Raw genomic sequence first — 57,239 nt, 5'->3', positions numbered from 1 at the left:
CCTACACCATCGCAGACATGATGCTGCGCATCGACCTGTCGAAGTGGAACCCTTCGCTGAAGGGAACGAATCTTCGCCTGGCAGCGAACAATCTTTTCGACAAGACCTATGTCGCTTCGTGCCAGGACCAGAACTTCTGCTACTGGGGTGATGAGCGCAGCTTGACCGCAACACTGACCTACAAGTGGTAACTCTCCCTGTCCCGGCGAGCCGATCGCCAGCCGGGACACAGACTTCTTACGACCGCTATTTGCCGCCGCGTAGCGTGATGCAAATCAGGAAACGAGGATGTCATGAAACAGGATGTTTACGAATTCATCGCGATCGGACTGGGACCGTTCAACCTGAGTCTGGCCTGCCTGGCGGAACCGCTGGAACTGAACGGGATTTTTCTGGAGCGCAGTGCCGAGTTCAACTGGCACCCGGACATGCTGATCGACAATGCCACGCTGCAGAATCCGTTCATCGCGGATCTGGTCAGCCTGGCCGATCCGACCAGCCGCTTCAGTTTTCTCAATTACTGCAAGGAAGAGGGAAAACTCTATTCGTACTATTTCCGTGAAAGCTTTTACCTGACGCGGACCGAGTACAACGACTATTGCCGATGGGCGGCGATGCGCCTGTCGAACCTGCGCTTCGAGCACGAAGTGCAGAGCCTGTCGTACGACGAAGAAGCGCAATGTTATGTGGTGGCCGGTGTGAAAGGCGCGATGCGCACGCCCTTCGTGCTCCACTGCCGCAAGCTGGTGCTGGGTGTCGGCACACGGCCATCGTTTCCTGAATGCTGCCAGCCCGGCGGCCATCGCTATCTGCACACCGCCTATTACCTGGCGAACAAGGCTGCGCTGCAGAAAAAGCGTTCGATCACCATCGTCGGCAGCGGCCAGAGCGCGGCTGAAGTGTATTACGACCTGCTGCAGGAAATCGACGAACACGATTACAGCCTGATCTGGATCACGCGCTCGCCGCGCTTCTTCCAGATGGAGACGACCAAGCTGACGCTGGAAATGTTCTCGCCGGATTACATCGATTACTTCTATGAACTCGATGAGCCGACCAAGGAGCGCATTGTCCGCAAGCAGGACAGCCTGTACAAGGGCGTCAATGCCAGCCTGATCAACCGCATCTACGATCTGCTGGACGACAGGCGCAAGCGGGGTGGCGTCTTGCGTACGCATCTGATCACCAATTGCGAATTGCAGGACTGTCGTTACGATCCGGATGGCGATCACTACGAGATAGAGTTTTGCCAGCTCGATTGCGGCACACGCTATGCGCATCGCAGCGAGGGGCTGGTCTTTGCGACCGGTTATCGCGAAAACATTGCGCCTTTCGTCGATGGCATCCGTCATCGCATGCGCTGGGATGAAAAAGGCCGATACCAGTTGGCGCGAAACTATGCCGCCGATTTGAACGGCAGTGAAATCTTCATCCAGAACGCCGGCCAGCACACGCACGGCATGACCAACCAGGATCTGGGCATGAGCTGCTATCGCAACTCGTACATCCTGCGCGAGCTGACGGGCGTCGAGCATTACAAGATCGAGCGTCGCATCGCCTTGCAGGATTTTGCGATTCCGGCAACCGCCGATTTCGTCCGGCTGTGAGGCGCTGATGAGTTTGCGCTTCTACATCATCACGATGACGGTGCTGGCCGTCATCAGCGACGCGATCCTGATTCCGTTCTATCCGCAGTTCTTCAATGCGCGTTACGGCATGGACAGCGCGGTACACGTCGGCTTCTATGTCGCGGCAATCTCGCTGGCCGTCATGTGCACGCTGCCGTTCTGGGCACGGCTGGCAAAACGCGTCGAACCGCTGTACCTGCTCGTGTATACGCAATGTGCAGCGGGAACTTTCAGTGTGCTCAGCAACTGGGCGCCCGATGTGGTCAGCTTCTGGGTGCTGTCGATGCTGATGTTCATGTGCAAGAGCAGCTATCTGCTGATGTATCCGTACATGATGCGCCTGACGCCGAAGGAGCTGCATGCCTCGACGATCGGCATCCTGTCGGTGACCGTGCATTTCGGCGCGATCTTCGGTGCGGTGGTCGGCGGTTTCATCATGCAGGCGTGGGGGCCGCGCGCATGCATTCTGGCGATGGCGGCCGGGGATTTCTTCCAGATGGCCGTCTGCATGTATCTGATCCGCAGCGGCAAGATCGTGCATGTGATTCGCGCCGAAGAGGCGAATGCGGAAACGTCGGTACCTTTGCGCAGTCGCTTCGATCTGCGCGCACGCCTGCCGATCCTGCGGCTGGCATTGGTGATGCTGATCTTCGATTTAAGCGCCTACCTGATCCGCCCGTTCTTTTCGATGTACTGGCAACAGGTCACTGGCAATCCGAGCGAACTGTTTTCCGGCGCGGTTTTTGCCATTCCCGGCATGATTGCGGTGATGGCGCTGGCCTGGCAAGCGCATTTGCAGAAGCGCAGCCGCAAGTTGCCGGATCATACGATCGCCAATCTGGTGCTGGGTGCGATCGGCCTGTTGCTGCATGCTGCGCCGGAGCCGATGCTGATCGTGCTGGGGCGCGTGCTGTACGGCTGGGCGCTGTTCCAGATCATCGTCAAGCTGGAAGTCAATTTGTTCCGGCTGTCGACGCCGCAGCGCTATGCGCAGGATTACAGCATCACCAATTTCTTCCAGAACCTCGGCGTGCTGCTGTCGTCGTTTGCTGCCGGCGCCATCGTCAGCCGCTACGGACTGGTCGTGCCGTTCGTGCTGGCGGCGGCCGGTTTCATCCTGACAGCGCTGCTGGATCGGCTGATCCTGAAAGTGCCGAGTGCAGGGCATGTCGCCGAAGCACCGTCTGAATCCGCCAGCCTGGAGCGCGCCCATGCGAACTGAAGCCATGCACCGCCGCGCGGACGCGGCGACATCGCCCTATCGCGATCACGATTTCGTGTTTCGCCTGCTGCAGATTCCGGACGATATCCCGACGCTGCACAACTGGTTCGTGCAGCAGCGCGCGGCATTCTGGCTGCTGCAGGACAAGACGGAAGACGAGGTGCGCCGGATCTACCAGGACATGATGGATTCCGGCCATGCCACGGCCTACATGGGCTGGTATCAGGGGCGACCGACATTCCTCGCCGAATGCTACGACCCGGCGCATGATCGCATCCGGCAGTTCTACGACGTACAGGCGGGCGATCTCGGCATGCACATCTTCGTCGGGCCGCGCCGCGAACATGTTTCCGGTTTTTCGCGCGCGGTATTCCACGCGCTGATGCGTTTCATGTTCACGCATCTGGAGGCGCAACGCATCGTGGTGGAGCCGGACGCCAACAATCACAGAATCCATGCATTGAACCGGTCGGCAGGTTTCGTCTACGACCGCAACGTGGTCTTCCCCGAGAAGATCGCCAGCCTCGCCTTCTGCACGCGGCGAGATTTTGAATCGGCCACTGCTGCCATCATCAACGAGGAAGTCCATCCATGAATGTCACGCTCGCCCACCAGCTGTCCCAGCATCCGGCAAAAGTCGCTTCGCACCTGACGCCCGAGGTATGGCAACAGGTCAATCGCCTGATGCTGCGCAAGGCCATCGCCGAATATGCGCATGAACTGATTATCGAACCGACGCTGCTGCACAAGGGCAAGGACGGTTTTTCGACTTACGAGGTGCGCTCGGACGACAGCGCCGTGCGCTACGAATTCGCGGCGCGGCAGCTTGCGTTGCGCCACTGGTTCGTCAGGCCGGAATCGATACGCCGGTGGATCGACGACGACGAGCAGCCGCTGGATGCGTTGCAGTTTGTCATCGAATGTCGGCAGCGGCTCGGCATACGCGACGATCTGCTGCCGATCTATCTGGATGAAATCAGCAGCACGATGTTCGGCAGCGCCTACAAGCGCACCAAGCCCGGCGCACCGAGCAGTGCGGAACTGGCCGAGGCCGACGATTTCCAGCAGATCGAGGCGGCGATGATCGAAGGGCATCCGGGTTTTGTCGCGAACAACGGCCGGCTCGGTTTCGATGCCGTCGATTACCGCACGTATGCGCCGGAAGCGGGTGCCGAGATTCGCGTGATCTGGCTGGCTGTACACAAGGACAACGCAGCCTTTGCCAGCCTGTCGACGCTGAATTACGAACAGTTGATCACGCAGGAAATCGGCCGCGAGAATGTCGATCGTTTCACGCTGCAATTGGTCGCACTCGGCGTCGACCCGTCGGATTACTATTTCATGCCGGCGCATCCGTGGCAATGGTTCAACAAGCTGTCGATCGCCTTCGCCGGCTATGTCGCGCAGCGCAAGATCGTCTGCCTCGGCTATGGCGACGACCAGTACACGGCGCAGCAATCGATCCGCACCTTCTTCAACGTCAGCGACCGCAGCAAGCGTTACGTGAAGACATCGCTGTCCATCCTGAACATGGGATTCATGCGCGGACTGTCGCCGTACTACATGTCCGGCACGCCGGCGATCAACGAATTCATCAAGGGCCTGGTCTCCAGCGACGACTATCTGCGCGCGAACGGTTTCACCGTGCTGCAGGAAGTGGCATCGATGGGATTCCGCAATTATTACTACGAGGCGGCGATTCCGGTCGATACGCCGTACAAGAAGATGTTTTCCGCACTGTGGCGCGAAAGCCCGCTGTCGCAACTGAAGAAGGGCGAGCGCCTGATGACGATGGCGGCGCTGCTGCACGTCGACAAGGACGGTCATGCGCTGCTGCCGGAACTGATCCGCCGCTCCGGCCTCGGTGCGAAACCGTGGCTGCAGCAATACATGCGCGCCTACCTGGCGCCGCTGCTGCACTGCTTCTACAAATACGACCTCAGCTTCATGCCGCATGGCGAGAACCTGATCCTGGTGCTCGACAACTACGTGCCGGTGCGCGCGATCATGAAGGACATTGCCGAGGAATGCGCGATCCTGAACCTGGAAGCGAAGGAGCACCTGCCGGAGCGTGTCGACCGCATCGCCGTCGATGTGCCGGACCACTTCAAGCTGCTGGGCATCTTCATCGACGTATTCGATGGCGTGCTGCGCCACATCAATCAGGTGCTGGTCGAGAACGATTGCTGCACCGAAGACGATTTCTGGGGAACGGTTGCGCAATGCGTGTACGACTACCAGGACGCCCATCCGGAATTCGCCGAACGGTATGCGCATTACGACATGTTCGTGCCGGAATTCCTGCATTCCTGCCTGAACCGCCTGCAACTGGGCAACAACGTGCAGATGGTCAATCTGTCCGATCCGGCTTCCAGCCTGAAGATGGCCGGCAATCTGGTCAATCCGATTGCCCGTTTCCGCCGTCACGACAAGACGGCGGCCGTGGCGGAAGCGGCGGTGGAAGCCTAGTCCGGTGAACGGCATGCACGACGCGCGCGCCGGTTCGCACCTTGGTTGTGGGGCGACATGCGAGATGGCCGTGCGCGGCCTGCCATCTGCCGACGCCGATCTGGCGCAGGTACTGCGGCTGGTGCAGGATGTCGTGCCGGATTTTCGTGGCGAGCTGTGCGATGCGCCGAGCATGTCCGACGAGAACGAGGCATTGCGTGTCGCCACGGCATTGACACGCTATTGGCGACACGCCCACCCGGAAGCCGGCGCGCATTACGCTGCATTGCGTTGCTGGGGGCTGGCGATCTGGCAGCCGGTATATCTCGCGGTAATCGCTGCTCACGCGGCGCCGGCCGTTCCGCACTTGTCCGGCCTGATGCAGCCGGTGGTGGCCGGTGTTCCCAAGGGATTCAGGTTGCCGGCGCATGCGCCGCTCACCGGCGACTTGCAATTGCGGATGCGGACGGCGGCGCAGGAAATACGCATTTATTGCGACAGGATGCGCGCCGTGCTGCTGCCCAAGGTCGGCCTGCATCGCATGGCGGCCGACAGGTTGCAGGCCGAGTGCGTACTCGGTGCGCTGTTGCTGGTCGGCCGTCATGACATGACGCTTCGCGCTGAAGAACTCATTGCCCATGGGCAGGCATGGCTGGCCATGCTGGACCTCGTCGGCAGTTGTGACTTCTTCGCCTATCGCGCACGCGATGGTACGGGCCGTCTGGCCCTGGATCGGCAGGTGTGCTGCCACCATTTCCGCCGCCATGATGGCGAGAAATGCAGCACCTGTCCGAAGCTTCCGCTCGATACGCGCATCGGCCTGCTGCAGGCGCAACCGGCGTAATCGATTCCGTTCATATTGGTGTGTCGTTTGCCGCTTTGCGGCATGGCGGCGCGCACCCTGGAGATTCGGATGAACGATATTGCACGTTCCTCACATGTCTTGCCGGCGGCGACGCAGTTGCCGGTTCATGCCTATTTCGACGATGCCTTGTTCGCCCGCGAACAGGCATTGATATTCGATCGTGCCGCCCGCTATGTCGGCCATGAACAGTCGGTGCCGGAACCCGGCGACTGGTGCCGCCTGCGGCATGAGGCAGGTGGCCGCGTGCTGGTGCGCAATGCCGGCGGCGTGGAGCTGATTTCCAATGTTTGCCGTCATCGCCAGGCGCTGATCCTCGGCGGAGAAACGGGCGACGTCGGCGGCCGTGCCAATATGCGCGGCAACCTGTCGGCCAGCGGCGGCAATATCGTCTGCCCGCTGCATCGCTGGACTTACGACAGCGGCGGCGCCCTGCTGGGCGCGCCGCATTTCGAGCAAAAACCCTGCCGCAATCTGCAGACGTTTCCGCTGCGGCATTGCCACGGCCTGCTGTTCGAAGGCCGGCGCGATCCGGCGCAGGACATGGCGTCATTGTTCGCACGGCCGGAATTCGATTTCTCCGATTATGTGCTGGATCATGTCGAAGTGCACGATTGCCATTACAACTGGAAGACCTTCATCGAGGTGTACCTGGAGGACTACCATGTCGAGCCGTTCCATCCCGGCCTGGGCAGCTTCGTCAGTTGCGATGCGCTGCAGTGGGAATGGAGCGAGTGGTACAGCATGCAGCGCGTCGGCGTGCATCAGGCGTTGGGTGCGCCGGGTTCCGACGTCTACCGCGCATGGCACGATCGCCTGCTGGCCTACCGCGACGGCAGCGCACCGGATTTCGGTGCGATCTGGGTCACGTATTTCCCGACACACATGATCGAGCTGTATCCGCATGTGCTGGTGCTGTCGACGCTGTATCCGCAGGGGCCGCAGCATACGGTGAACGTGGTGGAATTCTATTACCCGGATGACATCGCGGCCTTCGAGCGCGAGTTCGTCGAGGCGCAGCGCGCCGCCTACATGGAAACCGTGGTAGAAGACGACGAGATCGCCGAGCGCATGGATGCCGGCCGTCTGGCACTGCTGAAGCAGCGCACGACGGATGCCGGGCCGTATCAATCGCCGCTGGAGGATGGCATGTGGCATTTCCATGCGTGGTACCGCCGCATGATGGGGGATGCCGCGCTCGACATCCACGGACAGACGCCGCTGCAGGGAGCGACCTAGGGTTTTTGGCGGCTCGTGCGTCTACTTCAGATGCGCCGGCGCATCTGTGAATGCAGCCGTAGCGCTTGCGCAGAGGCAATGTTGCAGCAATTGTGTGTGCGCCGCCTGCCCGATCAACCTTTCTACCCATTTCCCATGCGCGCGATCTTCGTCGTCCTTCATCGCTGGTTCGGCCTGTCGGTCGCGGCCTTCCTGCTGGTTTCCGGCCTGACCGGGGCAATCATTTCCTGGGATCACGAGATCGACGAGTGGCTGAATCCGCACCTGTTCGAGACGCAAAGCACCGGCGAACCGTTGACGCCGCTGCAACTGGTCGACATCGTCGAGCGCAGCGATCCGCGGGCGCGCGTCAGCCTGTTTCCGCTTTCGCACGAAGCCGGCCACAACGCCGAAATCTGGGTCGATGCACGCCTGAATCCGGAAACCGGCCGCCGCTACGAACTCGGCTACGACCATGTATTCGTCGATCCGGTGAGCGGCGAGATCGTTGGCAAGCGGCTGTGGGGCAAGGTATCGCTACATCCGGAACACCTGATGTCCTTCCTCTACAAGCTGCACTACAGCCTGCACCTGCCGGAGTGGCGCGGCACCGACCAGTGGGGCGTGTGGCTGATGGGCATCGTCGCGCTGGTGTGGCTGATCGATACCTTCATCGGGTTTTACCTGACGTTGCCGGGGCGGGCACGCGCGGTCAACGGCAAGAATGGCAAGAACGGCAAAAGCTGGTGGCAGCGCTGGCGGCCTTCATGGCTGGTGCGCATGCAGAGCGGCGGCTATCGCCTGAACTTCGATCTGCATCGTGCCGGCGGATTGTGGATCTGGGGCATCCTGATCACCGTTGCTTTCACGTCGTTCTCGATGAACCTGTATCGCGAAGTGTTCTATCCGGCGATGTCGCTGGTATCGCAGACTACGCCCGGCCCGTTCGAGACGCGCGCGCCGACGCCGCTGCACCGGCCGGTCGAACCGACCGTCGGCTGGCAGCAGCTGTTCGACATGGGACGCACGGAAGCGCAGCGGCGCGGCTGGCAGGAGCCGGCCGGCAGCGTGTTCTACAGCGACAATTTCACCGTGCTGGCGATCAACTTCTTCCATCCCGGCATGGATCATGAGGACGGCGGCATGAGCGTCAAGACGCTTTATTTCGACGGCAAGGATGGCCGGCTGCTGGGCGACCGCACGCCATGGGAGGGATCGGCGGCCGATGTCTTCGTGCAACTGCAGTTCCCGCTGCATTCCGGCCGCATTCTCGGCATGCCGGGCCGCATCCTGATGTCCATCGTCGGCTTGCTGGTAGTAATGCTGTCGCTGACGGGTATCGTCATCTGGTGGCGGAAATCGCGTGCGCGCGCCTTGGTGCAGCACGAACGCACGGCAATCGTCACCGACATGGCGCGCACGATGTAGGCATTATGCGCTTCATCGTTCTGATTGCAGGCCGGGCGTGGTAGCGACGATCCACGACATGATCTGCAGGCAGGTTTCATCGATGTCGTGCGTGCCTTCGATGGTCAGAGCGGGTTCTGCCGCGGTCGGTTTTTCCAGTGTGCGCAACTGGCTTCCCAGCAATGACGGCGGCATGAAATGCCCCTTGCGTGCACGCAGCCGGCGACGCAGTTCGCTTACACCAGGTGCCAGCAAGACGAAACGCAAATTGGGGTAGCGCTTGCACAATTGCTGTCGATAGGCGCGCTTTAGTGCGGAGCAGGCGATCACGCCGTCGCTACCTTCATCGACATGCCCTTCGATCCAGTCGCCGACGCGTTCGAGCCAAGGCGCACGGTCGGCATCGTTCAACGGCTCCCCCGACATCATCTTGCGGACATTTGCGGCCGGATGCAGGTCGTCGCCATCTTCGAACGGACAACCGAGATGCTCGGCCAGCGCCTTGCCGACGGTCGATTTGCCGGAGGCAGAAACGCCGATGATTACCATGATGATCGGTTTGCGGGCGCCGAGTTTGCCATCGTAGTCAGCCAGTTCCCAGGCGCCGCCGGTTGTCGCTGTCATCGCATGTGCGGTATTGATCAAGCCGATGTGCGAGAAAGCCTGCGGGAAATTGCCAAGCTGTCGCTTGTGCACCGGATCGTACTCTTCTGCAAACAGATCGAGATCGTTGCCGAGTACAAGCAGGCGCTTGAATAGTGACTTCGCCTTGCGCACCTTGCCCATCGTGACGTAGACGTTGGCCAGCCAGAAACTGCATGCGAGAAACGCGCCTTCCTCGCCATGCAGACCGTCGACACCGCCTGCGGTCAGATAGCGATAGACGAGTCCGTCGATCAGCAGTTCGCGCTCGATGCGGGCGACGGTACCTTCGACGCGCGGATCGTGAGCCGGCAGAAAGCCGATCAGCGGCATCATCAGCAGTGCGGCATCGACGGCCTTGCCGCCGTAGTACTGGACGAAGGAATTGGTCTCGGCATCGTAGCCGTGCTCGCACACGTCGGCATGAATTTCATCGCGCACCTGCCGCCATTCGTCCACCGGGCCGTCGAGTCCGAATTCTTCGGCGCTGGCAATCATGCGGTCGAAAGCGAGCCAGCACATGATCTTGGAGTGCACGAAATGCCGCAGATCGCCGCGCATTTCCCACAAACTGCAATCCGGCTCCCTCCATAGCGTTGTCAGCTGCCGGATGATCGCGCATTCGAGCGACCAGGTCTTGTCCATGTCTTCCAGCCCGGCACGGCGCGAGGCGTAGAAGGCGGCGATGACAGAGCCGAACACGTCGAGCTGGCGCTGCGAATGCGCACCGTTGCCGATGCGCACCGGCCGGTTGCCTTCATAGCCGGACAGCCAGCCCAGTTCGATTTCGGTCAGTTGGCGTTCGCCGTGCAGGCCGTACATGATCTGCACTTCCTCCGGCGAACCGCCGACCGCGCGCATCAGCCACCAGCGCCAGGCGCTGGCTTCCTGTAGGTAACCGGAGCCAATCAGCGCGTAGAGCGTCAATGCGGCATCACGCAGCCAGCAATAGCGATAATCCCAGTTACGTTCGCCGTTGAGTTGTTCGGGTAGCGAGGTGGTCGGCGCGGCGACAATGCCACCGGTCGGCTCATAGGTGAGCGCCTTCAGTGTCAGCAGAGAGCGCATTACTTCTTCATGGAATTCGCCTTCGTAAGTGCATTGTTCGCTCCAGCGCTGCCATTCCGCGGTCGTATGCTGCAGCAGCGCGAAAGGGTTGCGCGTGATCGCCGGCTTTTCGTGCGACGGATACCATTCGAGGCAGAACGATTCGCTCTGTCCGGCCTGCACGGTGAATTCGGCGCCGCTGGTGAAATCCTCATTGGTCAGCGGCACGCTCGACGTAATGCGCACCGCGTCCGGGCCGGCGACTGCATAGACCGCGCCCTCCTTGCGGCGCACCCACGGACACCATTCGCCGTAATTGAAGCGGATGCGCAGATTGGTACGCAGCGTGACATGACCGCGTACGCCGCGCACGATGCGGATGACTTCATGCGTACCGTCGGGGCCGGGCTTGGCCATGAAATCGGTAACGGTCGCGCTGCCGGTGCGTGTGTGTATCGTGGTTTCCAGCACCATGGTGCCGGGCAGATAGCGGCGTTTCACGCGCGCCTTGCGGTCGGTCGCATGCATGCCCCAGCGCCCGTTCTTTTCGTCGCCCAGCAGGCTGGCGAACATCGCGCTGGAATCGAAACGCGGCAGGCACAGCCACTCGATGTCGCCGTTGCGATGGACGAGCGCGGCGCTGTTGGTGGAGCCGATCAGAGCGTAATCTTCGATCGGGCGGGCGGGGCGGTTCTGCTTTCTTGCGGTCTTTTTCATGAGGATGCATTGCGCATGGCGGCGATCGCCTGCGCGTAGTCGGGTTGGCCGAAAATGGCGGTGCCGGCGACGATCACGTCCGCACCGGCTTCGACGGTCTGTCGCACGGTGCGCGGGTCCTGCCCGCCATCCACTTCGATATGCGGATGCAGGCCGCGTTCCCGGCACAGCGTGCGCAGGGCCGCGATCTTGGGCAGCATCTCGGGCAGGAAGGCCTGGCCTCCGTAGCCGGGATTGACCGTCATCACCAGCACGATATCGACCAGATGCAGCACATGTTCTATCCACGCGACCGGCGTGGCCGGATCGATGACGACGCCGGCCTTGCAGCCCAGTGCGCGTACCTGCGACAGCACGCGATGCAGGTGCACGGTCGAGCCCGGTTCGGCCTGCACCAGCAGGTGGTCGGCGCCGGCATCGCGATAACGTTCCAGCACGCGTTCCGGTTCGACGATCATCAAATGCACGTTCAACGGTTTGGCCGTGCTGGCGCGGATCGCCTTGACGACGGCGGGGCCGAACGAAATGTCGGGCACGAAGCGGCCGTCCATGATGTCCACGTGAATCCAGTCGGCACCGGCGCGATCGACGGCGTGTACTTCGTCGCCGAGCCGCGCGAAATCGGCTGCCAGTACGGAAGCCGCGATCCGGATCGGCGCGCCATCGCGCGCCGTCATCCGCGCTCCCGCAACAGGCGATCGATCGCCAGTGCGACGCCGTCGCGTTCGTTCGATTCGGTGGTCCAGTCCGCCGCCGCGCGCACCGCGTCCGGCGCTTGTCCCATCGCGATCGACAGGCCGGCGCGCGCGAACATCGGCAGATCGTTGGGCATGTCGCCGATGACGGCTACGCAATCGAGCGGAACGTTCAGCGTTCTCGCCAGTAGCGCCACGCCGTCGCCCTTGTTGGCGAGCACTGCGGTGGCATCGAGAAAATAGAGCTGCGACAAGGCAACGGTGGCATGGCCGGCGGTTGCCTGCCGTATCGCGCTTTCAAGCGATTGCAGCAACGCGCCGTCGTCGCTGACGCCGACGATCTTGTCGACCTCGTCGCACAGCGCACTCAGATCGCGCTGCAACGTCGGTTCCAGTCCCGACGACAGCCGTTCGCGCGGCACGTGCGGATTGCGGTCGTCAGTGGCATACCAGTGCGTGTGCGCAAACAGCCAGGCATCGACGCCGGCTTGCGTCAGCATGGCCAGGATGCGCGCCGCGACATCCGGCGGCAGGCGGTGCGGCGCACCGATCACGCCGTCGCTGTCGAACAGCGTGCCGCCGTTGAATGCGCCGTAGGGAACGGCAATGCCAAGCGCTTGTGCGATCCACAGCATGCCGCTGGGCGGCCGCGCGCTGATCAGCGTCACCGGCACGCCGCTGTCCATCAGCCGGCGGATCGCGGCGACGTTGGCGTCCGGCAGCGATTTGTCATGGCGTACCAGCGTGCCGTCGATATCGCATACCAGCAGACGGATGTCGGCGGCGGCTGTCATGGCCCGATCCGATGCCATTGGCGACCGTCGCGTTCGATCAGTTCGTCCGCCGCCTGCGGACCGTCGCTGCCGGCGGCATACGGCTGCGGTTCGCCTGCTGCCTGCCATGCGTCGATGACCGGCTGCAATGCTGCCCATGCCGCCTCGACGCCGTCGGCACGCTGGAACAGGGTCTGGTCGCCGATCAGCATGTCGTAGATCAGCGTTTCGTAGCCGGTCGCGTGCGCGATGTCGAAGGTGTCGCCGTAGCAGAAATCCATGCGGACCGGTGCGGTTTCGATTGCCGGGCCGGGGCGCTTGACGACGAGATCCATCGCGATGCCGGCGTTCGGCTGCAACTGGATGACCAGTTTATTGGCCGGCGGCAGAATCACGCCGGTTCCCTGGAACTGCGCGAACGGTACCGGCTTGAAATGCACGACGACTTCGGTGTCGCGTTGTGCCAGTGCCTTGCCGGTACGCAGGTAGAAGGGCACACCGGCCCAGCGCCAGCTATCGACCGCCAGCTTCAGCGCGGCATAGGTCTCGGTGCGGCTGTCTGGCGCGACGTCGGGTGTGGCGCGATAGCCGCCGACTTCCTTGCCGCCGACCTTGCCTGCGGTATAGACGCCGCGCACGGCATCGGCAGCGACCGTTTCGTCCGTCGGGCCGCGCACGGCGCGAAATACTTTGGCCTTTTCGTTGCGGATCGCTTCGGCGTCGAACGAATTCGGCGGTTCCATTGCGATCATTGCCAGAATCTGGAACAGATGATTCGGCACCATGTCGCGCAGTGCGCCGGTGGCGTTGTAGAAAGCGCCGCGCGTGCCGACACCGACCGTTTCCGCCGCGGTGATCTGCACATGGTCGATGTAGTTTCGATTCCACACTGCTTCCATCATCGTGTTCGCGAAACGCGCGACCATGATGTTCTGCACCGTTTCCTTGCCGAGGAAATGATCGATGCGATAAAGCTGATTTTCATGCGCCAGCGTGAGGATGCGGGCATTCAATTCCCGTGCCGATGTCAGATCGTGGCCGAACGGTTTTTCGATCGCGATACGGCGGAAGCCGCTGCTTTCATCCAGCAGTTCCGCTGTTGCGAGCCGTTCGACGATGTCGCCGAAGAAATGCGGCGCGGTGGCGAGGTAGAAAACGGCACTGCCGTTGCCGGTCTGGTCGAAGCGTGCATGCAGTCGCTGGTACAGATCGGCATCGCCGAAATTGCCGCGCAGGTAGAACAGGCGCGAACGCAGCGATTGCCACGCATCGCGGATGCGCGGCGCCTGCATGTCGAGCGCGCCTTCGCCGCCGGCTTCGCCCTTGAAGGTTTCGAATCCGCGACGCAGCGACTCGTCGTCGTCTTCGGCGCGGCCGATGCCGAGTATCGTCAGGTCGTCGCCGATCAGGCCGTCGGCCGTCATGTTGATCAGCGATGGCATCAGCAGGCGATGGCTGAGATCGCCGTTGATGCCGAAGATGACCAGTGTCGCTTTCGGCGCCTTGTGCGCGTGTGTCGTCGATGACGTCATTCTTCTCCCGGTTCGTTGAGCGGCAGTTCGACGTGGCCGCCGAAGCCGAAGCGCATGGCCGACAGCAGCTTGTCGCCGAAGGTATCGTGCACGCGGCTGCGATAGCGTGCGAACAGCGCGGAGGACAACACGTAGGCCGGCACTGCTTCCTCCATCGCGGCGTCGATCGTCCACTGGCCTTCGCCGCTGTCGCCGACCTTGCCGGCATACTTTTCGAGCGCATGATCCTTGGCCAGGGCGGCGGCCGACAGGTCGAGCAGCCACGACGAGATGACGCTGCCGCGCCGCCAGACTTCGGCGATGTCCGGCAGATTGAGATCGAAGCGCTGGTCGTCCGGCAGGTGTTCGGCGGCGCGGTTGCGCAGGATGTCGAAACCTTCGGCATACGCCGCCATCAGGCCGTATTCGATGCCGTTGTGCACCATCTTCACGAAGTGTCCGGCGCCGGCCGGGCCGGCATGGATGTAGCCGTGTTCGGCGCGCGAATCGAGGGTGCCGCGCCCGGGCGTGCGCGTGACGGTGCCGTAGCCTGGTGCCAGCGTGGCGAAAATCGGATCGAGCATGTCGACGGTTTCCTTGCCGCCGCCGATCATCATGCAATAGCCGCGCTCCAGTCCCCAGACGCCGCCGGAAGTGCCGACGTCCACGTAATGGATGTCTTTCATCCTGCACGATGCGGCGCGACGGATATCATCCTTGTAGAACGAATTGCCGCCGTCGATGATGACGTCGCCCGCACTGCACAATCCGGTCAGCTGCTCGACGGTCGATTCTGTCGGTGCGCCGGCCGGCAGCATGACCCAGAAGACGCGTGGCGCAGCGAGTTTGCCTGCCATGTCTTCCAGCGACGATGCAGTGGTGGCCCCTTCGCCGGCAAGCGTTGTCACGGCCTCCTTATTCAGGTCGTACACCGTCACGTCGTGGCCGCCGCGCATCAGTCTGCGCGCGATATTGCTGCCCATGCGGCCGAGGCCGATCATTCCTATCTGCATCATGTTGCTCCGTTCAGTTTGTCTTGCTGGCGAGGAAGGACTGGCGTTTGGCGTCAACGGCGCCGACCAGCTTGTCGAAGGCTTCTGCGAACTGTGTGACGCCGTCGTCCACCAATGCGGTCGTCACGCCGTCCAGATCGAGGTCGAGGCGTTCGGTTTCGTCGAGGATGCGTTGCGCTTCGTCGACATCCTGCGTCAGGGTCGGCGCCACCTTGCCGCCGTCGCGGAAGGCATCCATGGTTTTCTGCGGCATCGTATTGACGGTATCGGAGCCGATCAGCGTCTCGATATATAGCGTGGGTGAATAGCTCGGGTCCTTGGTGCCGGTCGAAGCCCACAGCAGGCGCTGCGGCATCGCCCCCTGCGCTGCGAGTTTTTTCCAGCGCTCGCCCTGTATCGATTGCCGGTACCAGTCGTAGGCCAGTTTCGCGTTGGCGATCGCCACCTTGCCGCGCAATTGCAGCAGCGCGCCGCCGAGCGGATCGCCGTCCTCGATGCGGCTGTCGATTTTCTTGTCAATCTGCGTATCGATGCGGCTGACGAAAAAGCTGGCGACGCTGGCGATGCGGTCGATCGGCTTGCCTGCCTTGACGCGCGCTTCCAGACCCGCCATGTAGGCTTCGGCCACGGCCTGGTAGGCATCGCGTGCAAACAGCAGCGTGATGTTGATGTTGAGGCCTTCCTCGATCAGTTGCCGCACGGCCGGCACGCCGGCTTGCGTACCGGGTACCTTGATCATCAGGTTGGGACGATCGACGGCGTGCCACAGATGCCGCGCTTCGTCGAGCGTGGCTTGCGTATCGTTGGCTGCGGCGGGCGACACTTCCATGCTGACGTAGCCATCCTTGCCTTGCAGCCGGTCGTAGACCGGGCGCAGATCGTCGGCCGCGGCCTGGATGTCGCGCACTGCCTGCGCTTCGTATAACTGCATTGCCGTCGTGCCGTCGCCCAGTTGCGCCAGCGTTGCCTTGAAGCCGGCGTCATAGGCATCGCCGTGGCCCATCGCCTTTTCGAAGATCGACGGATTGGAGGTGACGCCGCTCAGGCTGTCTTCCGCGATCAGCTTGCGCAGGCCGCCTTCGGCGAGGAAGCTGCGGTCGAGAAAATCGAGCCACACGGCCTGGCCGGCTTCGTGCAGCTGGTTCAATGGATTGTGTGGCTTGCTCATGCATGTTCCTCCATCAGTTTGCGTGCGACCTGCAAGACATTGTCGGCAGTGAAGCCGAACTTCTTCTGCAATTTGGCCAGCGGCGCCGATGCGCCGAAGGTCGACATCGTGATCGTCGCGCCGTCGGCGCCGACGTAGCGGTCCCAGCCGAGTGCGCCGGCCTGCTCAATCGCGAGCCGCGCCTTGACTGCCGGCGGCAGGACCTGATCGCGATAAGCCTTGTCCTGTTTTTCGAACAGATGCCAGCTCGGCAGCGACACCACGCGCGCGGCAATGCCGTCGGCCATCAGTTTTTCATAGGCGTGCAATGCCAGCGCGACTTCGCTGCCGGTTGCGATCAGGATCAGTTGCGGTGTGCCGTTGCAATCGGCCAGCACATAGCCGCCCTGACGCAAACCGTCAGCCGCCGCGAACCGTGTGCGGTCGATCGTCGGTAGTGGCTGGCGTGACAGGATCAGCGCGGTCGGTTCATGCGTATGCGTGAGCGCGATCTGCCAGGCGACGGCGGTTTCGTTGGCATCGGCGGGGCGGATCGTGTCGAGACCGGGAATTGCGCGCAATGTCGCCAGATGTTCGATCGGCTGATGCGTGGGGCCATCTTCACCGACGCCGATCGAATCGTGCGTGAAGACGAACACCACCGGCAGTTCCATGATCGCCGCCAGCCGGATCGGCGCGCGCATGTAATCGGCGAAGACGAGAAAGGTCCCGGTGTAGGAGCGCAGATAGCTGAGTGCCATGCCGTTGGCGATTGCGCCCATCGCATGTTCGCGCACGCCGAAATGCATGTTGCGTCCGCTGTATTGATTCGCTTCGAAAGCGCCGGCACCGTCGAATGTCAGATTGGTCTTGGTGGAGGGCGACAGATCGGCCGCACCGCCGAGCAGCATCGGCACATGCGGCGCGATGGCGTTCAATACCTTGCCGCCGGCGTCGCGCGATGCGATGCCTTTTTCATCCGGCGGGAATACCGGAATGTCCTGTTCCCATCCCCGCGGCAGTTTGCCTTCGCGCAGCAGTTCGAATTCCGCCGCTTCCACCGGAAACGCATTCTGGTAATGCTCGAACAATTGCTGCCATTCCGCACATGCCGCCTTGCCGCGACGCGCGACGGCATCGTGAAATGCCTCGGCGACGCCGTTCGGCACCAGGAACTGCGCGTCTTCCGGCCAGCCGTACGCTTTCTTGGTGGCGCGCACATTGTCTTCGCCGAGCGCCTCGCCGTGCGCCTTGGCGCTGCCGGCGCGCGGGCTGCCCCAGCCGATCACGGAATGCACGACGATGAAGGTCGGCCGGTCGTCGGTCTTGCGGAATGCAGCCAGCGCATCGGCGATCGCCTGCGTATCGTTGGCATCGGCAACGTGCAGCACGTTCCAGCCGTAGGCTTCGAAGCGCTTGCCGACATCTTCGGTAAAGGCGAGTTCGGTCGAGCCTTCGATACTGATGTGGTTGCTGTCGTAGATCCAGCACAGATTGGACAGCTTCAGATGGCCGGCGATCGACGCGGCTTCGCCGGAGATGCCTTCCATCATGTCGCCGTCGCCGCATAGCGTATAGATATCGTGATCGAACAAGGTGAAGCCGTCGCGATTGAAGCGTGCCGCCAGCGCACGTTCGGCGATCGCCATGCCGACCGAATTGCCGCAGCCCTGGCCGAGCGGGCCGGTGGTGGTTTCGACGCCGCTCGTCATCCGGTATTCGGGATGGCCCGGCGTCTTCGAGCCGAGCTGGCGGAATTGCTTGATGTCGTCGAGGCTGACTGCCGGCTTGCCGGTCGCTTTGCCGTGCGCATCGATTTCCTTCACGCCGGCCAGATGCAGCAGCGCGTACAGCAGCATGGAAGCATGTCCGACAGACAGCACGAAGCGGTCGCGATTCGGCCAGTCGGGGACATCGGGATCGGTGCGCAGGAAGTCGCGCCACAAGGTATGGCCGACAGGCGCGAGCGCCATCGGCGTGCCGGGATGGCCGGAGTTGGCCTGTTGGACCGCATCCATCGCCAGCGTGCGTATCGTGTCGATGGCAAGGCGTTCCGCCGATCCGTCTTCACGGAAGGGCGCTGCAGGGGAAGGTGAGTTCATGCCGGGCTCCGCGATTTGCCGCTCGCGGGGCATGCATCAAGAGGATGACATATCGGACCGCCAACGAACACGCAGGTATGACTACGGGGTATTTCGGGAGTTCAAGCGAATGCGGAAGACGCCCGCACTGCAAGGCGCAGCATGATGCGATGCCTTGTGAGTATTACAGCGAGGTTGCGAATGGTTCGCCAATTGAGGCGCATGGTTCTGGCCGCTTTGCACAAGGTCTTGACCGATCGTCATGTTTTCGCAGTGCGTTGTGACACATCGGATGTGCGCCGAACGATGTGTATGTGACAGGGCGTATTCGCATCTGGAAATGCGCATCGATAGCGCAAGCGGCATACGGTTATGGGTTATTCCGTTGCCGTTTCGCGACGGCCCATGTAAATGCTTTGTAAATGAGAATGATTATCTATTACTATTTGTAATCGTCGATTTGATCATCCATAACGCCAGCCAGCCGCAACCGTCAGCCAGTGTTCCATTCAAGAGGAAAAAACTGTGCTGTATCGGAAATCCCTTCCGCTGGCCGTTGCGCTTGCCTGCGCAGCAATGGCCAGCACTGCCTTTGCGCAACAACAAGACACTCCCGCCGATGCGGCGGGAAATGCGGCGGGAAATGCGGTTACCACCTTGCCGGCCGTGAATGTCACGGCAACCCTGGACGCTACCACCGAGAAATCGGATTCCTACGCCGCGCACGCCGTGACAGTCGGCACGAAAACGCCGCAGTCGCTGCGTGAGACGCCTTTTTCCGTCAGCGTGGTCACGCGTCAGCGACTGGACGATCAGAACCTGACGACGATCGAGGATGCATTGAAGCAGACGACCGGCGTGACGATTCAGCGCTTCGATGGCGCCGGCAATTTCAATACGATTCAGTCTCGCGGCTTCAATATCGGCTCGATCCAGCTTGATGGCATACCGATCAGCCAGGACGGCAACTATGCGACCGGCTTCGATACGGCGATCTACGACCGTGTCGAATTGCTGCGCGGACCGGCCGGCCTGTTGCAGGGGGCGGGCGAACCCGGCGGAACGGTGAATCTGGCGCGCAAACGTGCACAGGCACAACTCGGCGGTAGCGCGAACCTCCAGTACGGTTCGTGGGATGCCCAGCGGGCCGAAATCGACGTGACAGGCGCGTTGAACGAATCCGGCACGGTGCGAGGCCGCATCGTGGGTTTGACGGACAAGCGCGATTCCTTCGTCGATATCGTCAAGAGTGACAAGGAGCTGTTTTACGGAACGCTGGAAGTCGATCTGACATCGCGTACGACCTTGTCACTTGGCGCAACCAAGCAAAAGATCAATGCGGTTCTCGATCAGGGGCTGCCGACCCATGCAGATGGACGATTGATCGATTTTTCACGCGCGACATTTGCCGGCACGGACTCCAATGATCAAGATACCGAAAGCAGCGATATGTTCGCCGAGCTTGAGCATCGTCTTGATAACGGCGGTTTGCTGAAAGTGACGGCCCGGCAAGTGGATCGCGAAATGGAATATTACGGCGGTCGCTCATCTACACCAGTGGGCGGTACGAATTTTATTGACCTGCAGACGTCGCACTACAAGCGCGAGACACGGAATCGCAATCTGGATGCCTATGTGACGACGCCGTTCGAACTGGGCGGAAGACAGCACCAGCTGTTGCTTGGCGCGAGCTATTCAACAGAGGAAGCAATGAGCGTGTACGGTTCAGGGGGGCCGACCTCGCTCAATATTTTCAATCCGGATTATGGTACGCCGCTTCCTGCAGTGCCTCTTGGTCCCTACAACTCGGAAACCAAGCAGACGCAAAAAGGCTTGTATGGCCAGGTGCAGTTAAAACCGATGGACGACTGGACTTTCCTGCTTGGTGGCCGATTCAGCAAATACGAGACTGAAGCGCGCAATCCGATTACCGGTGTTCCAGGCAAGGGAAGCGACCCGGGTACAAAATTCCAGCCATTGGTTGCCGCGATTTATGCGCTCGACAAAAATTCTTCGTTGTATGCAAGTTATGCAGAAACTTTTGTAGGCCAGTCTGCACAAGACAAAAATCAGAATATCCTCTCGCCGCGTACAGGATCGCAGATCGAACTTGGTATCAACAGCGAGTGGATGAACAAGCGTATCAATACGCATCTGGCCATTTTTCAGATTATCGACAAGGACAGGGCGATCACAGATCCGAGTGAGCCAACGGCATCGATTGCGGGCGGCAAGGTGCGTAGTCAAGGCTTTGAAGCGGAAATCAGCGGTCAGGTCAGGTCAGGCCGGGCTGGGAAATCACCGCAGGTTATGCCTACACGGATTTGAAAGTATTGAAGGCGGCGGTGACTGATACCGCAACCACTTTTAATTCGACAACGCCGAAACATAATTTCAATCTGTGGACTAAACATACATGGCAGGATGGCATGTTCAATCGCTGGAGTGCAGGAGCGGGATTGCGGGCTATCAGCGAAATCTATGATTTGACGAACGGCATACGTGTCAGCCAGGGTGGCTATATGCTGGTCGATGCCCAGATTGCCTATCAATTCGATCCGAAAATGACGATCAGCCTGACAGCGACGAATCTGTTCGACAAAAAGTATTACGAGAAGATTGGTGCCGCCTCGTTCGGACGTCAGAGCTTCTATGGCGAACCGCAAGCCTTCCTGCTTTCGCTGAGCAGGAAATTCTAGAGGCGGGTTCTGTCGGTAACGGCGGAAAGACTGGAAAAGAAAAACGCCCGCATGTGCGGGCGTTTTATATTTGGCGGAGTGGACGGGGCTCGAACCCGCGACCCCCGGCGTGACAGGCCGGTATTCTAACCAACTGAACTACCACTCCTAACTGCGTGAACTTTTTCAGGTTGTCTGACTGATGGTGGGTGCTGAGAGGCTCGAACTCCCGACCTACGCCTTGTAAGGGCGCCGCTCTACCAACTGAGCTAAGCACCCGAAAACATGTCCTGCTCAGTCAAACGATGTTGGTGTCGGCCAACACTGCCTGAAGGGCCAGAAGTATAGAACACATTCCTGGAAAAGTCACTCCGTTTTTGTAAATCTTCGCCGCGAAGGGTGACCGGCTGGAATCGCGCCGGTTTCCTATAATGGAGGCCTTCCTTTTGTTCTTGTCGAGATTGTCATCAATACCACGTTATTGCGGCGCATCGTCCATGCCGTCCTGTTTGAATTCTTCGCGTTGATCATCCTGGTGCCGCTGATGTCATACGGCTTCGGCATGGAGATGCTGCATTTCGGCGCGCTGGCGCTGATCCTCGCGTTGTGCGCCATGGCGTGCAACATGGCATACAACCACGTCTATGAAGCGTTCGAGCACAAGTTCGGCTGGCGCCGCACGGTGCGCATGCGCGTGCTGCACACGCTGGGATTCGAAGCCTGCTTCATGGCCGTTGCCTTGCCGCTGACCGCGTGGTGGCTGGGTATCTCGGTGATCGATGCGTTACTGCTCGACCTGACGTTTTCCGTTTTCTTCATGGTCTACGCGTTCTGCTACAACTGGATTTTCGATATCGTCCGGCATCACCTCGCAAAACGCCCGCCGTTGTCGCGCTGACCTTCGGGCGTCGTTTCGGCGGCTTCCGCAGATGGCGTGAGATCCGGTTGCCGCATGGTCAATTCGGTGGCGGGAGCAAGCTGCATCACCATATTCGGATAGGCAAAGCCGATGTCGCGCTCGGCGCAGGCGCGCATCAGTTCCAGATTGATCTGCTGTTGAATATCCATGTAGACGTTGTAGTCGGGGCTAAGGACGTAATAGACGACCTCGAAGTCCAGGCTGCTGGTGCCGAACTTGAAGAAATGCGCGCGATCGAAGCGGATCGGCGATTGGGCGAGGATGACGTCGCGCACGAGTCCGCCGACGACGGCAACCTTGTCGATCGGTGTTTCGTACTTGATGCCGAAGGTAAAAACCACGCGCCGTTCCGCCATGCGCTTGTAATTGCGGATTGCGGATTTCAATAGTTCCGCATTCGAGCGGATCAGCTGTTCACCACTCAGGCTGCGCAGCCGTGTCGTCTTCACGCCGATGTATTCGACGGTGCCCATCAGATCGTCGACGATGATGAAGTCACCGACTTCGAAGGGTTTGTCCAGTCCGATCGACAGCGACGCGAACAGGTCGCTGAGAATGGTCTGCAGCGCCAGCGCGATTGCGATGCCGCCGATCCCGAGGCTGGCGACGAAGGCCGTGATGTTGACGCCGAGATTGGCCAGCACGGCCAGCAGGACGGTCAGCATGATCGCCAGGCGCAGCAAAAAGACCATGGTCGTGGTGGTCGCGCGGTTGCGCAGCGCCGGATCGGTTTTTGGGTCGACGACCTTTTCCATCCATGTGCTGAGGGCGCGATTGAGCCAGATCGCGACCTGCAGTCCGACGACGATCACCAATGCCTGCGACAGGCGGGTTTCCGCCTTGTCGGAGAATTCCATCGTATGCAGGCCGATCAGGATGGCCAGCAGGAAGATCAGGAGATTCTTGGTGCCGGCCAGCGCGGCGGCGATCACGTCGTCGACGCGGCTGCTCGTGCGCTCCGACAGCGCAGTGATGTGGCGCGTGAGAAAACGCGAAGCGAGACTCAGAATCAGATAGCCGAGCGCGGCGACGATCAATGCCTGCAGCCAGTCTTCAAGCGGCGCCCAATTGTGCAGCCATTCCTGCCATGCGTTCATTGGCTCCTCCTTTGCAGTCGGCAATGTAATGACAGAGTTTGCGCGGCAAAAATAGTTCGTTGCCGGTATTGCATTGCGGAACGCTGCTGCATTCCAGGCACCGCATCTCAATCAGCTTGGATACAATCGCGTCATCTCTTTCGGAGCCTCCATGGACGATTCTGCCACCGCCTCACCGCTGTTCCTGCCCGTGCAACCGTTGCGCAGCGGCATGCTGCAGGTCAGCGAATTGCATACGCTGCATTGGGAAGAGTGCGGCAATCCGGACGGTCTGCCGGTGGTTTTCCTGCACGGCGGGCCGGGCGGCGGCATTTCTCCGGTGCATCGCCAGTTCTTCCATCCGCAGCATTACCGCATCATTCTGTTCGACCAGCGCGGTGCAGGCAAATCGACGCCGCTTGGCGAATGGCGCGACAACACGACGGCATTGCTGATCGAAGACATCGAGACCTTGCGCACCATGCTCGGCATCGAACAGTGGCTGGTATTCGGCGGTTCGTGGGGCAGTACGCTGGCGCTGGCTTACGGGCAGGCGCATCCGGAGCGCTGCCTCGGTTTCATCCTGCGCGGCATCTTCCTGTGCACGCAGCAGGAAATCGACTGGTTCCTGTATGGCATGGCCGCCTTCTTTCCGGAAGCGCACGACGCTTTCATCGCATCGATTCCGCCGGAAGAACGCGGGGACTTGCTGCATGCCTATCAGCGGCGTCTGTTCGGTGACGATGCCGAAGTGTCGCTGCAAGCTGCGCGCGCATGGAGCCGTTACGAAGGCAGCTGCCTGTTCCTGAAGCCGAGGCCGGAGATGGTGGATATGTTCAGCGACGATGCGGTAGCACTTGGTATCGGCCGACTGGAAGCACATTACTTTCTGCATCGGGGTTTCTTCGATGACGATCAATTGATACGCGATATCGATCGCATCCGTCATCTGCCGGCCATCATCGTGCAAGGGCGCTACGATGCGGTTTGTCCGCCGGCGGCAGCGTGGCGATTGCATCAGGCATGGCCGCAGGCGAAGCTGCAATGGATTGCCGATGCCGGCCATGCGGCATTGGAGCCGGGTACGGCATCGGCGCTCGTGGCGGCGACGGAACAGTTCCGCTTGCAGCGCAGCTTCGACTAGCATGGGTGCTGCAATCAAATGCGGTTTTTACTGTCCTTTCAGAACAACTTCCATTCCTCGATAAACAAGATGACGATGAAAAAAGGATTCCGGCTTCTTTCTTTCTGTGCCGTACTGGCGCTCGCAGGCTGTGGCGGCCTGAACGTGCATGAACAAGTGGGCACCACTGCGGATGGCACCTCGGCTGCCGATTCGCTGGGCGAATACAAGTTGGCGCTTGCGCAACGTGTTTCGCAAGTCAATTCCACCCATGTCTTCATCGGGCGGCCGCAGGCGCTGCTGCGCTCGGTCGTGGTCATACGCTATGTCGTCGATGCCAACGGTTCGCTGGTGCGCAGCGAGATCATGCGTTCCAACCGCGACCGCGTGACGGAATCGACGGCATTGACTACCTTGCGCAAGACGTCGCCTTTCCCCAAGCCGCCGGCCGCATTGTTGCGCAATGGCCGTGTCGATTTGGTGGAGACCTGGCTGTTCAACAACGACGGACGTTTCCAGTTGCGCACCGTTGCCGAACCGCAGATGGGGGAGTAATCCGGTAATGGTGTTCATCTTCAATGCATAAACAAGAACGACAAGAGGGCAGATGAGCATCGGCTGGATCATCAACTCGACGGCGAGCGCCATTCTGCTGCCGCCGTTCAATCTGGTATTGCTGTGCGCGCTCGGCTTGAAGCTGCGTCGCCGCTGGCCGCGCGGCGGCATGCTGCTATCGGTCGTCTCCCTGTTGCTGCTTGTTCTGCTCAGCACGCGCATGGGCGCGACATTGCTGATCGCGCCGCTGGAGGCGTGGAATCCTCCGCTGCAATCGGCACAGGCAACAGGCGCGCAGGCGATCGTCGTGCTCGGCGGCGGCCGCATTGCCGATGCGCCTGAATACGGCGGTGAGGACATTCTTTCCGCCGCGACATTGCAACGCGCAAGCTATGCCGCGCGATTGCAGCGCGAAACAGGCTTGCCGATACTTGCCAGCGGTGGTCGGCCGGACGGCTCGAGGGAATCGGAAGCTGCAATCATCGCGCGCACCTTGCGCACCTTTTCGGTTCCGGTGAAATGGCTGGAAGAAGAATCGGACAATACGGCCGAGAACGCACAATTCTCGGCGCGCATGCTGCGGGCCGAAGGCATTGCACGCATATTGCTGGTGACCGATACCATGCATATGCAGCGGGCAAAACGCATCTTCGGCGAAGCCGGTCTGGATGTGGTGGCCGCTCCCACGATTTTCTATACGACAGCACGATGGACGCCGGACGATTTCCTGCCGAAGGCGGTCTGGCTGCAACGTTCTTCCTACGCAATGCACGAGTGGATCGGTCTTGTCTGGTATCAATTGCGGCATCGCAATGTCGCTCCCGATGCAACGGCTTCTGTTGTAACGCACTGATACACAGTATTTTCTTTTCCGGCGAACCTCCGCTTGCCAGCCTTCTCCAACCATGACCTTTCCATTTTTCGAAGGAGCTGTCATGGATTTACAGAAGACAATGCGTTCTCTTTCTTTCGTGGCGCTCGCCGCGGTGTCGTCGATTGCCCTGGCGCAAAGTGCCGGGGTGGGTGTCGGTGCAGGAGCCAACGTCGGAGCCGGCGGTGCGCAAACCGGAGCGAATGTCGGTGCGGGTGCGAATGCAGGTGCGGCCGGCATGAGCGGCAACACGGGCGGTGCCGCCACCGGACGGGCAACGGGCGGGGCGGTGCTGAATCCGGACAATGTGAATCGTCCGAGCGTCAATAAGCCGGGTACGCGCAACAGCACGAGTACATCGACCGATGCCAACAAGCGCAATGAACAGCAACGCGCGGAACGCGAACGGCGCGATACCGAAATGCGCATGGATCGCGAGCGGCGCGAAGCGGAAATGAGCGGACGCTCCGAAACGCGCGTACGTGCGCCGAGCCAGTGACGACAGTTGCATGAAAGGCGGCCCGCGCGGCCGCTTTTTTTCGAAGCCTGTCGCGTGCGGTTTGCTGCGCGTTGCAGATTCTGTTTAAATGATCGCTCTGGTCGATGAGCGACATTTTCACGGGATGCTCTCCATGATTGCTGATAAACGGCCACCGAAGCTGTTCTATTTTTCCGAACGTGCAGAACTGGAACGTTCGCTGACACTGGGCGAATTCCGTCTGGTACCACCGCCGCAATCTCCTTTGCAGGCAAGCCCTGCCAACGATGCCAACTACCTGATCCTGAGTCTTGCGCAAAGCTGGGACGGCGCATTGTTCGAAGGCAAGCGCGATGGCACGGCTTATCTGGTCGTGCATGATGCCGAGGCATTCGGCGAGCGCCTGCACCGTGCCGTGCAGAAGATTCTGCCGAATTGGGCCGGTATCGATGCGGCGATGTCCTATGGCGCATCCAGTCCGCTGGGACGCCTGTTCTCGCTGCCGAAGGAGCGCGCCGCCGAAAAGGAATGGCGGTTTGCATGGCGGCCGATGCGTAACGGTCTGTCGGCCAAGCCTATCGTGATCCAGCTCGGCAGCATTGCCGACATTGCCGAACTTCGTATCGCCAACGCATGACGTGCGGCGGTGCTATGCCGTGAGCCACGCCCGTGTTGAAGGAGAAAGATGAAGACCGTAAACGTCGATGTGGCAGTGATCGGTGCCGGCAGTGCCGGCTTGTCTGCCTTCCGCGCCGCCAAGGCGCGCGGTGCCAGCGCCTTGTTGATCGAGGGCGGCGCTTATGGCACGACCTGCGCGCGCGTGGGCTGCATGCCGAGCAAACTATTGATTTCGGCGGCGGATGTTGCGCATGCCGCCGCGACTGCCGATGCGTTCGGCGTGCAGGCCGAGGTGCGTATCGATGGCCGGGCCGTCATGCGCCGGGTTAAATCCGAGCGCGATCGCTTCGTCGGTTTCGTCGTCGACAGCATCGACGGTATTGCTGCCGACGAACGCTTGCGCGGCCGTGCGCGATTTCTCGCTGCCGATACGCTGCAGGTCGGAGAGGATGTGCAGGTCAAGGCGGCGCGCGTGGTGATCGCTACCGGCAGCGCGCCAGCGGTGCCGGATATGTTGCACGGACTGGGCAATCGCGCACTCGTCAGCGACGATGTATTCGACTGGGACGACCTGCCGGAATCGGTCGCCGTGGTCGGCGCCGGCGTGATCGGGCTGGAACTGGGGCAGGCGCTGCACCGGCTCGGCGTGCGCGTGGCCGTATTCGGCCGCAGCGATAGGCTGGCATCGATTGCGGACGATGAACTCAACCAGGCGGCAATTTCCTGCATTGGTAATGAACTGGATTTGCGTCTCGGCGCCACCATCGTCTCGGCGCAGCCGGAGAATGATCAGGTTACATTGCATTCGCGCGATGCCGATGGTCGCGAACGCACCGAACATTATCGTTACGTGCTGGCGGCGACCGGCCGCAAACCGAATCTCGCCGGGTTGGGTCTGGAAAATACAGGCCTTCAGCTGGACGATCGCGGTATTCCCCGGTTCGATCCGTTAACGATGCAGTGCAGCGACAGCACAATCTTCATTGCCGGCGACGTCGATGGCGACCGCCCGTTGCTGCACGAAGCGGCCGATGAAGGCCGTATCGCCGGCAGTAATGCTGCGCGCTATCCTCACGTGGCTGCTGGTTTGCGGCGTATTCCCATGGCGATCGCCTTTACCGATCCGCAGGTGATGGCTATCGGGCAGATCGCGCGGACGCTGAAGCCGAAGCAGTATCAGACGGGGCACGTTTCCTTCGCAAACCAGGGACGCAGCCGCGTCATGTTGCAGAATCGCGGCATGCTGAAAGTCTATGGCGAACGCGGCACGCATCGCTTCCTCGGTGCCGAGATGGTGGGGCCGCGTGCGGAACACATTGCGCATCTGCTGGCTTGGGCTTGTCAGGCGCAGATGACGGTGGACGACATGCTTGCCATGCCGTTCTATCATCCGGTGGTCGAGGAAGGCGTGCGGACCGCCCTGCGTGATCTGAAGGAAAACCTGGTGAAGCAGGTCTATGAAATCGAGCATTGCTCGGACTGTACGCCAGGCATCTGATTGCCCGTTTGTGTGCGGTAACGCCTGTTCGCGCGCGGCGGACTGTGGTAAAACCTTTCATAGCGCCACTTTGATGACGTGCTGCAACCAAACAGGGTTGCAGCTGTCAGAGGCTGAGCCTGACGGCAATCGCGGAAGCGGCATTTCAATCTGCAGTACCGTCCGAGGCGGATACTGATTTCAATAAAAAGAGGCCCTCACATGAAAGCATCTACTTTGAAAACGACACGCACCGATATGAAAGCTCTGGTCAAGGATGCCCAGGAACTGTTCCGCGAAGCGGCCAGCGCCACGGGCGAACGCGCCGACGAATTGCGCTCGCGCGGCCTGCAGCTGCTCGATTCCGCCGTGGTGAAGGCACAGGAAGTGCAGACCGCTGCGATCGAAACCGGCAAGGAAATCGCCGAGAAGACCGACGACTACGTGCATGAAAATCCATGGCGTGCCGTCGCCATTTCGGCCGGCGTCGGTTTGCTGATCGGCTTGCTGGTCTCGCGCAAGTAAGCGGCTGCCGTCCCTCATGGAACAGCAAAACCCGCGTACGTCGCAGGAAGGGCTGATCAGCGGCTTGGCCAGCCTGTGGCGCAACATGTTCGGCCTGATCGTGAGTCGGGTCGAACTCGCAGCACTGGAGCTGGCGGAAATTCGTACCAATGTACTGAAGCTGGCGGTCCTGTTCGTGCTCGGTATCATCGCTGCATGGTTTGCCGTCGCTTACTGGACTGTGCTGATCGTGTACCTCAGCTGGCCTGCGCTGGGCTGGAAAATCCTGCTGATCATCGCCGTGATCGCGACGGCGGTCGCCGTCGGCATGCTGTTCTATGTGCGCTCGTTGCTGCGGCAGGGCAAGCTGTCGATGCCGGCGACGATGGAAGAGCTGCGCAAGGATCATGATGCGCTGCTGTAACGGAAGGAATCCGGCATGACGAATCGCGATCCGAACGATCCGGGAAACCGCACCGAGACGCTGGCCGAGCAGAAAGAGCGTTTGATCCTGCAATGCCGCGCCTATCGAATTGCCGTCGGCAATGCGAAAAGCGTGGTGCGTGCCAACATGGGACCGGACGCCATTGCGAAGACGGCAGTCGGCATGGTCAGCGCACGCGCACAATCGGCACTGGCGAATTTCTCCGATCTGCTCGATTTTCGCAGTCTGTCCGGCGCCAAGCTGCAGAAGCTGCTGCCGCTGGTGATCAGCGGCGTTTCGCTGTTGTCCCGACGCTCATTGTGGAAGCCTGTGCTGCGCGGTGCAGCCGTGGTCGGTGCGGCGGGGGCGGGACTGTATCTGTTCTCGCGCCGCAGGAAAAAGCACGAACACGTCGCCCGGCATGAGCAATTGTGATTGCCGCACGTAGAAAATGAAAAAGCCGACTGATGTCGGCTTTTTCATTGCACGTATGTGGAGATTACTTGGCCGGTGCCGCTGCAGCATCGCCGGCTGGCGCTTCTGCCGGTGCTTTCGGTGCAGGCACTTCCGGTTCCTTGAACTTCGCACCTGCGGCGTTGGCCATCATCACCACCACGCGTTCGACTTCGATATCGTCCAGATCCGGATTGCCGCCCTTGGGCGGCATCGCACGCAAGCCCTCGATCGCATGTTTGGCCAGCGTATCGTAGCCTTCCGCGATGCGGGCCTTCCAGGCGGCGGCATCGCCGAGTTTCGGTGCACCTGCCACACCGGCTGCGTGGCAGGCGGCACAGGTCGCCTTGTAGACTTCTTCGGCAGACTTCAATACTTTCGGCGCGCTCGGATCCTTCAGATTGAAATCCTCGGCTGCGACCGGCTTGATGCGCTGGGCAATGGCTTCCGGCGTCAGGGCGTCGGAGCCGGCGCCGGTCTGCTTGTCGTTGGTAACATAGACGACTAGCAGGACGATACAGACAATGGGGACAAGAAAACCGGCCAGGACGGCCAGAATCAATTGCTTCGGTGTTTTGATTGCGGATCCTTCGTGGTGTGCGTCGCTCATTATTCCCCTCATTACAATTTTTAGAAATCGTTATAAGGCGCGGGACTCCCATCCGCGCGGGTGATGCTGCTGCTCTACCTTGCCGGATTCGGCAAACCACTGATTATAGTCACAAATAATTGTCGTTGAGCGGGAAAACATGGCTTTGCGTGGACGGAAAGAGAGAAAAACGGTATTCTTCAGGCCTCCTCAGTTGTTCCCCTCGCGGCTGTAGCTCAGTGGATAGAGTATTGGCCTCCGAAGCCAAGGGTCGTGGGTTCGATCCCCGCCAGCCGCGCCAATGCAATTCAATACTTGGATGCCTTTTCGTCGTCGACGAAAGTATTTTGGTAAAAATTTCAACCGATTTGGTGAAAATTTTGGACAAGTAGTCGCGGGATTTCTTCCTTCTTCCTATACGTAACTTCGCTTTCACAGTTGCGGCAAGTTTTCGTCTCAAAATAAGAACGTTCGAGTTGAAAAGAAGATCCACGTCGATGTCGGTATTCGGCATGAGGCATTGGCCTTGGTTGCTTCCTTTCGTATCGCCATGTTGAACCATGTTCACGGCATGGCGATGCGTGTCAAAGCATTCATCCGTCAGTCGAGCGAGTGACTGTTTCCCACGCCTGGATTTCGTCGGCCAGTGCCGACAGTTTTTCGCGTACCAGCATCAGTGCATCGCTCCCCAGCAGCAGATGCGACGGCGGATTGTCGGCGGCCATCACGGTGAGCATCGCACGTGCGGCTTTCACCGGATCGCCAAGCTGCCTGCCGCTCTTTTCCTCGCGGGCTTGGCGGATCGGATCGAACAGTGTGTCGTAGTCGGAAATCGAACGAGGCGTGCGGGCCATCGAGCGACCCGCCCAGTCGGTGCGGAACGAGCCGGGCGCCACGGCTGTAACGTGGATGCCGAAAGGTTTCACTTCCTTGCCGAGCACTTCGGAAATGCCTTCCAGCGCAAACTTGCTGCCGCAGTAATAGGCAATGCCGGGCATCGTGATGAAACCGCCCATCGATGTGATGTTGAGAATGTGGCCGCGCCGGCGTTTGCGCATATAGGGCAGCACGGCCTTCGTCATGGCGACTGCGCCGAATACGTTTACGTCGAATTGCCGACGCATCTCGGCCAGCGGCGATTCTTCCATGATGCCTTCGTGCCCGTAGCCGGCGTTGTTGACCAGCACGTCGATCGGCCCGACGTTTGCCTCGATGTCGTGCACGACGCTGTCGATGGCATCGAAGTCGGTGACATCGAGCACACAGCCTATCGCTTTTGCCGGATCGAGCTTTGCGAAGTCTTGCCTTGCCTGTTCGTTGCGTACAGTGCCGACGACGCGATGGCCGGCTGCCAGCGCTTCCTGGGCCAGCGCTCGTCCGAATCCGCTGCTGACGCCGGTGATGAGTAGAACCTTGGATGACATGAAAAACTCCAATGAAGTCAACGAAGGTTGTACATTAATCTCCTGAGAGGTGGATTTTCAGGCTTAAATTTCTGTATTTATTGCCTATTTCTATGAATCCAGTTGCGATATGAAGAAGAGCGCTGACGTCACGCACATTCACGAACAGCGGCAGATGGTGGACCTGCTGACGACACTGGCACCTGACGAGGGATATAACCTGACGGCGTTGCCGAATGTACGCATCCTGCGTTCGGATCGTCCGTTGTCGCGTACGCCCGTCCTCTACGATCCGGGCATCGTGATCGTTTGCCAAGGGCGCAAACGCGGGTATTTCGGCCATCAGGTTTACCTGTATGACGAGCAGCATTATCTGGCGGTTGCGGTGCCTGTGCCCTTCACGATGGAAACCGATGCTACGCCGGAGCGGCCGCTGCTGGCCATTTATATGCATCTGGATTTTCAGCTGGCCGCGGAATTGATGATCCAGATCGACCGGCATCGCGCGCCGTCGCCGGACGATGCGCCGCAGAGCATGATGTCGAGTCCGATGGACGATGTGTTGCGCACATCCGTGCTACGTTTTTTGGAAGCGATGAATCAGCCGTTGGCTGCTGCCGTTCTCGGCCCCGCGCTGATGCGCGAACTGTATTTTCGCGTGCTCACTGGCGCGCAGGGCAATGCGATGCGCGCGGCCTTGGCGATGCAGGGGCAGTTCGGCAAAATCGGCAAGGCGCTGCGCCGCATCCACAGCGCCTATGCGCAGCCGCTCGATCTGTCGCAACTGGCGCACGAAGCGGGCATGAGCGTGCCGACATTCCACAGCCACTTCAAGGCCATGACGCGCACGTCGCCGATGCAATATGTAAAGTCCACGCGTCTGCATCAGGCGCGGCTGCTGATGGTGCGGCAGGACATGACGGCAGAGGCTGCCTGTCATGCTGTCGGTTATGCGAGCGCGTCGCAGTTCAATCGAGAATTCAAGCGGCTTTTCGGCTTGACGCCTGCTGCCGAGGCGAAGCGGATGCGCGAGAGTTTCGCGCTGCCGCCGGCATTCGCCGGATCGGATTATGTCTCGTCGCACTGAAGTCAGTCCGGGTACAGCAGGCGCGACTGTGCGGCGGTCGACTTACCCTTCCTGCGCAGGGAGATGATTTGCGCGGTCAGCCCGATCACCAGCATGACGAGGAGAGCGGCCTGGGCGCCAAGAAGCAGCGGCGATTTCAGGTCGGTCACGAAGGGATGGCCGTCCGGAACGCGGCGCAGCGTTTCGCTCACGGTAGGAACCATCAATAAAAAGGCGGTGAGGCTGAGGCAGATCGTTTCGATGTAAATCGCTTTCCGACCTAGAGAATTGATGTGCCCGACACCGTAACCGGCTACCAGCAGCAGGATGGTCGCAACGCCAATGCCATAACTCACCGGCTGATGCGCGACGAGAAATACCGTGACGGCGCCGATCAGCATCGAGACAAAATAGGCAGTGCCCGATGGCGTGCGCGGCGCGATCCTGCCGTGGCGGGCGAACATATAGATGGCCAGGGGAATGGCGGGCAGGCTGCCGATGGTGTGCAGCCAGCCTAGCGGCGATATTCCAAACATATTGATACCCTTTCGATCGAGGTTGGAGAAATGCAGTAGAGCCGAAGAAGAATCTCTCTACTAGTAGGTAGATAATTGGGCGAAAAAATCGGGCATAGGTGTAATCGGGAATGTCAGATTTTCTTCAGGCCTTCAGAAGACGATCCAGCAAGGGATGCGTAATCGCGCCGAAGATTTTCGCGTCGTCGTAAGCACGCGCCGAGAGCATTGCGCCATGCACCGTAGCCATGAAACTGTCGGCTTCGATCCTGGCCGATGAAGTCAATCGAATGCTGCCCTGCGCCGCGCCGCGTTCCAGCACGGAAGCCAGCCAATCGGACAGTGTACGAAAGTGGGCGCTCACCTCAAACGCAACTTCCTCGGGAAGAACGGGCAACTGCGTTGCCAGCAATGCGCACACGCAGAAGGGGGCGCTATTGTCGGAGATGCAGGATTCCCAATACTGGATGTAGGCGCGCAATTGCTCAACCGCGTCGGGAACATTGCGTTCCAATTCGGCGATGCCCAGCTGCGCTTCCCATCGATAATTGACGACCAGCGTCCGAACCAGATTGGACTTGTTCGGAAAGTGATGGTGAATGGTCGCGTTGCGTACGCCGACCACCTTGGAAATATCGGCATAGCTGAAGCCGTTGTAGCCGCCTGAAATAATCAGCGAACGGGCGCAATGCAGGATTTCGTCGGAGGTGCTGTTGAGCTTCATGTTGCGCACTCTACATACTAGTAGGTAGTCTGTCAAGGCGATGAAATCCGAGGTTTCTTCAGTGCAAAAGATGGTAGGGCTGCTTTGTGGGGGAGAGGCGCGGCAAGGAAACGCCGTCATATCGGCGATGCAAACGTCGGATCGAAAATGTTTGCGTGAACGCCGCGCCGCATTGTGCCTGGCGCAAAGAGCAAGAGCCGCCTCGTGTGCGGCCCTTGCTTGCGTCGCCAGGAAAAATCAGGATGACGCCATCCGGCAAAAATCAGACTGCCCGGGCGAACAGATCAGAAGCGTTGACGGATGCCGATGCCAAAGCTGAACGCACTCGCTTCATCGGTCAGCTTGTCATAGCTGAGCACGCTGTAAATATCGGTGCGCTTGGACAGGAAATAGTCATACCCCAGCGAAGCCGTATTGCGCACAATCGACGATCTGATGTCCGTCCCTCCCAGCGCGGCACTGAAATCGCCGTCTGCCTTCACCTTGGTGCGCGCCCAGGAAAACAGTACGGAGCCTTTGCCGAGCGGTACGCTGGTACCCAGCTGGACCGTATTGGATTTCAAGTCGTATTGACTGTCGTCCGCCGCACCGATCAGGTTCATCGTCGAATAGTTCAGCGTGCCGAAGAGCTTCATGAAGTGAAGATCGTAGGCGCCGCCGACAAACCAGGTGTCGTTCTTCGATGCTGCCAGCGTATGGGTGGCACCGGTCGTCCGGTTGTACGGCGTGAAGGTGAACACCTGCGAACTGCCGTTGGCCGTGGTATCGACAGGATTGTTGACTTCGACGGACTGGAAGTAGGCACCAAAGGTAAGCGGTCCCTGCTCGTACATGGTGTTCACGCCGAAGTTGTTCTTGCCCGAATTCCCTTCCTGTTCGCCGAACTGGTAAAACAGGCTGGTGGTGAATCCGCCCATGGTTGGCGTCACGTACATGATCTCGTTGCTCCATCCCGTATCACCTGAAACGGTCGGCGACCAGGCCTGCCCGCGATAGCTGCCCGAAGGTGTCTGCGTATGCAGTTCGAGCGGAGAAAACACGAACGAGCCGCCGAACGGACTGAGCTTGAGCGTCGGAATGAAGTTCGGCGCCAGATCGCGCCCCACGGATACGCGGCCGAATGCGCCGGACAGTCCGACGTTGGCATCCCGAGAAAACATCGTATCCGAATCGAAGCGTCCCTGGCTGCCGTCATCGGGCCGGAAAAAACCGGTCAGGTTGAATTGCGCCTGCAAGCTGCCGCCAAGCGCTTCCTTGCCCTTGAAACCCCACCAGGAGGTTTCCATGCCGCTGCTGTCTACAACCGATCGTCTGCCGGCATCGCCGCTGCGCTTGATGGCGCCGGCAAAAACGTCGACCGTGCCGCCGACTTGTACGGAAGTCTGTGCAAATGCGCCTGTCGTCGATGCCGCGGCGGCGAGGCCCAGCATGCCGCACATGACTGCATGCCTGGCTGGCTTCCTTGAAAATTGATTCCCTGATGTGAATATCTTCATTGTGTCCCCTCTGATATTTATATTTGTGCGATCGAGCGCGAGTGACAAACACGGATGTGTATCGCCGGTTTGATCTAGGGATACTAGAAGAGGGGGAAATGCGATCTTGTCCGGCAGCGAACAAATTGTTGTCGGGGATGGAGCTGGGCACGAGGTGACTCAGATAGCCTTGATAATCTGAGCGTTTCTTGAAACGTGAGTGCGCGTTACTTGCTAACCGTGGATTTCATTCCATGCTTCGATGCAGGCGAGAATCAGGACCAGTGCGATAGGCAGCCACAATGCATGGAATCCGAATCGCAGGTAAGCGAAAGCCGCAATCAGCGATCCGATGCCGAAGGCAATGATGGGCCAGAGATATTTGGCGCATTTGCCGAATCTGGTTTTGTCGCTGTCTTCCTTGAGATACTGAAAAAATTCGACGACAAGCTGGGTGACATTGCCTGTCATCATGACCGTCGGCGCGAGGTCAGGCAGCAGCAACCGACCGCAAGCGCTGTGCACACCCATTGCCAGCGTGCCTATTATTCCCGCAGAAATTGCCGCACTCGACATGTTCTCTTCAATCGGACCGGCGACGAGCCCGACCAGCACGAACGCCATGAGAAACGTCATCTCGACTACATACAAAATGATGAGCGCATTGCGTTCCTTCTTCTCGCATGCAGATGCAATCATGGTGGCCAGAGCGACGCCAAGGATAAAGGCGGGGAAGGCCAGGATTTTCAGCAGCGGAAAAGTGTGTTCCGGCGTCGCCAGCTCTGCGCCGAGAAGGACAAGATTGCCGGTGATGTGCGCTGTAAACAAACCGAACAGCGCCATGAAGCCGACGGCATCGACATACCCGGCCAGAAAGCTCAAGGTGATATTCAGCGTGAGTGCCGATGGAAGTTTTCTGTCGATTTTCATTCGCTTCGGTGTCGGCCCCATCCGGCCTTGCAGGCCGCAATGCGGATGATTCAGCGGGCAATGGCAACCGCAAGCAATGGCATCGGAGCGATGCCATGCATCGGGGAGTTGCGAACGATAGGCCCGCGCTGCGATTTATGATGTGCGAGGCATGCGTCAAAGCATAGGAGGGCAGGAATTTGGAATCTTGTCTGGGCGCGCACTATTTATTGCCAATTTGCGGCGCAGTCTCCAGCCGAAGCTCGATGGAGGAACGTTTGGCACATTCAGTGTAGAGCCTGCGAGACATACGGTCTCGACAATGCATTACCCCAGCGCCAGTGCCGAAACACCTGCCGCAATCAACAAGGCGCCCAACAGGCGCTGCATCTGGTCGCCTTCCTTCAACAGGTGCCCGCCGATGATGGCTGCAAACAGCATCGACACTTCGCGTGCCGGTGCCACATGCGAAATCGGCGCAAGCTGGACCGCATACAGCACGAGTACATAGGAAACGGGGCTGATCGCACCGACGACCAGCGCATATTTCCACTGCTGTTTCCAGAGCGCGGCAGCGGATGCCCTGTCGTTGAACCAGGCCGGTGCCAGTACGGCCAGGCGTACGAAATTACCCATGTAATCCACCAGGATGGGCGACATCAGCATGAACTTCACCGCATAGCCATCGACGACCGTGTAGCTGGCGATGAATGCGCCCGTCAGCAAGCCGTAGGCAATGCCGATATGCGTGCGTTGTCGATGAGCAGGGTCTTTTGCCGTTTGCAGAAGCTTGGGGCCGCCGGCGATAAGAAAGACGCCGAGAACGACGCCTGCAATGCCGATGCCGCCCAGTGTGGACAATTTCTCATCGAGAAACAGCAGTGCGACAAGCGACGACAGCAACGGCCCCGATCCTCTTGCCATCGGATAGACGACGGTGAGATCGGCCTTGCGATAACCGCGCAGCAGGATGACGTAATAGCCGACATGCAGCAGGCCGGTAACGACGATCATCGTCCATTCCTGCCATCGCCAGCCCGGCACGGCGTCGACGGCTATCCATATTCCGAGAGGTGCCCAGACGATGGCCAGAAAAACGCTTGTGAAGAGCGCGAAGCGCGCATCGCCGCCGGCTTTCTTTGCCGTGATGTTCCAGCTGGCGTGGATGATCCCGGCAACAAGAACGAGGGCGAGGGCGGAAAGAGGCATGAAGTAGGTTGTTGCGCGATCGCCTCCCGACGGAGTGAAGGCGCATTGCGATCATGGATTCATGACGATTATGAAGCATGTCGCAAAGCCAGGTTATTCAGGGACGGCGCGGCATCGATCAGGCGGCCGATGATTTTCCGGCCGGAGAAAGGCGCAAGGTAAGTAACGATTGCAGGCGTGGTTTGCTGTCAGCAGTGGCGATATCGAATGATGTGTTGCTTATGCAGCCGAATCTGCATGCGGCAATATAGCCGCCTCTGCAGTGAGTTTTTCAGGCGGGATAAAAGAAGAAGAGATGTCTGAAATCAGGGCCGGCTGGAAAGAATCATTGCCAATTGGTCCGCATTTTCCTTGTTTGCAGAATCCATGCGAATGCCCACGCGGTATCCCTTGAGTCCGACGAGCGTGCAGTATGCGACCGTTCCCGTGAGGTGCAGCGTCGTGATACGTCCGCCGACGAGTGTACGAAAGTGCAGCGCGCAGGCGAGGCCGATCCTGGCAGGTGCCTCCATCATCAGGCCGACGATCTGCTCCGAAATGTCCGTTGTATGGATAGTGAGTGTGGTCTCGTTGACCTTCATCCATCCTTTGCGATGGAAGGCGATTCTTTTTCCGGCGTGCTCGTCGACGGCGGAATGGAGTAATGCATTGGCAGTCACGGCATCTGATTCTTTGGTGGCGTGCGGTCATTCTGCGTGGCATTTGTGACGGCATGATTTCCTCGCCATTCGCAGCAGTACATTTATTGCCGGGAAATCAATAATGAAATAGAGGCGTACTGGGAGAAGCGCATTTGCGACGACCGATCGGCTTTCGATCCAGCCCCGATAAAAGTCGCGATAAAAACAAAGCCGGCATCTGCCGGCTTTGTCTATGGCTGCAAGAGCAGGATTTTTACTGCAACGTGAATTTCTGCGTTTTCACCGTCTTCGAATCCAGCCCGATCTCGACATTGAAGTCACCCGATTCGGCCACGTATTGCAGCTGTGCGTTGTGGAACTTGAGCTTGCTCTCGTCGATCGTGAAGCGCACGACCTGTTCCTCGCCGGCTTTCAGCATCACCTTGCGGAAATCCTTCAGTTCCTTGACCGGTCGTACTACCGATGCGGCAACGTCCTGGATGTATAGTTGCACGACTGTCGCACCGTCACGCTTGCCAGTATTTTTTACTGTGATGCTGGCTTCGATCTCGCCGTCGCGCGGTAGCGTGTTTTTCGACAGTGCCACGTCGGACAGCGCGAACGTCGTATAGCTGAGACCGTAGCCGAACGGGTACAGCGGACCGTTCGGTTCCTCGAAGTATTGCGACGTGTAATTGCCCGGCTTGCCTTCGGTGAACGGGCGGCCGACGCGCTGGTGGTTGTAGTAGGCGGGAATCTGGCCGACCGAACGCGGAAAAGTGATCGGCAATTTGCCCGACGGATTGACGTCGCCGAACAGCACGTCGGCAATCGCATGGCCGCCTTCGGTGCCGCTATACCAGGTTTCGAGGATCGCATCCGCGTTCTCGCGTTCCCAGTTCAGCGCTAGCGGGCGGCCGTTCATCAGCACCAGCACCAGCGGCTTGCCGGTTTTCTTCAAGGCCTTCAGCAACGCCAGCTGGTTCGCCGGAAGATCGAGACTGGTGCGGCTCGACGATTCGTGCGACATGCCGCGCGCTTCGCCGACGGCAGCGACGATGACGTCCGATCGTTTTGCGATCTTCACTGCCTCGGCGATCATTGCTTCCGGCTTGCGCTTGTCCTGCACGACTTCCGGCGTATCCCAGTTCAGGAAGTTCAGGTAATCGACGATGCGCTTGTCCTCGGTGATGTTGGCACCGCGCGCGGTCAGTAGTTTGCCCTTGCCGGCCAGCGCATCCTGCAGCCCCTGTTTCAGCGTGATCGATTGCCTGGCAACGCCGGCGGCGGACCAGCTGCCCATCATGTCGATGTGTGCATCGGCGAGTGGACCGACCAGCGCGATGGTGCCGGTCTTTTTCAGCGGCAGCGTTTGTGCACGGTTTTCCAGCAGCACCATCGACTTGCGGGCGACGTCGCGTGCAGCGTCGCGGTGCAGCCGGTTTTCCGCATTGATGTCGGCCGGATCGTGCGAGCCGTCGCCGATGCGCAGATACGGATCGTGGAACAGGCCCATGTCGTATTTCGCGCCGAGGATTTCGCGCACCGCGTTGTCGATCGCGGCCATCGGCACCTTGCCGGAACTTACCAGCTCCGGCAGCTCCTTCAGATAGATCTGGTCGGCCATGCTCATGTCGATGCCAGCCTTGATCGCCAGCTCGGCGGCTTCGCTTTCGTTGCTTGCGACGCCGTGCTTGATCAGTTCGAAGATCGCGCCGTGATCGCTGACCGTCAGTCCCTTGAAACCCCAGTCCTTGCGCAGCAAGTCCTGCAGCAGCCAGGTATTGGACGAGGCCGGCACGCCGTTGATCGAATTCAGCGCAACCATCACCGCGCCGGCGCCGGCATCGATGGCGGCGCGATACGGCGGCAGGTAATCGTCGTACATGCGCATCGGGTTCATGTTGACGACGTTGTAGTCGCGTCCGCCTTCCACTGCGCCGTACAGCGCGAAATGCTTGACGGCGGCCATCACGCCGTTCGCGCCGATCGGTGCCTTGCCGTCCGGTCCGCGATCGCCCTGCAACGCTTCCACCGATACGCGCGCGATCTGCGATACCAGATACGGATCTTCGCCGAAGCCCTCCGACGTGCGTCCCCAGCGCGGATCGTGCGTGATGTCGACCATCGGCGCGAAGGTCATGTCGATGCCGTCGGCAGCCGCTTCGACGGCCGAGGTGCGTGCGCTCAACGCGATGGCATCCATGTCCCAGCTCGATGCCTGCGCCAGGCTGATCGGGAATACCGTGCGATGGCCGTGCACGACGTCGTAGGCGAAGAACAGCGGAATCTTCATGCGGCTCTGCCTGACCGCGGCATCCTGCAGCGGCCGGTTCTCGGCCGGCGTGACCGTATTGAACGAACCGCCGATGCGGCCGGCCGCGATTTCCTTGATCAGTTGCGGCTTGGGCATGTCGGCACCGATGCTGATCAGGCGCAACTGGCCGATCTTTTCATCCAGCGTCATCTGCCGCATCACGTCGGCGATGAAGGCTGGCTTGTCGTTCAGCAATGCGCGGTTGATGTCGGCTTGTGCCGGTGCGCTGAACAGGCCGCCGGCCGCCAATGCAAATGTGCAAAGCAGGGCGAAGGAGCGGCGTACAGGAAGAAGGGAAGGGGAAGGCGAGGCAGAAGATTGATGCGGTTTCGTGATGGCGTGATGTGGCACTGGTGTGATCCGATCCTTGATGAAAGCGATGCGCCGCACGCGGCGGCCTTGGCGGAATGTCGCGCGGAAACAGGCCGGCGACAGGTGTTGAGAACAGGAAATTCCCGTCTTTACGGGCAGCGGAGGCGTCTTGCCCGCGTGCTATTCTGTTTTGTTTTTTGCAAGGGCACAAGTGCGGAGCCGCACACAGTGCGCGCAAAAGCCCGTTATCAAAGGTCGTAAATTTGCATTTCCCCATGCAAACAAATGCAACCATGTGCGCGCGGCGGCATCTGAACAGCAGCATCATTCTGGAGAGATTCGTGATTTTCAACGCTTTCAATATTTCCGTTCGTCAAAAAATCCCCGCCATCCTGCTTTCCGCCGTTTCTGCCTGCTCGTTGTTGCTGGCTGCGCAGGCGCATGCCTTTTCGCTGGACGATGTGACGGCCAGGGCCAAGGCGCTGGCAGCCAAGCCGTATGCCGCGCCGGTCAGCAACCTGCCGCCGGTTTTCAGCAAGATGCAGTTCGGCGATTACGTGAAGATTCAGCCGCGCCGCGAGACCTTCGAATGGCGCAGCGAACGCACGCCGTTCAAGCTGGCCTTTTATCATCAGGGCATGCATTTCAACACGCCGGTGAAAATCAGCGAAATCGTCGGCGACGACGTCGAGGAAGTGCACTACGATCCGGCGCGTTTCGATTTCGGCGGTCTGTCGTTCGACAGCAAGACGACCAGCAAGCTGGGTTACGCAGGCTTCCGCGTGCTGTACCCGATCAATCGCGACGGCAAGGAAGACGAGATCATGAGCGTGCTGGGCGCCAGCTATTTCCGCGTGATCGGCAAGGGCCAGGTGTACGGCCTGTCGGCGCGCGGACTGGCGATCGACAGCGGAATGTCGAAGCCGGAAGAGTTTCCGCACTTCACCGAATTCTGGATCGAGCGCCCGGCACCGCAGGACAAGCAGATGGTCTTCTACGCGCTGCTCGATTCGCCGCGCGCCACCGGCGCCTATCGCTTCGTGCTGAAGCCGGGATCGGATGCGGTGCTCGACGTGCAGGCGCGCGTATTCCTGCGCGGCGAGGTCGATCGTCTCGGCATTGCGCCGCTGACCAGCATGTTCCTGTTCGGACCGAACCAGCAGTCGAGCAAGCGCAATTTCCGTCCGGCGATCCACGATTCGAACGGCCTGGCGATCCATACCGGCAGCGGCGAATGGTTGTGGCGCCCGCTGAACAATCCGCAGAATGTGGAAGTCAGTTCCTTCCAGGTCGAGAATCCGAAGGGTTTCGGTCTGCTGCAACGCGGCCGTGAATTCGGCAACTTCGAGGATCTGAAGGATCGCTACGACTTGCGCCCGAGTGCGTGGATCGAGCCGCAGGGCAACTGGGGCAAGGGCGTCGTGCAACTGATCGAAATTCCGACTGCCGACGAAACCAACGACAACATCGTCGCCTACTGGACGCCGGCCGAATTGCCGCGCAAGGGTGTGCCGCTGAAGTTCGATTACCGCATGCACTGGACGATGGACGAACCGGCGTTGCTGAAAAACGATGTCGGCTGGGTCAGGCAGACTTTCCATACCGATGGCGAATTGACGCAGGCCAACCTGATCCGCCACAACGACGGCACGATGGCGATGCTGGTGGACTTCGAAGGCCCGGTGCTGGCGAAGCTGCCGTCGGATGCGCCGGTGCGTCCGCAAGTCAGCGTCAGCGATAACGCGGAACTGGTCGATACGCAATTGCAGCCGAATCCGGCGATCGGCGGCTGGCGGTTGACGCTACGCATCAAGGTGAAGGATGCATCGCATCCGGTCGAAATGCGGGCGGCGCTGGTGGACGGCCAGCGTGCGCTGACCGAAACGTGGAGTTATCAGTTGTCGCCGCGTTCCAACGTGCAGCGGGCTTTCTAGGCTGCAAGTCGGCTTGCAAAGCGCGGAGGAGTCCGCAGCAATAAAAAAGAGCGATGCCCGGTTAAGGCATCGCTCTTTTGTTTTGGATTTTCGTTTCGGGTATGTCGTTGACAATCACCAACAATCACGCCGGCATCGAGATTTCCGACAGCGTCGCGCCGACCGCTTCGATATCCGAGCTTTCCACCGCAAAGTCGCCGAGCGCGACGATGCCGACCAGGCGCTTTTCCGCATTGACGATGGGCAGGCGCCGAATTTGATGATCGCTCATCAGCCGTGCCCCTGTTTCCAGCGAATCGTCTTCGTACGCCCAGACGATGCCGTCCGACATCGCCTCGCGTACCTTGGCCGTTGGTGGCTTGCCTTCGGCGATAGCCCGCACGGCAATGTCGCGATCGGAAATCGCGCCTATCATCCGATCGTTCTCGCCGACCGGCAGCATGCCGAAATCGCCGTCGCGCATCTGTTGCGCGGCTTCCTTCAACGACGCTTCCGGACTGATCACGTGCACGTCGCGATGCATGACTTCCTTCAGGGTTTGCATGTCATTCTCCATAACGGTTGCTGGGCGCGGCCGGTATCCGAATCTTTCACACCCGGTCGCGCAATGTCGTCACGCCGCTTTCTTCCGCGCAGTGGTCGCAGCAGAACATGCGGCCATCCGCATCTTCCAGTCCGTGGCCGATGATGCGCATCTTGCAGTGCGCGCACGATGGCGCCAGTTTGTGGATCGCGCATTCGAAACTGTCGAAAGTCCATGTCCTGCCGGCTTGCGTGATCTGGAACGCCTTGTCGTAGTCGTTGCCGCATTGATCGCATTTCGCCATGCGTCATCTCCGTCAATAAGTGTTTATCGTGACAACGCCTTCTGCAACTGGGACTTGTTCATCTTCGAGCGGCCGTGGATGCCCTTGCTGCGCGCTTCGTTGTACAGCTGTTCGTAAGTGCGGCCGGCGGCGCCACTGTGCGAACGCTGGCCGCCGCGGCGCGACGGCGACATGTCGTGCGTCGAGGAACGGCTGCTTTCCTTCGCTTCGCCATGCTGTGCGCGTTCCTTGTTGACGGTACGGGCGGCGATTTCCTCGGCACGTCCTGCGCTGCGGCCGCCACGGCTGCGCACACTATCCTTGATGTGCTGGTACTGACGTTCGCGCTTGTCGCTCCATTTGCTTTGCGGCATGTCGTTCTCCTCGATGAAATTTCCGGCGAAGACAGTCACGTCCGCTCGATGCCATGCCGGCCGCGCGGATGTTCGGAGGTCTGCCAGTCGGTGCTGCGATAGTCGGGACCGCCGGCGGTGCGATAACCGTTGTTGAACTTCGCGCCGCCGGCACCGTGTCTGCGATCGGCGGCTGCGTTGCGGCTGCCTTTGGATTGAGAGCGTTTCTGTGCGTTCATTGCCGAGTCCTTCTTCCGGTTGAAAAGAGGAAAGCAGGGCCGTAGCAGGCCTGCTGCGATGCTGAAAAGTCTACGCTTGCATGCTTGTCATGCCTGTAGGATTTTGCGGAAAGATTGCGTCAGAAAAGAAAGTGTCGGAAGTGACGTGCGCAGGAGAAACAGCGGGGCGAATGCATAGAGAGGAATGCGGACGTCATGCGCGATGTGCACGGCAAGACGGCGCGCGCAACTTCGCCTCTGGCTGCCTGTCAGACAGGTTCATGATGAACGGGAGGTCCAGATGAGCACGCCACATCCGCCGATACCGCCGGAGATTCCGGTTGTTCCGCAGCCGCAGCCTGAGATTGCGCCATTCGAGGTGCCGGAGCCCGAAATCCCGCCGCCGTCCGATCCGACGATTCCGCCGGGGCCGCGCGAGCCGGAAATCGTGCCTGAACATACACCGCCGGAAGCGCCGCCGACACCGCCCGAGCATACGGGCAGGAATTGACGCAAAGAAAGCCCGCGAAAAAGCAAAAAGCGACAGCCATTGATCCATGAGCTGCCGCTTTCTGTTCATGCCGTTGCTAGGTGATGATCCCGACTGCGTTGCGATACGGTGGTTATGCTCCGAATCGGGTGTCCGATAATCAGATGTCGATAATCGGCTTCGCAATCAGGCCTTGATGCGCGACGCAATATGCGCCAGCGCTTCTTCCACCTGATCGACCAGGATCAGGCACAGGTCGCCCGATTTCAAATGATCCAGCGCGGTATCGATGGCGAGGAATTCGCCGCGGATTTCGTTGATCGACTGCGTGCGCTTGGCTTTCGCCAATCCTTCGCGTAGCAGCTTCACCACTTCGCCGTCGGCGCGTCCGCGCTGGCACTGGTCTTCGTAGAGGATCACATCGTCGAATGCATCGCCGAGGATTTCGGTCTGGCGACGGATGTCGTCGTCGCGGCGATCGCCGGCGCCGCTGATGACGACCGTGCGGCGTTTCGACGGCATCGCTTCGACGGCGCTGGTCAGCGCCTGGATCGCATCCGGGTTGTGGCCGTAATCGGCGATCACGGTGGCGCCGCGATGCATGAACATGTTGAAGCGGCCCGGCGTGGTGTCCGCGCCGTTCTGGAAGGTGCGCAAGCCTTTGCGCACCACGGCCCAGTCCAGTCCCAGCCCCCATGCAGCGCCGATGGCGGCCATCGCGTTTTCGACCTGGAAGCCGATTGCGCCGTTGTAGGTGATCGGAATCTCGGACAGCGACAGGCGTTGTTCGAATTGTCCTTCGACGGCAACGATCGCATCGTCATCGAGATGGACGACGCGCTTGCCTTGCGCGCGATGCGCGGCGAGCACGGTCTGGTTACGGTCCTTCGCGAAGTAGATGACGTTGCCGGGGCAACTGGCGGCCATGTTGGCGACCATTGGATCGGCCGCGTTCAGCACGCCGTAACCGTTCGGCGCGACGTTCTGCACGATCACCCGCTTGACGACGGCGAGATCCTCGACGGTGGAGATGAAGTTGAGCCCGAGATGATCGCCAACGCCGATGTTGGTGACGACGGCGACGTTGCAGCGATCGAAGGCGATGCCTTCGCGCAGGATGCCGCCGCGGGCGGTTTCGAAGACGGCGGCGTCGACATCCGGATGCTGCAGCACGTTGCGTGCGCTGCGCGGGCCGCTGCAATCGCCGGTGTCGATACGTTCGTTTTCGATGTAGACGCCGTCGGTGGTCGTCATGCCGACACGGTATTTGTTGGTGCGCAGCATGTGCGCGATCAGGCGCACCGTCGTCGTCTTGCCGTTGGTGCCGGCGACCGCAACCACCGGGATGCGGCCGTCGTCGCCTTCGGCGAACATGCTGGAGACAATCGCTTCGCCGACCGGACGGCCTTTGCCGAACGACGGCTTGATGTGCATGCGCAAGCCCGGCGCGGCATTGACTTCGACCACGCCACCGCCTTGCTCTTCCAGCGTCTGGATCACGTTCTCGCAGACCAGATCGACGCCGGCGATGTCCAGCCCGATCATCTGCGCGGCTTCGACCACGCGCGCCGCCAGTTGCGGATGCACGTCGTCGGTGACGTCGGTGGCGGTGCCGCCGGTGGACAGGTTCGCGTTGTCGCGCAGCAGCACGGGTGTGCCCTTGGCGGGGATGCTGTCGAGCGTGTAATTCTTTTTCGCCAGCGTGGCCAGTGTGATGCTGTCGACGCGAATCTTGGTCAGCGGCGTCGCATGGCCATCGCCGCGCAGCGGATCGAGATTCACCTGTTCGATCAGTTGCGCGATCGTGTGCTCACCGTCGCCCACGACGGAAGGCGGCGAACGGCGCGCGGCGGCGACCAGCTGCTTGCCGACCACCAGCAGGCGGTAATCCTGGCCCGGCAGATAGCGCTCGACGACGACGTCATCGCAAATTCTGAACGCGGCTTCGAACGCGGTCTTCACTTCCTCTTCCGTCTTCATGTTGACGGCGACGCCCTTGCCCTGATTGCCGTCGCGCGGCTTGACGACGACCGGCGCGCCGATTTCCTGCGCGGCAGCCCATGCATCGTCGGCGGTCGAGACCGAACGGCCGTCCGGCACAGGCACGCCGGCGGCGGCCAGCATGACCTTGGTCATTTCCTTGTCCTGCGCGATCGATTCGGCGATGGCGCTGGTGAAGCCGGTTTCGGCCGCCTGGATGCGGCGCTGCTTGCTGCCCCAGCCGAACTGCACCATGCTGCCTTCGGTCATGCGGCGGAACGGAACGCCGCGCGCAACGGCGGCGTCGACGATGGAACCGGTGCTCGGGCCAAGGCGGATGTCTTCATCCAGTGCGCGCAGGCGCGCCAGCGCTTCGGCCAGATTGAACAACTGGTCGCTGGCGGCAGCGTTGCACAGTTCCAGCGCCAGATCGAAGGCGAGGCGGCCGACGGCCTCCTCGGTGTATTCGACGACGACCTGGAAGATGCCTTTCTCGATCGTGCGGATCGCGCGGCAGAACGTGACCGGGCAACCGGCCTGCGCCTGCAGGCCCAGCGCGGCGGCGGCCAGCACGTGCGCGACCGATGTGCTGCCTTCATCGCGCGTGACGTCGAGGAACTTGATCTTGGGGAAGCGGGCGCGGATGCGATCCTCGAAGCCGGGCAGGCCGGCGATGTCGTGTTCGAGATCGGTGCACGACACGATCGCTTCGAGCGACGTGTGTCGACTCCACAGATTGGGACCGCGCAAGGCGCGAACGCGAGAGATTTCCATCAGGTATTCCTTGTCATGGGCGTGCGCCTGTTCGAGCTGTCCCGTTTGTTCGTCATGGGATGGCGCGCGTGTCTTTCTGTTTGCATGTTCAAGAGACGGTTCAGACGGTGACCGGTACGTCGGCCGCATGCTCGAAGGTTTCGAGGCCGGTGCGGATCAGCGATGCATCGAGTCCGAGCGCCCAGGCCGCTGCCGTCGCGGCCAGCACCGCCTCCGTCATCAACGGTTGAGAGGCCGGATCGGCATACGGCAGCATGGACAGCTGGCCGGCAACGATTTCCTGCGTGCCGGTAGCCAGCACGATGTTGCCGTCGCGCAGCACGACGCTGCGGCCGTTTTGTGCGCGATGCGCGGCCAGCGGCGCGGCATCCGGCGTGACGGAGAAGAAGATCACTTCGCCATCGCTCAGTTCGGCCAGTGCCGCCACGCGCGCATCGGCGGCGTTCAGCACGGCGGTGCCGTCCGGCAAGACCAGATCGACCTGGGTGCGCATGACTTTTTCGGCCATCTCGTCGGCATTGTCGATGTAGTAGCGCGGCAGGCTGCCGGCCGGATCGATATTGGTGACGACGCCGATCTGGCAGCGATCGTAGATCACGCCTTCGGTGAGGATGGCTTCGGCGCCGTTTTCGAGGACGGCGGTTTCCACCATGCGGTTCATCAGCACCTGGCGTGCAGCATTGCCGTTCGCGCTGTTGCGTTTGACGACCTTGCGTTCGCGCAGGAACAGGCCGTTGCTGCAGGCCAGCCCCACGTAGTTGCCCTGCAGATGCAGCAGCCAGGCGATCAGGTGCGCGGTCGGCGTGGTACCGGAAGAACCGGTGATGCCGACCACCGGGATGCGGCCGCTGCCGGTTTCGCCGAACAGATGGTCGACGATCGCGCGACCGACCGGACGCGGCTGGCCGCTGGCCGGTTTCAGGTGCATCAGCAGGCCGGGGCCGGCATTGACTTCGACGATGGCGCCGCCCTGTTCGGGCAGAGGCCGGGAAATGTCTTCGGCGACGAGGTCGATGCCCGCGATGTCCAGTCCGACCACGCGCGCGGCCAGCGTTGCGGTGGCGGCCACGCTCGGATGCACCTGATCGGTGATGTCGAAGGCGACGTTGCCGTGACGCTGCACCAGCACTTCCTTGCCGGCTGGCGGCACCGATTCGGTCGTGTAACCCTGGCGCGACAGTTCCAGCAGGATCACGCCCGGATCGTCGTTTTCGTCGATCAGCAGCAGGTTCAGCGGATGTTCTTCGCTGGCGCCGCGGCGCGGATCGCTGTTGAGTTGCGTGTCGATGAGTTTGGCGATCGTCGATTTGCCGTCGCCGGTGACGAAGGCCGATTCGCCGCGGGCGGCGGCGATCAGCTTGCCGCCGATGACCAGCAGGCGATGTTCGTGGCCGCGGATGAAGCGTTCGACGATGACGTCGCTGCCTTCGCGGTCTGCCAGTTCCCACGCCGCTTCGACTTCGGCCTGCGAGGAGAGATTGGTGGAAACGCCGCGGCCGTGATTGCCGTCGGACGGCTTGACGACGACCGGCAGGCCGATGTCCTGCGCGGCTTCCCACGCATCGGCCGGGCTGTCGGCCACGCGGCCTTCCGGCACCGGGATGCCGCAGGATTCGAGCAGGCTTTTGGTGAGTTCCTTGTCGCTGGCGATGCTTTCGGCGATGGCGCTGGTCTGGTCGGTTTCGGCGGTCCAGACGCGGCGCTGTTTCGCACCGTAGCCGAGTTGCACCAGGTTGCCGTCGTTCAGGCGCAGCGACGGAATCTTGCGTTCGCCGGCGGCATCGACGATGCAGGCGGTGCTGGGGCCGAGCGCGACCGATTCGTGGATGTCGCGCAACTTTTCGACGGCGGCGGCGACGTCGAAGGGTTTGTTTTCGATGGCGGCCATCACCAGATCGCGCGCGGCGGTCAGCGCGGCGCGGCCGACTTCTTCGTAGCGCACGCGCACGACGACTTTGTAGACGCCGCGTTTCGACGTTTCGCGCGCCTTGCCGAAGGCGCTCGGCATGCCGGCCAGATTCTGCAGCTCGATCATCACGTGTTCCATGATGTGCGCCGGCCAGGTGCCGTCGCGCAGCCGCTGCACGAAACCGCCGCGTTCGCCGACGCCGCAGTGGTGTTCTTCCAGCGTCGGCAGGAAGCCGACCAGGCGCTCGGCGAAGCCGGGAATCATGTTGGACGGAAAGTCCTCCAGCTCGCCGATATCGACCAATGCCTCCAGCGCCGGATGGTAAGTCCAGATGTTGGGTCCCCTCAGATGCATCGTCTCGATGATCTGGATGGTTTTGTTATTCATTTGTTGTTCGTTAGCTAACGAATTTGATTTGTGGGGAAGCCAAAAAACAGTTGGCTAAAGAAGGCCTCAACGCGTGCCGGATGACTTTGGTTTACAGGATGTTGAAATTATTCTTGTCTGCGTGCGGATCATACGCGCGAAGCCCGACAGCGGGTGAACGTTTGGATATACTTGCCGCCACTTGCGGCAAAAACGCAACTCAGAAGCGCAATCCAGAACTCAACCTAGAAACGCAACACTACTCGATCCCTTGGATCACCATTCGATCACAGTTCGCGATTACCTCGAATCCGACAGCATGAACCACCGCCTTTCTCCGGTTTCCGGGGCGTTTTGATGAATACCGTTCCTTCCCTTTCCGTTGCCAGATCCGGCGTGCCGGCGGCCTGGCAGGATGTGCAATCGCGGCTGGGCGATGGCGAGACGATTATTGCCTGGCTGGAACTCGATCTCGATGCCGCGTTGCATTTCGCGCCCGGCATCGTCGTGCTGACCAATCTGCGCCTGCTGTCGCGCGGATTGCATGACGAAGATTGGCAAGACTGGGCGTTGCGTCCCGACCTGTCGTTGCGCCATGCCGATCATGCCGGCGTCGGCAGTCTGGAACTGGTGGATGCGGCATCGCGGCTGGTGCTGTGGCGCTATACGCTGGGCCGTAATCCTGCTGCATTGCAATTGATCGCCGCCTTCGAAGCGCTGGGCAAACAGTCTGCCGCCGGTGCGCCGGCAGAGGCGCAGGTCGACGACGAAGTAGACGGCGAAGACGATAGTGAGGCCGACAGCGAAGCCGAAGAGCAGGCGCCGTCGCCGGCCGCGCTGTTTCGCCTGTGGCGTTTCGCCAAGCCGTACAAGGGACAACTGATTCTCGGCTTCGTGCTGACGCTGGCGTCGACCGCCGCCACGCTGGTGCCGCCCTACCTGTCGCTGCCGCTGATGGACAACGTGCTGATCCCTTACCAGAACGGCGTGCCGATCGATCACCATCTGGTTTCGCTGTATCTCGGCGGCCTGTTCGGCGCCGCGCTGTTGGCGTGGGGGCTGGGCTGGATGCGCACGTACATTCTGGCGCTGGTGTCCGAACGCATCGGCGCCGACCTGCGCACCACCGCCTACGAACACCTGCTGAAACTGTCGCTCGAATATTTCGGCGGCAAGCGCACCGGCGATCTGATGACGCGCATCGGTTCCGAGACGGATCGCATCTGCGTGTTCCTGTCGCTGCACCTGCTCGACTTCGCGACCGATGTGCTGATGATCGCGATGACGGCCGGCATCCTGATCTCGATCAATCCGTGGCTGGCGCTGGTGACGCTGCTGCCGCTACCGTTCATCGCTTGGATGATCCACGTCGTGCGCGACAAGCTGCGGAATGGATTCGAGAAGGTCGACCGCATCTGGTCGCAGGTGACCAACGTGCTGGCCGACACGATTCCCGGCATTCGCGTCGTCAAGGCGTTCGCGCAGGAAAAGCGCGAAGCCGCGCGCTTCCGCGATGCCAACCAGCACAACCTGCAGATCAACGATCGCGTCAACAAGGTGTGGTCGCTGTTCTCGCCGACCGTTACCTTCCTGACCGAAATCGGCCTGCTGGTGGTGTGGGCGGTCGGCATCTGGCAGGTGTCGAACGACCAGATCACGGTCGGTGTACTGACGGCATTCCTTGCCTATATCAGCCGCTTCTACATACGCCTCGATTCGATGAGTCGTATCGTGTCGGTGACGCAAAAAGCCGCGACTGGCGCCAAACGCATTTTCGACATCCTCGATCACGTGTCGTCAGTGCCGGAGCCGGTGAATCCGGTGAGGCTGGACAAGATCAAGGGCGACATCGTCGTCAACAACATCGGTTTTCGCTACGGCAACCGCGCAGTCATCCGTGGGCTCGACCTGCATATCCGTCCAGGCGAAATGATCGGCCTGGTCGGCCATAGCGGTTCCGGCAAGAGCACGCTGGTCAACCTGATCTGTCGTTTCTACGATGTGTCGCAGGGTGCGATCACCGTCGATGGCGTCGATATCCGTGCGATCTCGATTCCCGACTATCGCCGCAACATCGGCCTCGTGCTGCAGGAACCTTTCCTGTTCTTCGGCACGATTGCCGACAACATCGCCTACGGCAAGCCGGATGCGACACGTGCCGAAATCATCGCCGCTGCGCGTGCTGCCAACGCGCATGAATTCATTCTGCGCCTGCCGCATGGTTACGATTCGATGGTCGGCGAACGCGGACAGACCTTGTCCGGCGGCGAACGCCAGCGCATTTCGATTGCGCGCGCGCTGCTGATCGATCCGCACATCCTGATCCTCGACGAAGCGACATCGTCGGTCGATACCACCACCGAGCGTGAAATCCAGAAGGCGCTCGACAATCTTGTGCACGGCCGCACCACGATCGCGATTGCGCATCGTCTTTCCACGCTGCGCCGCGCCGATCGCATCGTCGTGATGGATCGCGGCCAGATCGTCGAGATCGGTTCGCACGAAGAACTGCTGGCGCGCCGCGGTGCCTACTTCAAGCTGTATCAGGCGCAGGCGCGGCAGGCGGAAAACGATCTGCTGGAAGATGCGGCATTGCTGAACGGGGGCGAGGCATGAGCGATTTTTCGCAGATCAGGTTGATGCGCAACGCCTTCGGCAAGCTGGCGTTCACTGGTGCGGACGGCGTCGTGCACGACAACGTGGTGCCGGTGCGCGCCTTTCCGATTGCCGCACCCGAAGAAGGTATCGCCATCGTCAGCGCCGACGGCCATGAATTGTTGTGGATCGATGCATTAAACGCATTGCCGGAAGCGGTGCGCGCCTTGCTGAAGGAAGAACTGGCGAATCGCGAATTCCTGCCGGAAATTTTGCGCATCAAGAATGTGTCGGCTTTCGCATCGCCCAGTACCTGGCAGGTCGAAACCAGTCGCGGCGATGCGACGCTGGTGCTGCGCGGCGAGGAAGACATTCGTCGTATCGGCGATGTCTCGCTGATGATCGCCGATACGCACGGCGTGCAGTTTTTCATTCGCGATTTGAAGAAACTCGACAAGCACAGCCGCAAGTTGCTGGACCGCTTCTTGTAGCCGCAATCCTGTACCGCATACCGGCGCTACATGAATGTGCGCCGTCATCGAAGGAGGCAGAATGTCCGATCACTTGCCGGAAGCGTTACGCAATCTGTCTCTGCCGGTCATCGCTGCGCCGATGTTCATCGCCAGTGGTTCGACACTAGTCGCTGCGCAATGCAAGGCCGGTATTGTCGGTGCGTTTCCCGCTCTGAATGCACGACCGGCGGAACTGCTCGACGACTGGCTGACCGACATTCAGGCTGAACTGGCTGCATGGACGGATGCGCATCCGTCGGCAACGGTCGGCCCGATCGCCGTCAACCAGATCGTCCATCAATCGAACGACCGGCTCGCGCATGACGTTGCAGTCTGCGTGCGGCATCGCGTGCCTATCATCATTTCTTCCTTGCGTGCACCGCCGCGCGAAATGCTGGATGCGATTCACGGTTACGGCGGCATCGTGCTGCACGACGTCATTTCGATTCGCCATGCGGAGAAAGCGCTGGAGGCAGGCGTTGACGGTTTGATCCTCGTCTGCGCCGGCGCAGGCGGCCATGCCGGCACGCTGTCGCCGTTCGCACTGGTCGGCGAGGCGCGGCGACTGTTTTCCGGGCCGCTGGTGTTGTCCGGCGCGATCGCCACCGGCGATGCGGTACTGGCGGCGCAGGCGATGGGCGCGGACCTCGCCTACATCGGCACACGCTGGCTGGCGACGCAGGAAGCCAACGTCGCGCCGGCCTATCGCGATGCGTTGATCGCATCGGTTGCTGGCGATGTCGTCTATACCAATCTGTTCACCGGCGTGCACGGCAACTATCTGCGCGCCTCCGTCATCAATGCCGGCCTCGATCCCGACAACCTGCCAGTCGCCGACAAATCGAAGATGAATTTCGGTTCCGGCGGTGACAGCAAGGCCAAGGCGTGGCGCGACATCTGGGGCGCGGGGCAGGGCGTCGGCCTGATCGACGATGCGCCGGGCGTCGCCGAAATCGTGCAGCGGCTCAAGACGGAATATGATGCGGCGCGGGCGCGCCTGAAACTCTGACGTCTTTCAGGTCTGCCCGCGCAGTCATGTGATCGGCGTGTGCGCATGCAATCGCATGATCGATGCGCGATCGCAATCGCCGAATTACAGTCCCTGCATTACAACCCCATCTCGCTGCCCATCCCCATCAGCGTCATCACGCCGAGTATGACGAAAATCACGGCTGCAATCCGGTGCACCAGCGTCACCGGCATGCGTCCCGCCAGCTTGCTGCCGCAATAGACGGCGGGCACGTTGGCCAGCATCATGCCGAAGGTGGTGCCGGCCAGCACCGGCCAGAAGGCGTGGAATTTCGCGGCGAGTGCGACGGTGGCGATCTGCGTCTTGTCGCCCATTTCGGCGAGGAAGAAAGCGATCAGCGTGGTCATGAAAACGCCGTATTTCGCCAGCTTGGCATCGTCTTCATCGAGTTTGTCCGGGATCAGCATCCAGCCGGCCATCGCGATGAAGGAAATGCCGAGTATCCAGCGCAGCACTTCGGGGCCGAGCGCCTGCGTCAGCCACGAGCCGATCGCTGCGGCGAATGCGTGATTGAACAGCGTGGCAACCAGAATGCCTGCGGCAATCGGCAAGGGTTTGCGGAATTTTGCTGCGAGAAGGAAGGACAGGAGTTGCGTCTTGTCGCCGATTTCGGCCAGCGCGACGATGCCGGTCGAGACGAAGAAGGATTCCATCAGAAGAGACTTTCCAGGGCCGGACGATTCAACCAAAGACCAAGCAACGACTCCGGCCCCTGCAAGTCGTCGGTTGATCAATGGTCTCGCCAAATCTTGCGATCATCTGCACCATGGCCTGCGGGCCAAATGTGTTGATGCAGATGCCTTCGTTGCCGAAGGCCGGCTACTCCCCAGAGTTCGGACGCAAGATTAACAGAATCGCAGAGGGCTGAATAGGATTTTTCCTGCAGCAACGCAAAATCGGCAACGGGAATTATTAGCGTTTCGTGCGTTCTTATTGATGATGCAATCTTTTTGCGCAATTGCGCTCATGCAACCTCGAGGAGGACGACATATGCAGACGGACAAGCCGGGTACGACGATGCCCGAAGCGCAGGTTTCTACCGACAAGCGCCATGATAGCCGTGCCGGCATGCGCGAAGAGAAGGATGGCGATCGTTCGTCGCCGCGCCTGCCGCATGAACATGATGAATCGTTCGATAGCCAGGACGATGCGCCGCGCGACGTCATCAAGCGCGCGCACGACGATATCCAGGAAGGCCAGCTCGATACGGACAGGCGCGGCATGGCAGGCGTGGAGGAAATCCGGCGGGATCATCCCGATGCGACACAGAAGCAATTGCCGGAATCGTCACGTAATCCGCCAAGTACGCCGCCGAGCACACCGAAGAAGTGATGATGGTGGCGTGAACAAACAAAAAGCCCTCTTGCGAGGGCTTTTTTACGTTGGCTGTGCGTCAATCGGCGATGCGCACGTCGCCGGATGCGGAAGAGCGGGTGTTCGGCAGCGGCTGGTTGCTGCAGCCATGATAGGCGAACGCGACCGAAGTTTTGACCTTGTCCGACGTGTTTACGCCTGCCGCATGGAACAGCAGGCTGTGGAAGAACACGACATCGCCGCGATGCAGTTCCACCGCCTTGCCTTGCTTGAACAGCGCCTGGTTTTCCGGATGTTCGGGGCGCAGGAACAGCAGGTCGTCCAGCCGATCGGGCGCAATCTGCAGGCGATGCGAACCGGGAATGAAATGCAGGCTGCCGTTGCTGGCGACTTCATCGCCGAGCGCCAGCCAGACGCAGATCAGGTTCGGCTGCGTGAACGACCAGTAGCGGATGTCGCGGTGCCAGCCGGTGGCGGTGCCGTATTGCGGATGCTTGGTCATCACGCAGTTGTGATGCGCCAGCGTCAGGCAGACCGGTTCGTCGAGAAGCTGGCGCAGCTTGCCGGTCACACGCGGATCTTCGGCCCAGTCGTGGAAGACCGCATCGCGGTCATAGGCGCCGCGCAGGCGGCGTATCGTGCGTCCGCCTTCGGCTTCCAGCGATCTCGGCGCGCCGGCGTAGCCGAGTTCCGCTTCGTATTCGAGCGGTTGCTGCGCTTCCTGCAACTGCCGTTGCGCGACGGCCAGCATGCCCTCGCATGCGGTTGCATCCAGCATGTTCCTGAAGACCAGATAACCGTCCTGCTCGAACTGTGCGATCTGCGCAGGCGACAGGGCGGATTCGGCGGCGGTGGGCGTACTCATGGGGTCCGTAGATACGTGGTTCGGTGCGAAGCAATCAGTGTAGCGCCGATCGCTTCGTTTTGCCGGCGGTGCATGACAACGCGTACCCATGCGTAGAACGATATTGTTATTGCCGCCAACTTATGCTTCCGCACATGCATATTGAGAACGCAGCCGGGATTCATGCAAACACGCAGCGTTGTTGATCAACAGCGCATTACCATTTGGCGCGAAAGCCGATGGTGGCTCCATACCCATAAGAGTTGTTGCCGGCCAGGCTGGTGTTGACGGTTCCTTCTCCATAAATGGAATACCTGTCGTTATCCCAGTTGTATGAACCGCCGAATCCTATCCCTGCCCAAAGCCGGTCGTTGCGGCTATGGAAAGCCTTGTCATTGATAGTGACCGACGTTCCATCGAAGAATTCGTTGTACAGATTGGCAATGCCGTAAAGATGCGTGCGATCAACCTGGCGTTCGAGACTGATCCCGAGGCGACCCTGCAGGCTGTCGTCGCGCCCCGGGTGTATCGATGCACCGAATACGTCACTGAAATTATCGAAGCGTGCTTTTGAATAAGTCAGTTGAACTTGCGGAGTGAGCGACCAGTCGCCATGCATCGCGATGCGCTTGCCACTCTCAATGGACAAGGTGGAGCCGAAGGCATCGTTGCTGTTTTCGAGGCCGCCCACGGGGTGTGCAGACAAGTCGCTGCTGTACCAGGTCACCTGTGCCGTGCCGTCCACGTAGAAACCGTTGTTCCCATACCAGGTCAACGTGCCGCCAAAACCGTAGCCGTCGGTGGAAATGTCGCCGGAGCCGTAATTGTCGGTGCCGTAACGCCAACTGGTCTCGGCACTGCCGTGCACGTAATGCGCCGTGAGTCCGCCGACGAGTCTGCCGTTGCCGTTCTGCGAAAGCATCGCGTCAAGGCCGACCTGTGTTTTGACCATGTCGTACTCATAGTCGCCGTCGACAGTTGAATACTTTGGATCGATGCGCTTATGTCCGCCTTCCACGCGCACCCACATGCCGTTCGTTTCGGTGAATGCGCCGGTGGCGCCGTTGCCGTTGTCTGTTGCGGATGCTGTCCTTGCATCGTTCCAGAAACGATTGCCGACCCGTTGCTGAAGTGTCGGCACGCCATTCAGTCCCAGCAGAATTTGCGGATAGGCTTCATAGCTGGGAACGCCGGGTTGATAGAGCGGCGTGTCTGGCGGGGCAGATGTGCTCTGCAATGCCGAACGCAAATACCAGTCTCCATCTGCCGGTGTGGATGCGCCGCCCTGATAAAGCCGATACGCGTAAGCACCCGCCACGACGGCCGGGTCGCCCTCATAGGTTGTCGTACCCTGCAGCGTGAATGTGCCGGTGGAGACGCCTGCGACG

General features: G+C 60.5%; 52 protein-coding genes, 3 tRNA genes, 2 pseudogenes and 1 riboswitch (2 of these 58 running past the window's edge). Of the genes and pseudogenes, 28 read left to right on the top strand and 29 right to left on the bottom strand.

What is annotated here, in order from left to right; all coding sequences use genetic code 11:
* The 8 genes from IEV40_RS11270 to IEV40_RS11235 all read left to right on the top strand — a co-directional run.
* On the top strand, positions 1-191 hold the end of the coding sequence (locus IEV40_RS11270; RefSeq protein WP_188421705.1) for a TonB-dependent siderophore receptor. It extends 2,191 nt beyond the left edge of the window; 191 of the gene's 2,382 nt are visible here — the last part of the coding sequence; its start codon lies off the left edge, out of view; the stop codon is at positions 189-191.
* 102 nt (positions 192-293) lie between these two features.
* Complete coding sequence (locus IEV40_RS11265; protein ID WP_188421703.1) at positions 294-1,607, top strand: lysine N(6)-hydroxylase/L-ornithine N(5)-oxygenase family protein; 1,314 nt, start codon at positions 294-296, stop codon at positions 1,605-1,607.
* Between the two features lie 7 nt (positions 1,608-1,614).
* A complete protein-coding gene (locus IEV40_RS11260; protein ID WP_188421701.1) occupies positions 1,615-2,850 on the top strand; it encodes an MFS transporter in 1,236 nt (411 codons plus the stop codon).
* The gene (locus IEV40_RS11255; protein ID WP_188421700.1) at positions 2,840-3,445 is read left to right on the top strand and encodes a GNAT family N-acetyltransferase; all 606 of its coding nucleotides are present in this window, start codon (positions 2,840-2,842) and stop codon (positions 3,443-3,445) included. The genes IEV40_RS11260 and IEV40_RS11255 overlap by 11 nt, the downstream gene beginning before the upstream one ends.
* The gene (locus IEV40_RS11250; RefSeq protein ID WP_188421698.1) at positions 3,442-5,319 is read left to right on the top strand and encodes an IucA/IucC family protein; all 1,878 of its coding nucleotides are present in this window, start codon (positions 3,442-3,444) and stop codon (positions 5,317-5,319) included. Before IEV40_RS11255 ends, IEV40_RS11250 begins: the two co-directional genes overlap by 4 nt.
* A gap of 13 nt (positions 5,320-5,332) precedes the next feature.
* Positions 5,333-6,142, top strand: coding sequence for a siderophore ferric iron reductase (locus IEV40_RS11245; protein WP_188421696.1), 810 nt, complete (start codon positions 5,333-5,335; stop codon positions 6,140-6,142).
* A gap of 69 nt (positions 6,143-6,211) precedes the next feature.
* Positions 6,212-7,399 carry an aromatic ring-hydroxylating oxygenase subunit alpha gene (locus tag IEV40_RS11240; protein ID WP_188421693.1) on the top strand — a complete coding sequence of 396 codons (1,188 nt, stop codon included), beginning with the start codon at positions 6,212-6,214 and terminating at the stop codon, positions 7,397-7,399.
* Positions 7,400-7,534: 135 nt separating this feature from the next.
* Positions 7,535-8,806 (top strand): PepSY-associated TM helix domain-containing protein, encoded by a 1,272-nt coding sequence (locus IEV40_RS11235; RefSeq protein ID WP_188421690.1) that lies wholly within the window; start codon positions 7,535-7,537, stop codon positions 8,804-8,806.
* A gap of 12 nt (positions 8,807-8,818) precedes the next feature.
* Here the strand turns inward: IEV40_RS11235 and IEV40_RS14755 are convergent.
* From IEV40_RS14755 to tkt, 8 genes and pseudogenes are all read right to left on the bottom strand, one after another.
* A pseudogene (locus IEV40_RS14755) lies at positions 8,819-9,322 on the bottom strand (gluconokinase); the annotation flags it as partial.
* A gap of 78 nt (positions 9,323-9,400) precedes the next feature.
* A pseudogene (locus tag IEV40_RS11230) lies at positions 9,401-11,191 on the bottom strand (glycoside hydrolase family 15 protein); the annotation flags it as partial.
* Positions 11,188-11,868, bottom strand: a complete 681-nt coding sequence (gene rpe, locus IEV40_RS11225; protein WP_188421686.1) for a ribulose-phosphate 3-epimerase — start codon at positions 11,866-11,868, stop codon at positions 11,188-11,190. The gene rpe and the pseudogene IEV40_RS11230, both read right to left, overlap by 4 nt.
* A complete protein-coding gene (locus tag IEV40_RS11220; protein ID WP_188421684.1) occupies positions 11,865-12,680 on the bottom strand; it encodes a Cof-type HAD-IIB family hydrolase in 816 nt (271 codons plus the stop codon). Before IEV40_RS11220 ends, rpe begins: the two co-directional genes overlap by 4 nt.
* Positions 12,677-14,191, bottom strand: coding sequence for a glucose-6-phosphate dehydrogenase (gene zwf / locus IEV40_RS11215; protein WP_188421682.1), 1,515 nt, complete (start codon positions 14,189-14,191; stop codon positions 12,677-12,679). The genes IEV40_RS11220 and zwf overlap by 4 nt, the downstream gene beginning before the upstream one ends.
* Positions 14,188-15,183, bottom strand: a complete 996-nt coding sequence (gene gnd, locus IEV40_RS11210; protein ID WP_188422388.1) for a phosphogluconate dehydrogenase (NAD(+)-dependent, decarboxylating) — start codon at positions 15,181-15,183, stop codon at positions 14,188-14,190. Before gnd ends, zwf begins: the two co-directional genes overlap by 4 nt.
* A gap of 13 nt (positions 15,184-15,196) precedes the next feature.
* Positions 15,197-16,351, bottom strand: coding sequence for a transaldolase (gene tal / locus IEV40_RS11205; protein ID WP_188421680.1), 1,155 nt, complete (start codon positions 16,349-16,351; stop codon positions 15,197-15,199).
* Positions 16,348-18,432: a transketolase gene (tkt, locus tag IEV40_RS11200; protein ID WP_188421678.1), complete on the bottom strand. Its 2,085-nt coding sequence runs from the start codon at positions 18,430-18,432 to the stop codon at positions 16,348-16,350. Before tkt ends, tal begins: the two co-directional genes overlap by 4 nt.
* 504 nt (positions 18,433-18,936) lie before the next feature.
* On the opposite strand from tkt, the gene IEV40_RS11195 reads away from it, so the two are divergent.
* Together IEV40_RS11195 and IEV40_RS11190 are read left to right on the top strand one after the other, a co-directional pair.
* Positions 18,937-20,739 (top strand): TonB-dependent siderophore receptor, encoded by a 1,803-nt coding sequence (locus IEV40_RS11195; RefSeq protein WP_188421676.1) that lies wholly within the window; start codon positions 18,937-18,939, stop codon positions 20,737-20,739.
* Positions 20,740-20,744: 5 nt separating this feature from the next.
* A complete protein-coding gene (locus IEV40_RS11190) occupies positions 20,745-21,110 on the top strand; it encodes a TonB-dependent receptor domain-containing protein (protein ID WP_229724080.1) in 366 nt (121 codons plus the stop codon).
* 71 nt (positions 21,111-21,181) lie between these two features.
* Here IEV40_RS11190 and IEV40_RS11185 read toward each other — a convergent pair.
* Together IEV40_RS11185 and IEV40_RS11180 are read right to left on the bottom strand one after the other, a co-directional pair.
* Positions 21,182-21,258, bottom strand: a tRNA-Asp gene (locus IEV40_RS11185).
* A 34-nt stretch (positions 21,259-21,292) separates the two neighbouring features.
* Positions 21,293-21,368: transfer RNA gene (locus IEV40_RS11180), tRNA-Val, on the bottom strand.
* A gap of 202 nt (positions 21,369-21,570) precedes the next feature.
* On the opposite strand from IEV40_RS11180, the gene IEV40_RS11175 reads away from it, so the two are divergent.
* Positions 21,571-21,987 (top strand): PACE efflux transporter, encoded by a 417-nt coding sequence (locus tag IEV40_RS11175; RefSeq protein ID WP_229724079.1) that lies wholly within the window; start codon positions 21,571-21,573, stop codon positions 21,985-21,987.
* On the opposite strand, the gene IEV40_RS11170 is transcribed toward IEV40_RS11175, so the two are convergent.
* Positions 21,954-23,105: a mechanosensitive ion channel family protein gene (locus IEV40_RS11170; RefSeq protein ID WP_188421674.1), complete on the bottom strand. Its 1,152-nt coding sequence runs from the start codon at positions 23,103-23,105 to the stop codon at positions 21,954-21,956. The genes IEV40_RS11175 and IEV40_RS11170 overlap by 34 nt on opposite strands.
* Positions 23,106-23,256: 151 nt before the next feature.
* On the opposite strand from IEV40_RS11170, the gene pip reads away from it, so the two are divergent.
* From pip to IEV40_RS11125, 9 genes are all read left to right on the top strand, one after another.
* Complete coding sequence (gene pip, locus IEV40_RS11165; RefSeq protein WP_188421672.1) at positions 23,257-24,228, top strand: prolyl aminopeptidase; 972 nt, start codon at positions 23,257-23,259, stop codon at positions 24,226-24,228.
* Positions 24,229-24,303: 75 nt separating this feature from the next.
* Positions 24,304-24,762 carry a TonB family protein gene (locus IEV40_RS11160; protein ID WP_188421670.1) on the top strand — a complete coding sequence of 153 codons (459 nt, stop codon included), beginning with the start codon at positions 24,304-24,306 and terminating at the stop codon, positions 24,760-24,762.
* A 52-nt stretch (positions 24,763-24,814) separates the two neighbouring features.
* Entirely contained in the window at positions 24,815-25,615 is an 801-nt protein-coding gene (locus IEV40_RS11155) for a YdcF family protein (protein ID WP_188421668.1), read from the top strand.
* An 82-nt stretch (positions 25,616-25,697) separates the two neighbouring features.
* The gene (locus tag IEV40_RS11150; RefSeq protein ID WP_188421666.1) at positions 25,698-26,132 is read left to right on the top strand and encodes a hypothetical protein; all 435 of its coding nucleotides are present in this window, start codon (positions 25,698-25,700) and stop codon (positions 26,130-26,132) included.
* Positions 26,133-26,265: 133 nt separating this feature from the next.
* The gene (locus IEV40_RS11145; RefSeq protein ID WP_229724078.1) at positions 26,266-26,748 is read left to right on the top strand and encodes a hypothetical protein; all 483 of its coding nucleotides are present in this window, start codon (positions 26,266-26,268) and stop codon (positions 26,746-26,748) included.
* 48 nt (positions 26,749-26,796) lie between these two features.
* Positions 26,797-28,227: a dihydrolipoyl dehydrogenase gene (locus IEV40_RS11140; protein ID WP_188421662.1), complete on the top strand. Its 1,431-nt coding sequence runs from the start codon at positions 26,797-26,799 to the stop codon at positions 28,225-28,227.
* Positions 28,228-28,428: 201 nt separating this feature from the next.
* Positions 28,429-28,731: an ElaB/YgaM/YqjD family protein gene (locus tag IEV40_RS11135; RefSeq protein ID WP_188421660.1), complete on the top strand. Its 303-nt coding sequence runs from the start codon at positions 28,429-28,431 to the stop codon at positions 28,729-28,731.
* A gap of 16 nt (positions 28,732-28,747) precedes the next feature.
* Positions 28,748-29,134 (top strand): phage holin family protein, encoded by a 387-nt coding sequence (locus tag IEV40_RS11130; protein WP_188421658.1) that lies wholly within the window; start codon positions 28,748-28,750, stop codon positions 29,132-29,134.
* A 15-nt stretch (positions 29,135-29,149) separates the two neighbouring features.
* Entirely contained in the window at positions 29,150-29,569 is a 420-nt protein-coding gene (locus IEV40_RS11125) for a hypothetical protein (RefSeq protein ID WP_188421656.1), read from the top strand.
* 64 nt (positions 29,570-29,633) lie between these two features.
* Here IEV40_RS11125 and IEV40_RS11120 read toward each other — a convergent pair whose 3' ends face one another.
* Positions 29,634-30,197, bottom strand: a complete 564-nt coding sequence (locus IEV40_RS11120) for a c-type cytochrome (RefSeq protein WP_188421653.1) — start codon at positions 30,195-30,197, stop codon at positions 29,634-29,636.
* 204 nt (positions 30,198-30,401) lie between these two features.
* Here IEV40_RS11120 and IEV40_RS11115 point away from each other — a divergent pair.
* Positions 30,402-30,477, top strand: a tRNA-Arg gene (locus IEV40_RS11115).
* 292 nt (positions 30,478-30,769) lie between these two features.
* Here the strand turns inward: IEV40_RS11115 and IEV40_RS11110 are convergent.
* Positions 30,770-31,600 (bottom strand): oxidoreductase, encoded by an 831-nt coding sequence (locus IEV40_RS11110; RefSeq protein ID WP_188421651.1) that lies wholly within the window; start codon positions 31,598-31,600, stop codon positions 30,770-30,772.
* 154 nt (positions 31,601-31,754) lie between these two features.
* Between IEV40_RS11110 and IEV40_RS11105 the strand changes: the two genes are divergently transcribed.
* Positions 31,755-32,666, top strand: a complete 912-nt coding sequence (locus IEV40_RS11105; protein ID WP_188422382.1) for an AraC family transcriptional regulator — start codon at positions 31,755-31,757, stop codon at positions 32,664-32,666.
* Between the two features lie 2 nt (positions 32,667-32,668).
* On the opposite strand, the gene IEV40_RS11100 is transcribed toward IEV40_RS11105, so the two are convergent.
* The 7 genes from IEV40_RS11100 to bglX all read right to left on the bottom strand — a co-directional run bounded on the left by IEV40_RS11100 (position 32,669) and on the right by bglX (position 40,681).
* A complete protein-coding gene (locus tag IEV40_RS11100; protein ID WP_188421649.1) occupies positions 32,669-33,181 on the bottom strand; it encodes a hypothetical protein in 513 nt (170 codons plus the stop codon).
* 124 nt (positions 33,182-33,305) lie between these two features.
* Entirely contained in the window at positions 33,306-33,884 is a 579-nt protein-coding gene (locus tag IEV40_RS11095; RefSeq protein WP_188421647.1) for a TetR/AcrR family transcriptional regulator, read from the bottom strand.
* Positions 33,885-34,168: 284 nt separating this feature from the next.
* Positions 34,169-35,323 carry a porin gene (locus IEV40_RS11090; RefSeq protein ID WP_229724077.1) on the bottom strand — a complete coding sequence of 385 codons (1,155 nt, stop codon included), beginning with the start codon at positions 35,321-35,323 and terminating at the stop codon, positions 34,169-34,171.
* A 270-nt stretch (positions 35,324-35,593) separates the two neighbouring features.
* On the bottom strand, positions 35,594-36,310 hold the full coding sequence (locus tag IEV40_RS11085) for a YoaK family protein (protein WP_229724076.1): 717 nt from the start codon (positions 36,308-36,310) through the stop codon (positions 35,594-35,596).
* A gap of 285 nt (positions 36,311-36,595) precedes the next feature.
* Positions 36,596-37,477 carry an EamA family transporter gene (locus IEV40_RS11080; RefSeq protein WP_188421643.1) on the bottom strand — a complete coding sequence of 294 codons (882 nt, stop codon included), beginning with the start codon at positions 37,475-37,477 and terminating at the stop codon, positions 36,596-36,598.
* Positions 37,478-37,782: 305 nt separating this feature from the next.
* The gene (locus tag IEV40_RS11075) at positions 37,783-38,136 is read right to left on the bottom strand and encodes a hypothetical protein (RefSeq protein WP_188421640.1); all 354 of its coding nucleotides are present in this window, start codon (positions 38,134-38,136) and stop codon (positions 37,783-37,785) included.
* Between the two features lie 235 nt (positions 38,137-38,371).
* Complete coding sequence (gene bglX / locus IEV40_RS11070; protein WP_188422378.1) at positions 38,372-40,681, bottom strand: beta-glucosidase BglX; 2,310 nt, start codon at positions 40,679-40,681, stop codon at positions 38,372-38,374.
* A 434-nt stretch (positions 40,682-41,115) separates the two neighbouring features.
* Here bglX and IEV40_RS11065 point away from each other — a divergent pair, with 434 nt between their 5' ends.
* Entirely contained in the window at positions 41,116-42,660 is a 1,545-nt protein-coding gene (locus IEV40_RS11065) for a glucan biosynthesis protein G (RefSeq protein WP_229724111.1), read from the top strand.
* 124 nt (positions 42,661-42,784) lie between these two features.
* Here IEV40_RS11065 and IEV40_RS11060 read toward each other — a convergent pair whose 3' ends face one another.
* From IEV40_RS11060 to IEV40_RS11045, 4 genes are read right to left on the bottom strand one after another with little or no spacing between them, the layout of a single operon-like run.
* The gene (locus IEV40_RS11060) at positions 42,785-43,204 is read right to left on the bottom strand and encodes a CBS domain-containing protein (RefSeq protein WP_188421638.1); all 420 of its coding nucleotides are present in this window, start codon (positions 43,202-43,204) and stop codon (positions 42,785-42,787) included.
* 46 nt (positions 43,205-43,250) lie between these two features.
* Positions 43,251-43,487 (bottom strand): metallothionein, encoded by a 237-nt coding sequence (locus tag IEV40_RS11055; RefSeq protein WP_188421636.1) that lies wholly within the window; start codon positions 43,485-43,487, stop codon positions 43,251-43,253.
* 23 nt (positions 43,488-43,510) lie between these two features.
* Entirely contained in the window at positions 43,511-43,840 is a 330-nt protein-coding gene (locus IEV40_RS11050) for a plasmid stabilization protein (RefSeq protein WP_188422375.1), read from the bottom strand.
* 35 nt (positions 43,841-43,875) lie between these two features.
* On the bottom strand, positions 43,876-44,058 hold the full coding sequence (locus IEV40_RS11045) for a hypothetical protein (RefSeq protein WP_188421634.1): 183 nt from the start codon (positions 44,056-44,058) through the stop codon (positions 43,876-43,878).
* A 280-nt stretch (positions 44,059-44,338) separates the two neighbouring features.
* On the opposite strand from IEV40_RS11045, the gene IEV40_RS11040 reads away from it, so the two are divergent.
* On the top strand, positions 44,339-44,548 hold the full coding sequence (locus IEV40_RS11040; protein ID WP_188421632.1) for a hypothetical protein: 210 nt from the start codon (positions 44,339-44,341) through the stop codon (positions 44,546-44,548).
* A gap of 165 nt (positions 44,549-44,713) precedes the next feature.
* On the opposite strand, the gene cphA is transcribed toward IEV40_RS11040, so the two are convergent.
* The gene (cphA, locus tag IEV40_RS11035; protein WP_188421630.1) at positions 44,714-47,281 is read right to left on the bottom strand and encodes a cyanophycin synthetase; all 2,568 of its coding nucleotides are present in this window, start codon (positions 47,279-47,281) and stop codon (positions 44,714-44,716) included.
* A gap of 100 nt (positions 47,282-47,381) precedes the next feature.
* Positions 47,382-49,577, bottom strand: coding sequence for a cyanophycin synthetase (locus IEV40_RS11030; protein WP_188421628.1), 2,196 nt, complete (start codon positions 49,575-49,577; stop codon positions 47,382-47,384).
* Positions 49,578-49,913: 336 nt separating this feature from the next.
* On the opposite strand from IEV40_RS11030, the gene IEV40_RS11025 reads away from it, so the two are divergent.
* From IEV40_RS11025 to IEV40_RS11015, 3 genes are all read left to right on the top strand, one after another.
* Entirely contained in the window at positions 49,914-52,172 is a 2,259-nt protein-coding gene (locus IEV40_RS11025; protein ID WP_188421626.1) for a cyanophycin metabolism-associated ABC transporter, read from the top strand.
* Positions 52,169-52,642 carry a cyanophycin metabolism-associated DUF1854 family protein gene (locus IEV40_RS11020; RefSeq protein ID WP_188421624.1) on the top strand — a complete coding sequence of 158 codons (474 nt, stop codon included), beginning with the start codon at positions 52,169-52,171 and terminating at the stop codon, positions 52,640-52,642. The genes IEV40_RS11025 and IEV40_RS11020 overlap by 4 nt, the downstream gene beginning before the upstream one ends.
* A gap of 61 nt (positions 52,643-52,703) precedes the next feature.
* Entirely contained in the window at positions 52,704-53,672 is a 969-nt protein-coding gene (locus tag IEV40_RS11015; protein WP_188421623.1) for an NAD(P)H-dependent flavin oxidoreductase, read from the top strand.
* Positions 53,673-53,770: 98 nt separating this feature from the next.
* On the opposite strand, the gene IEV40_RS11010 is transcribed toward IEV40_RS11015, so the two are convergent.
* On the bottom strand, positions 53,771-54,346 hold the full coding sequence (locus IEV40_RS11010; RefSeq protein WP_188421621.1) for a TMEM165/GDT1 family protein: 576 nt from the start codon (positions 54,344-54,346) through the stop codon (positions 53,771-53,773).
* Between the two features lie 18 nt (positions 54,347-54,364).
* A riboswitch (yybP-ykoY riboswitch) is annotated at positions 54,365-54,533 on the bottom strand.
* 150 nt (positions 54,534-54,683) lie between these two features.
* Between IEV40_RS11010 and IEV40_RS11005 the strand changes: the two genes are divergently transcribed.
* Positions 54,684-55,025 (top strand): hypothetical protein, encoded by a 342-nt coding sequence (locus tag IEV40_RS11005; RefSeq protein ID WP_188421619.1) that lies wholly within the window; start codon positions 54,684-54,686, stop codon positions 55,023-55,025.
* 61 nt (positions 55,026-55,086) lie between these two features.
* Here the strand turns inward: IEV40_RS11005 and IEV40_RS11000 are convergent, their stop codons facing one another.
* Positions 55,087-55,872, bottom strand: coding sequence for a phytanoyl-CoA dioxygenase family protein (locus tag IEV40_RS11000; protein ID WP_188421617.1), 786 nt, complete (start codon positions 55,870-55,872; stop codon positions 55,087-55,089).
* A gap of 196 nt (positions 55,873-56,068) precedes the next feature.
* A protein-coding gene (locus IEV40_RS10995) for an autotransporter family protein (protein WP_188421615.1) crosses the window boundary here: on the bottom strand, positions 56,069-57,239 show its 3' portion. It continues 1,667 nt past the right edge of the window; 1,171 of the gene's 2,838 nt are visible here — the last part of the coding sequence; its start codon lies beyond the right edge, outside the window; it ends in the stop codon at positions 56,069-56,071.

The sequence above is a fragment of the Oxalicibacterium solurbis genome, assembly GCF_014635845.1.
GTDB lineage: Bacteria > Pseudomonadota > Gammaproteobacteria > Burkholderiales > Burkholderiaceae_D > Oxalicibacterium > Oxalicibacterium solurbis.
The sequence above is the reverse complement of the archived record's forward strand: the minus strand, read 5'-3'. Positions and strand labels throughout refer to the sequence as shown.

Bases quoted from the DNA above. Each gene is read 5' to 3' on its own strand.
- IEV40_RS11265 (WP_188421703.1), top strand. From the start codon at position 294: ATGAAACAGGATGTTTACGAATTCATCGCGATCGGACTGGGACCGTTC.
- IEV40_RS11260 (WP_188421701.1), top strand. From the start codon at position 1,615: ATGAGTTTGCGCTTCTACATCATCACGATGACGGTGCTGGCCGTCATC.
- IEV40_RS11255 (WP_188421700.1), top strand. From the start codon at position 2,840: ATGCGAACTGAAGCCATGCACCGCCGCGCGGACGCGGCGACATCGCCC.
- IEV40_RS11250 (WP_188421698.1), top strand. From the start codon at position 3,442: ATGAATGTCACGCTCGCCCACCAGCTGTCCCAGCATCCGGCAAAAGTC.
- IEV40_RS11245 (WP_188421696.1), top strand. From the start codon at position 5,333: ATGCACGACGCGCGCGCCGGTTCGCACCTTGGTTGTGGGGCGACATGC.
- IEV40_RS11240 (WP_188421693.1), top strand. From the start codon at position 6,212: ATGAACGATATTGCACGTTCCTCACATGTCTTGCCGGCGGCGACGCAG.
- IEV40_RS11235 (WP_188421690.1), top strand. From the start codon at position 7,535: ATGCGCGCGATCTTCGTCGTCCTTCATCGCTGGTTCGGCCTGTCGGTC.
- rpe (WP_188421686.1), bottom strand. From the start codon at position 11,868: ATGACGGCGCGCGATGGCGCGCCGATCCGGATCGCGGCTTCCGTACTG.
- IEV40_RS11220 (WP_188421684.1), bottom strand. From the start codon at position 12,680: ATGACAGCCGCCGCCGACATCCGTCTGCTGGTATGCGATATCGACGGC.
- zwf (WP_188421682.1), bottom strand. From the start codon at position 14,191: ATGACGTCATCGACGACACACGCGCACAAGGCGCCGAAAGCGACACTG.
- gnd (WP_188422388.1), bottom strand. From the start codon at position 15,183: ATGCAGATAGGAATGATCGGCCTCGGCCGCATGGGCAGCAATATCGCG.
- tal (WP_188421680.1), bottom strand. From the start codon at position 16,351: ATGAGCAAGCCACACAATCCATTGAACCAGCTGCACGAAGCCGGCCAG.
- tkt (WP_188421678.1), bottom strand. From the start codon at position 18,432: ATGAACTCACCTTCCCCTGCAGCGCCCTTCCGTGAAGACGGATCGGCG.
- IEV40_RS11170 (WP_188421674.1), bottom strand. From the start codon at position 23,105: ATGAACGCATGGCAGGAATGGCTGCACAATTGGGCGCCGCTTGAAGAC.
- pip (WP_188421672.1), top strand. From the start codon at position 23,257: ATGGACGATTCTGCCACCGCCTCACCGCTGTTCCTGCCCGTGCAACCG.
- IEV40_RS11160 (WP_188421670.1), top strand. From the start codon at position 24,304: ATGAAAAAAGGATTCCGGCTTCTTTCTTTCTGTGCCGTACTGGCGCTC.
- IEV40_RS11155 (WP_188421668.1), top strand. From the start codon at position 24,815: ATGAGCATCGGCTGGATCATCAACTCGACGGCGAGCGCCATTCTGCTG.
- IEV40_RS11150 (WP_188421666.1), top strand. From the start codon at position 25,698: ATGGATTTACAGAAGACAATGCGTTCTCTTTCTTTCGTGGCGCTCGCC.
- IEV40_RS11145 (WP_229724078.1), top strand. From the start codon at position 26,266: ATGATTGCTGATAAACGGCCACCGAAGCTGTTCTATTTTTCCGAACGT.
- IEV40_RS11140 (WP_188421662.1), top strand. From the start codon at position 26,797: ATGAAGACCGTAAACGTCGATGTGGCAGTGATCGGTGCCGGCAGTGCC.
- IEV40_RS11135 (WP_188421660.1), top strand. From the start codon at position 28,429: ATGAAAGCATCTACTTTGAAAACGACACGCACCGATATGAAAGCTCTG.
- IEV40_RS11130 (WP_188421658.1), top strand. From the start codon at position 28,748: ATGGAACAGCAAAACCCGCGTACGTCGCAGGAAGGGCTGATCAGCGGC.
- IEV40_RS11125 (WP_188421656.1), top strand. From the start codon at position 29,150: ATGACGAATCGCGATCCGAACGATCCGGGAAACCGCACCGAGACGCTG.
- IEV40_RS11120 (WP_188421653.1), bottom strand. From the start codon at position 30,197: ATGAGCGACGCACACCACGAAGGATCCGCAATCAAAACACCGAAGCAA.
- IEV40_RS11110 (WP_188421651.1), bottom strand. From the start codon at position 31,600: ATGTCATCCAAGGTTCTACTCATCACCGGCGTCAGCAGCGGATTCGGA.
- IEV40_RS11105 (WP_188422382.1), top strand. From the start codon at position 31,755: ATGGTGGACCTGCTGACGACACTGGCACCTGACGAGGGATATAACCTG.
- IEV40_RS11100 (WP_188421649.1), bottom strand. From the start codon at position 33,181: ATGTTTGGAATATCGCCGCTAGGCTGGCTGCACACCATCGGCAGCCTG.
- IEV40_RS11095 (WP_188421647.1), bottom strand. From the start codon at position 33,884: ATGAAGCTCAACAGCACCTCCGACGAAATCCTGCATTGCGCCCGTTCG.
- IEV40_RS11090 (WP_229724077.1), bottom strand. From the start codon at position 35,323: ATGTGCGGCATGCTGGGCCTCGCCGCCGCGGCATCGACGACAGGCGCA.
- IEV40_RS11085 (WP_229724076.1), bottom strand. From the start codon at position 36,310: ATGGGGCCGACACCGAAGCGAATGAAAATCGACAGAAAACTTCCATCG.
- IEV40_RS11080 (WP_188421643.1), bottom strand. From the start codon at position 37,477: ATGCCTCTTTCCGCCCTCGCCCTCGTTCTTGTTGCCGGGATCATCCAC.
- IEV40_RS11060 (WP_188421638.1), bottom strand. From the start codon at position 43,204: ATGCAAACCCTGAAGGAAGTCATGCATCGCGACGTGCACGTGATCAGT.
- IEV40_RS11055 (WP_188421636.1), bottom strand. From the start codon at position 43,487: ATGGCGAAATGCGATCAATGCGGCAACGACTACGACAAGGCGTTCCAG.
- IEV40_RS11050 (WP_188422375.1), bottom strand. From the start codon at position 43,840: ATGCCGCAAAGCAAATGGAGCGACAAGCGCGAACGTCAGTACCAGCAC.
- IEV40_RS11045 (WP_188421634.1), bottom strand. From the start codon at position 44,058: ATGAACGCACAGAAACGCTCTCAATCCAAAGGCAGCCGCAACGCAGCC.
- IEV40_RS11040 (WP_188421632.1), top strand. From the start codon at position 44,339: ATGAGCACGCCACATCCGCCGATACCGCCGGAGATTCCGGTTGTTCCG.
- cphA (WP_188421630.1), bottom strand. From the start codon at position 47,281: ATGGAAATCTCTCGCGTTCGCGCCTTGCGCGGTCCCAATCTGTGGAGT.
- IEV40_RS11030 (WP_188421628.1), bottom strand. From the start codon at position 49,577: ATGAATAACAAAACCATCCAGATCATCGAGACGATGCATCTGAGGGGA.
- IEV40_RS11025 (WP_188421626.1), top strand. From the start codon at position 49,914: ATGAATACCGTTCCTTCCCTTTCCGTTGCCAGATCCGGCGTGCCGGCG.
- IEV40_RS11020 (WP_188421624.1), top strand. From the start codon at position 52,169: ATGAGCGATTTTTCGCAGATCAGGTTGATGCGCAACGCCTTCGGCAAG.
- IEV40_RS11015 (WP_188421623.1), top strand. From the start codon at position 52,704: ATGTCCGATCACTTGCCGGAAGCGTTACGCAATCTGTCTCTGCCGGTC.
- IEV40_RS11010 (WP_188421621.1), bottom strand. From the start codon at position 54,346: ATGGAATCCTTCTTCGTCTCGACCGGCATCGTCGCGCTGGCCGAAATC.
- IEV40_RS11005 (WP_188421619.1), top strand. From the start codon at position 54,684: ATGCAGACGGACAAGCCGGGTACGACGATGCCCGAAGCGCAGGTTTCT.
- IEV40_RS11000 (WP_188421617.1), bottom strand. From the start codon at position 55,872: ATGAGTACGCCCACCGCCGCCGAATCCGCCCTGTCGCCTGCGCAGATC.